Origin of the sequence: Bacillus swezeyi, assembly GCF_030908325.1 — a bacterium.
Taxonomy (GTDB): Bacteria; Bacillota; Bacilli; order Bacillales; family Bacillaceae; genus Bacillus; species Bacillus swezeyi.
Genome location: NZ_CP133085.1, coordinates 3,098,479 through 3,155,410 on the forward strand (window position 1 = coordinate 3,098,479; position 56,932 = coordinate 3,155,410).

Genomic DNA, 56,932 nt, shown 5'->3' on the forward strand with positions numbered 1-56,932 from the left:
ATCATCACAGCAGCCATTTTATCAATTACTTTTTTCCGTTTTTGCCTGCTTACGTCTGCTGAAATCAGCATCTTTTCGGCTGCCATCGTCGAGAGCCGCTCGTCCCAAAGCACAACGGGAATTTGAAATGCTTCTTCAAGCACTTCCGCAAATTTCTGGCTGGCTTCTCCCCTCGGGCCGACGGTACCGTTCATGTTTTTGGGAAACCCGAGTACAATTTTATCTATTGTATAGTCTTTCGTTAACTCAGCGAGGCGGCTCAACCCGTAATCACCGCTCGCTTCGTCAATTTTGACCGTTTCAATTCCCTGCGCCGTCCAGCCCATTTCATCGCTGAGTGCGACGCCGAGCGTTTTTGAACCTAAATCCAGACCTAATATTCGCATCTTTACGCCTCTTTATGCTGTTCTAAGTACGATTTAACCAGTTCTTCGATTATCTCGTCTCTCTCAATTTTCCGAATCAGATTGCGTGCATCTTGATGCCTTGGAATGTAAGCGGGATCACCTGATAGCAAATATCCGACAATTTGGTTGATCGGGTTGTAGCCTTTTTCCTGAAGCGCGTCGTGGACGGTTATCAGCACCTCATTTACGTTTGTCTCCATTGAGTCGTCGGAAAAGTTAAATTTCATCGTCTTATCAAATGAGCTCACCGTTTTGCACCTCTTTCCCAAATTCGCAGGCAAAGTTTCAGCCTGAATACCTTCTCTATCATCATTCTACACTACATCGGCCATTTATAAAACGGATTTCACCCATTCTTCTGCAGAAGATAAAGCTTCTTCCAATTTTTCAGGCTGTTTTCCTCCTGCCTGAGCCATATCAGGACGACCGCCACCGCCGCCACCGCACGCTTCAGCGACTTGTTTGACAAGTTTGCCAGCATGGAAACCTCTCTCTATTAAATCTTTTGTAACTCCGGCAGAAATATTCACTTTTTCATTTTGAACCGCTCCGAGCAAGATTACAGCTGAGCCTAATTTCGCTTTCAGTTCATCGACCATCGTGCGCAAGTGATTCATATCTTTGGCATTGACTTTTTCCGCGAGCAGTTTGATTCCGCCAATTTCTTTTACCTTTTCCAAAATCTCTCCCGCTTCTTTGTTGCCGAGCTTAGCAAGCAGGGATTCATTCTCCCTCTGCGCATCTTTTAAATCAGACTGCAGTGATTCAATCCGCTTCGGAACTTCATTCACATTGGTTTTCAGAACTTCTGCGGCATGTTCGAGAAGCTCGAGCTTGGCATTCATTTCCTGGTAGGCTCCTTGGCCTGTTACGGCTTCAATCCGGCGGGTGCCGGCACCGATGCCTGATTCTGAAACGATTTTAAAGAGGCCGATTTCAGCGGTATTCTTCACATGGCAGCCTCCGCACAGCTCGATGCTGTAGTCTCCGACTTTGACGACGCGGACGATATCCCCGTATTTTTCTCCGAACAATGCCATGGCTCCCATTGCTTTCGCTTCATCGATCGGCTTTAAGTCAATTTGAACAGGAATCGAATCCCAAATTTTTTCATTCACTTTTGTTTCGATTTGTTCGAGCTCTTCTTTTGTCACTTGACCGAAATGGGAGAAGTCAAAGCGCAGACGGCTGTCTGACACGAGTGATCCGGCTTGGTTGACATGTGTTCCGAGCACATCTTTCAACGCCTGATGGAGAAGGTGTGTCGCCGTATGGTTTTTGACGATATCTTTTCTAAGACGGTCTGTCACTTCAGCTGTTACGTTCATGCCTTTTTCAACTGTTCCGCTTTCAACGATCCCTTCATGCAGATGCTGGCCGTTTGGCGCTTTTTTGACATCTGTGATGCGAACCACAGCCTCACCGCTTCTTACCCAGCCTTTGTCGCCGATTTGTCCGCCGCTTTCGGCATAAAATGGCGTTTTCTCTAAGATGAATTGAACAGCATTGCCTTCATGAACCGCATCGGCAAGTTCGCCGTCTTGCAGAAGCTCGGCGATTTTGGTTTCCGTTTTCATATCCGTATAGCCGATAAACTCGCTTTCGGTCATGACATCGCGAAGAGCGCCGCCTTGAACCTGCATGCTGCCGACTTCCTGGCGGGCCTGGCGCGCGCGTTCGCGCTGCTTGTCCATTTCGCGTTCAAAACCTTCATGATCGACCTTCATGCCCTCATCTCCAGCGTACTCTTCCGTCAGTTCGACAGGGAATCCGTACGTATCATACAGTTTAAAGACATCTTCACCGGGAATGACGCTGCTTCCTTTTGCTTTCTCTTTTTGAATGACTTCAGACAAAATGGCCAAGCCTTCATTCAATGTTTCATGGAAACGCTCTTCTTCCGTTTTGATGACTTTCGCGATAAATTCCGTTTTCTCTTTGACCTCGGAGTAAAAAGCAGCCATAATGTCGGCCACAACCGGAACGAGTTCATACATGAACGGGCGGTTGATATTGATTGACTTTGCATAGCGCACAGCACGGCGGAGCAGCCTTCTGATGACATAGCCGCGTCCTTCGTTGGACGGAAGCGCTCCGTCGCCGACCGCAAACGCAGCCGTCCGGATATGATCCGCCACAACCTTAAAGGCGGTATCCTTTTCTGCTGAAGTACCGTATTTTTCTCCTGAAATGGCTTCAGTCGCTTTAATGATCGGTATAAACAGATCTGTATCGTAGTTCGTCTTGGCATCTTGAATCACGGATACCATCCGTTCAAGACCCATCCCTGTATCAATGTTTTTCTTCGGAAGCGGTGTGTACGTTCCGTCGGGATTGTGGTTGAATTCGGAAAACACGAGATTCCATACTTCAAGGTACCGCTCGTTTTCTCCGCCGGGATAAAGCTCCGGATCTGTCAGATCATTTCCGTAGGCTTCTCCGCGATCATAGAAAATTTCCGTATTCGGACCGCTCGGGCCTTCTCCGATATCCCAGAAGTTCCCTTCCAGTCTGATGATCCGCTCTTCGGGAACGCCGATTTTTTTCGCCCATAATTCGTAAGCTTCATCATCTTCCGGATGGACTGTAACGGACAGGCGTTCAGGGTCGAAGCCGATCCATTTTGGAGCGGTTAAAAATTCCCACGCCCATTCGATCGCCTCTTCTTTAAAATAATCACCGATCGAAAAGTTTCCGAGCATTTCAAAAAACGTATGATGGCGCGCTGTTTTTCCGACATTTTCAATATCATTTGTCCGGATTGATTTTTGCGCATTGCAGATGCGCGGATTTTCCGGGACCACCCGTCCGTCAAAATATTTTTTCAGGGTTGCGACTCCGCTGTTGATCCAAAGCAGTGAAGGATCTTCATGCGGAATGAGAGAAGCGCTCGGTTCTACTGCATGCCCTTTCTCTTTAAAAAAATCCAAAAACATTTGACGCACTTGTGCGGATGTTAATGCCTTCATTATTATTCCTCCTTTAGTTAATCACATGCAATATAAAAAGCCCCCGCCCTATGCAAACATGCGTTTACACAGGGACGAGAGCTCCTCTCGCGGTACCACCCTGATTATGGGCGAATAGACGCCCATCACCTTTATATCCGAGTAACGCCGGATAAAGACGGCAGGTTTTCGCCTGCACTCAGGATTAGCTTCTACTGATCTTCTGCTGAAACTCTTTCACCACCACGGAGCTTCTCTCTATAAAACAGGGCTTCAGTATACTCGGATCCGTCAGTCGAGATACGTATGTATGTCTATTTCGAAATTATAGACAAGGTAAACGGGAATGTCAACTTCTCACGTTCAAGCCTTTCTTGCCGCCACAAAATGGGCGAGCATTACCTTGAGGACAGCCATCACCGGCACGGCTAAAATCATGCCGATGATTCCGGCCAATTCTCCGCCGGCAAGCAGTCCGAGCATAATGACGACAGGGTGCATATGGAGGCTTTTCCCGACAACTAGCGGTCCGAGAATATTGCCTTCAATAAACTGCAAAGTCAAAATGGTGATAACGACAATGATCACGAGCCTTGTCGACAGTGCGGCGGCAATCATGACAGCAGGAATGGCGCCGATGACCGGACCGAAATACGGAATGACGTTTGTCGCTCCAATGACAAGGCCGAGGATAAGCGGATAAGGCAGGTCGAAAAACCAAAATGAGAGGCTGGCTCCCAAACCGATCACAAGGCATACAAAAAGCTGGCCCCTGATGTAGTCTCCAAGCGAGTCATCAACATCCTTAATGAACTCGCCACCTCTCTTCCTCCACGAAGGAGGCGTCAAATACCATACGGCTTTTTTCATCGTGTCGATATCTTTCACCATGTAAAACACCAAAAAGGGGATAACGGCCGCGACAAGCATATAATCAAAAATAAAGCGGATGCTTGTGATCGTCCGTTCCGCCCAGCTTCCCACGAATTCTTCTGTCTGATTGACAAACTTGTCGATTCTGTCATGCATGCCGTCAGGCCAGCCATCTGTGTGATGATGCAGTTTATCTAACATATTTTCGTAAGAGGCAGCAAGATGGGGAATGCCTTCAGACAGCTCAGTCAGCTGTTTGATGAGAATGGGTACGCCTTTATAAAAGGCATAGCCGAGTCCCCCAAAAAACAAGAAGTAAATCAGCAAAATACTCAGCGTCCGCGGCACGCCCGCGCGGTGTATTTTTTCAACGACGGGCAGAAGCAGATATGTGATAAAAACCGCAATCGCCAAAGGGATCAGAATCGATCTAATTAAGATATAAACCGGCTCCCAGATCATTCTGAGCTGCAAAAAAATATAGACAGTCAATAATAAAAGCATAAAAATCGAGATCCACATTAAAAGCTGCAGCGGTTTTTTCAGCATTTTTTTCACCCCTTGTTAGCTTTTGAAATCTGTTTGTATTTATTCCCCAAGAAAAAAGGATGCCCTTAAAAGGGCACCCCTTGCTGTTAAAACATTTTCATGACGCGTCTTCTGAGTCTTCTCATGTTTCGTTTATTCATCATGTCGTTTTGTGTGGCCATGTAGTACATGAAAGCACCGGCTCCTAAAGAAATGAGAGAAGTCATTGTCCGATTCAAATGTCTAACCTCCATTCAAAGGTTCATCGTACGTTCGTCATCTGTAAACAGATCATCCAGACTGCTCAATGTTCCGTCCTCTTCGACTTGATGAGTTGAAATTTTTCCTTTGGAAAGAGTCAGCTCAATGAAGCATCCCCAGCAATAATATTGATTCACACCGATTTTGCCGATGTTTTTGCTTTTGCAATTCGGGCAAATTAGCATTTGAACACACCTCTTATTCGTTCAAGACGATTGTGCTTCTGCCTACTTCAAGCGGTTCTCCAGATGACTGGACCTGCTTTTTATCGCCTGACAAATCGGCAAAAAAACCGTCCGAAAGTTCATATGCTACGATTATGCCCGAGCCGGAAGAAAAGTATACATCTTCCAGTATCCCCAAAGTATCACCAGAGCCGTTTTTGACCATTTTCTGCTTCAACTGGTCATATGAAAAGCTTTGCTTTGGGATTTGCATCGGCTTAAATTCGGTGAAATCGACATATACGCCGTCACTTCTGATGTCTGTGACAGAGGGGAGCGGAAGGAGTGAACGGTGATGATAAAACCGCCGTTTCTCTTCCATGATCAATCCAAGACATGTCCCTTCTTGTGAAAAGCAGATATCTGTAATCAGCCCAAGCAAAAGAGAAGACTGTTTTTCATAAACATTGAGTCCTTCGAGCTCATTGCATGTTCTCAAAGTGTGATCAACCACCTTTTTCCGAACAGTCTTATGTTCTGCCGTTGGGAAGAGACTCATACGATGAAATGGATTCCATGGAAAAACACTTATTCCGCTTCTTTTTCCATAAAATCAAAAGGTGTGATGCCTTCCATTCCGATATTGGCGTCATATACGCTGAATGGCAGTTCTTTTTGCAGCGCCATCAGCTCCTCATCCTCTTCATGCGCCGCCTGCAGAAGCCTTCTTTTGAGTGATGTCTGTCTTTCTGATGATTCTTTGTTTTTGACGCCCCATGCAAGAGCTTCTTCTTCACCGCACAAAATCAGGAATTTTTTGCTTCTTGTGATGGCTGTATAAAGCAGATTTCTTTTCAGCATCCGATAATAGCTTTTCACGACGGGAAGAATGACAATCGGGAATTCGCTCCCTTGTGATTTATGAATGGAGCAGCAATACGCATGTGTAAATTGATTAAAATCTTTTTTTGTGAAAGTGATTTCGTTTCCGTCAAAAGAGACGACCGCCATATCTTCTTTTTCCGTGTTTTCTTTCGCATAGAAAATCGAAACGATCTCGCCCATATCGCCATTGAATACATTGTGTTCCGGCTGATTGACGAGCTGGAGAATCTTATCGCCGGTCCGATATACGACATCTCCGTACTTCATTTCCCTTCCCTTTGGTTTCGGGGGATTCAGAATATTTTGCAAAGATGAGTTTAATTCATTGATTCCGGCCGTGCCTCTGTACATCGGAGCGAGCACTTGGATGTCCCGCGCAGTATATCCTTTTTGCAGCGCATTTTTGACGACTTTTTCAACAACCTCTTTGATTTGCTGCTGGCGGCAGCGGATAAAAGAACGGTCTTTTGTCGGCGCTGTCAAATGATTCGGAAGTCTCCCTTTTTTCATTTCATGGGCCATTTCCACAATCGAAGACCCTTCTGCCTGCCTGTAAATATCAGTTAATCTGACTGACGGAATGGCATTTGATGCCAGAAGGTCTCTAAGCACCTGGCCGGGACCGACCGATGGAAGCTGGTCCTCGTCCCCGACCATAATCACCTGTACATGGTCGGGAATCGCTTTAAATAATTGGTTGGCAAGCCAAATATCAAGCATGCTTGTTTCATCGATAATGATTAGCTTTCCTTCGATCGGATTGTCTTCATCATGTGTAAAGCCTTCAGCACCGTTCCAGCCAAGGAGCCTGTGGATCGTCACAGCCGGGAGGCCGGTCGACTCGCTCATCCGCTTCGCGGCTCTCCCTGTTGGCGCAGCCAATACAAATGGAAATGCTTCATCTTTTTTATAATCAGCAGGATTTAGACTCAAGCCGTGCAACTCGCTGTACAATTCAACGATTCCCTTGATGACGGTTGTTTTCCCTGTACCCGGGCCACCCGTCAACAGCAGCATCGGCGACATCAGCGCTTTTTGAATGGCTTCTTTTTGGCTTGGCGCATATTGAACCTGCATCCGTTCTTCAAGCTCGCCTAAAGCAAGCAAAAATTCGGACTCGGGAAACTGTTCATCATATTCGGTTTGATCCGCGATCTTCTGAACTCTTTTGGCAAAGCTTTGTTCGGCATAGTAAAGCGACGGGTAGTAGCATCTGTCATCCTCGACGAACAGTTCTTTTTGTTCACCGAGCGCTATAATCGCATCGGCCACATCCATTTCCGTCACTTTTTCATCGCCGGACGATTGGTTTAACAGCTTTTGGGTTTCAATGATAAGCTGTTTTGTTTGTATGTACGTATGACCTTCCTGAAGGCATGCTGCTTCAATCGCATATAAAATCGCCGCTTTGATCCGCTCTGCATGCTTGCCTGAGATCCCCATTCTGCCGCCGAGTTCATCAGCCTTGATAAAGCCGATTCCTTCTACATCCTTGACAAGCTGGTACGGATTTTCGCGGATTTTATCAAGCGTTTCTGATTCATATGCTTGATAAATTTTCATGGAAAGCTGCGGTCCGAAACCAAACTCGCTTAAGGAGATCATAATCTGCTCAAGCCCCTGGTGCTTCTGGAGTGCAGCGGCAAGCTTTTCCGCCTTTTTTTTGGAGAGCTTCGGCACATCATAAAGCACGGCAGCGTCGCCTAAAATTTTGTTGATCGCGCCTTCTCCAAGCTTTTTGACGATTTCTTCAGCCGTTTTTTTGCCGATGCCTTCAAATAAATCACTTGCTAAATATTGAATGACCCCTTCCTTTGTCGTAGGGACTTCTTTTTTAAAATGATCCGCTTGAAATTGCAGGCCGAACTTCGGATGGGAGGCGGTTTTTCCGTAAAATGTATAGGTTTCGTCTTCAAAGATCGCAGGAAAGTACCCCGTCACGGAAACGTTTTTTTCATCGAAAGACTCCGATGTTTCCTGCACTTTCACTTTCAGAACGGTATAAAGATTTGTTTCATTATGATAAATGACCGTTGATACCGTTCCTTTCAGAAAAGAGGCTTCGTCCATTTCAATTTGATCCGGATTTTGTTGCTGCTTCACTTTTCTCCCCCCCTCCTTTTGAGCTCTCCGGTCTTAGGTTTGTTTAAATCAAGCTTCTTCGAGCAGCTGTTTAGCTCGTATGCTGAGCATATGATCGGGCTGGATCGCGATGGCCTGATTCAGCATGTCAAGCGCTTTTTCCCGATTTTCTTTAAAAGCGTAAGCCACGCCTAAATTGTAAAACGCGTCTGCATGTGACGGATCGAGCTCTGTTACTTTTGAAAACGCCTCAATCGCTTCATCCAGCATGCCTTCATTAGCAAGGCACATACCGTATTGAAAGCGCGCTTCATGATCCGCTTCATTCAGCTCTGCCGCCCTTTGCAAATAAGGCATCGCAAGCTTCGGCTGCTCAAGCTTCATCAACGAGGTGCCGAGCATATAAAACAAGTCGCCGTTTTCCATGCCTGTACGATACGCTTTTTCAAACATATCCTTCGCCTCTTGATAACGTTCTTTCATCACATATACATTTCCCGCCCCATAATACGCGGCTCCAGCCTTTTCATCAAGGCTGACTGCTTTTTCATAAAATTTGAGCGCCCGATCCAATTCACCGACCGCTGACAGCAGATTTGCAAAGTTGATGTATGGAACGGCATCTCCGCCGTTTTCATCAATCGCTTTTGTAAAGGCTTCAGCCGCTTTTTCAAAATCGCCTTTTTGCATGGCTTCAATTCCGATTTGGTTGTAATCCAAAGCTCTCTCCCTTTCGTCTTCTATTTTAAAAAAGGCCATCGACATTGTCGACAGCCGCTCTAGCTTTAAGCTTTCAGCTTAATGCCCCGATTTTTATACATACCAAAGTTTTTGTCCGTCTTTATATACATCATCAATCGTCCCTCCGCCAAGGCATTCTTCGCCTCTGTAAAAGACGACCGCTTGTCCCGGCGTGACGGCGCGGACGGGCTCTTTAAAGACGATTTCGGCTTCATTGTCTCCGGTCATGTTGACAGTGACTTCGTGATCGGCTTGACGATAGCGGAATTTGGCGGTGCAGGAAAGTTCAGACTCATCGGCAACGATTTCGTCATGTACAAAGCTTACATTTGTCGCCGTAATTTTTTCAGAATAAAGCAACGGATTGTCAAAGCCTTGATCAACGTATAAAATATTTTTTTCGAGATCTTTTCCAACGACAAACCAAGGGTCTCCGCTTCCACCGATGCCAAGGCCGTGCCTTTGCCCGATCGTATAATACATCAAACCGTCGTGGCGGCCCTTGACCTCGCCTTCCATCGTTCTCATTTCCCCCGGCTGCGCAGGAAGATATTGGCTGAGGAATGTTTTGAAATTCCGTTCTCCTATAAAGCAGATGCCTGTGCTGTCTTTTTTTGACGCTGTCGCAAGCCCCGCTTCTTTTGCGATTTCCCGGACTCGGCTTTTTTGCAGCTCGCCGATTGGAAACATCACTCTGCTCAGCTGCTCTTCTGTCAGCTGATTTAAGAAATAGGTTTGATCTTTATTTTCATCAAGCCCTCTCAGCATCTTGACCCGGCCGTCCGTGCGATCGACCCTTGCATAATGGCCTGTGGCCAAATAGTCCGCGCCAAGTGACAGAGCATGCTCTAAAAAGGCTTTAAATTTAATTTCTTTATTGCACATAACATCGGGATTCGGTGTTCTTCCCGCTTTATATTCATCTAGAAAATATTGAAAAACCTTTTCCCAATATTGTTTTTCAAAGTTAACTGCATAGTATGGAATGCCGATTTGATTACACACTTTAATGACATCTTCATAATCTTCCGTCGCCGTGCAAAATCCATTTTCATCTGTATCATCCCAGTTTTTCATAAAAATTCCGATGACATCATAGCCCTGCTCTTTGAGCAATAAGGCTGCCACAGATGAATCTACGCCTCCGGACATTCCGACGACTACCCGTGTATCCTCAGGCCGCTTCGTCATTTTCATCAACTCCAATAAATCAATTCATATACTTGTCCTTTCAGATCATAACATCATTCTCGGACCGGATGCGAATCTTTAGCTTCGCTCCCCGACATGCTTAGGACAGGCGCTTGACGATTTTCGCAAGCTCTTTAGCGGCCCGATTCACCTGTTCCTCTGTATTGCCGAAACCGAAGCTGATGCGTATCGATGACGTCAGCCGGTCTGCCTCGTCTCCAAACATGGCGGAGAGAACATGGGATGGAAGGACCGATCCGGCTGTGCAGGCCGATCCGCTCGACACCGCAATCCCCGCCATATCCAAATTGACGAGCAGCGATTCAACCGAAACCCCTGGGAAGTACACGTTCAAAATATGCGGAAGGCTGTGCTCCGCACTTCCATTCACATCAAATGAGACGCCTTCTGTTTCAAGCGTTTTGACGATCATTTCCTTAAATCGGCGGTAGAGCGCCGTTTTTTCTTTTCTTTCCTGTGTTGAAAGCAAAACAGCTTCTCCTAGTCCGGCGATTCCCGGAACATTCTCCGTTCCAGCGCGGCGTTTGCGCTCTTGTTCGCCTCCAAACAGAATCTGGTCCAGCTTCACTTTTTCACTGACGTATAAAAAGCCTGTCCCCTTCGGACCATTCAATTTATGTCCGGAGACAGACATCATATCGATATGGCTCTCTTTTACATGAATCGGTAAAAACCCAAAGGCCTGAACCGCGTCCGTATGAAACAAAGCCTGATGGTCTTTTAAAAGCGCTCCGACTTCTTCAATCGGCTGAAGCGTCCCCACTTCATTATTCCCGTACATGACAGTGACAAGGATGGTGTCATCACGCAGCGCATCTTCAACCTGTCCTGCCGAAATCCGTCCGCACTGGTCCACATCAAGATATGTGACATCAAACCCCATCTCCTCCAGCCTGTTGCACGTATGGAGAACAGCATGGTGCTCGATCTTTGTTGTGATGATGTGGCGGCCCTGTTTTTTCAGTGCAAGCGCACTGCCTAATATGGCCATATTATCGGCTTCGGTCCCGCCGCTCGTAAAAACGATTTCATTGTGATGCGCTCCGATTTTTTCAGCGATCAGCGCCCTCACTTCATCAAGCCATTTTCGGCTTTCCCTTCCAAAAGAATGTATGCTTGAAGGGTTTCCAAAATTTTCCGTCATGTATGGCAGCATTTTTTCCACTACCCTGGGGTCGGTCGGAGAAGTCGCTGCATGATCTAAATAAATCCGTTCCATCCTAGATTACACCTCAATCTTAAATGTAAAACATATAGGCTTCTTGCTCGCCTTCTGTATAGCTTGCCAAATCCTCGAGCGTTGTTGAGTCAAGCACTTCTTTGACGGCATCGCGAATCTTGATCCACAGCTCGCGCTTGGCCGGCTCTTCATTTTCAAGCACTTCAACAGGGCTGATCGGGCCTTCCAGCACGCGAATAATATCGCCCGCCGTAATAGACGCAGGCTCATCGCCGAGAATATAGCCGCCGTACGCACCGCGGATGCTTTTCACAAGCCCGGCATTACGCAAAGGTGAAACAAGCTGTTCCAAATAGTGTTCAGATAAATCGTTTGCCTGGGCAATGCTTTTCAAAGAAGTCGGACCTTCCCCATGCTTTTTAGCAAGCTCGATCATAATCGTCAGCCCGTATCTGCCTTTAGTTGATATTTTCAAAATAAACACCTCTAACCTATAAAAAATCATGCCTTCAGGACGAAGGTACTCGGCGTTTCTCACGGGACGTGAGCGCCCTTTAGCCGAGTTTCTCACCAGGGACGAAAAGGTACTCGGCGCAAGTGCCTTTTTCTCCGAAGAATGCAGACCCCAGCTTTGACATCTGCCGAGGCCTGCGTCTGTTATATAAAAAAACTCGATTTGGACAGGCTACATGCCTTATCCGTCTGATAGATTACAGGTTATTATAGCACACTTTATATAAACTTTCATTTTCAGCCATATATTCAGCTTGCCATATTCATTTCTTTTCTAATCGTCTTTTTTCAGTTACTCTATAAAAAGAATACATTCAGGAGAGATTGTTTATGAAACCATTGGCATTTCGCATGCGTCCGACAAAAATAGAAGAAGTTCTCGGCCAGGATCATTTGGTCGGAGAAGGCAAAATCATTCAGCGGATGGTACAGGCAAAACATCTTTCATCCATGATTTTATACGGCCCCCCTGGCATCGGGAAAACATCGATCGCCACGGCGATTGCCGGAAGCACCAGTATCGCTTTCCGTAAGCTGAACGCCGTGATCAATAACAAAAAAGACATGGAAGCCGTTGCTGCCGAAGCCAAAATGTCCGGGCAGGTCATTTTAATACTGGACGAAGTGCACCGGCTGGATAAAGGCAAACAGGATTTCCTCCTTCCGTATTTGGAAAACGGAATGATTATCATGATCGGTGCGACGACAGCTAACCCATATCACGCGATAAATCCCGCGATCAGAAGCAGAACGCAGATTTTTGAGCTTCAGCCATTGAATCCGGACCAAATTAAAGCGGCAATAAGGCGTGCGCTAGATGACGAACACAGAGGCTTGGGTTCTTATGACGTGGCGATTGATGAAGAAGCTCTTGACCATTTGGCTTCAGGTTGCGGCGGAGATGTCCGATCCGCATTAAATGCTTTAGAGCTCGCTGTATTGTCGACAAAGGAGAACGAAGAAGGCACGATTCATATCACACTGAAAACAGCGGAGGAATGCCTGCAGAAAAAAAGCTTTGTTCATGACAAAGACGGTGATGCCCATTATGATGTCATTTCCGCCTTCCAAAAGTCAATCAGGGGCTCTGATGTAAATGCGGCTCTTCATTACTTGGCAAGACTGATTGAAGCGGGTGATTTGGAAAGTTTGGCCCGGAGGCTGCTCGTCATCGCCTATGAGGATATCGGACTTGCGAGTCCCCAGGCTGGAGGAAGAACGCTTCAAGCCATTCAAACAGCTGAACGGATCGGGTTTCCCGAAGCGCGCATTCCATTGGCAAACGCTGTGATCGAGCTCTGCCTGTCGCCTAAATCAAACTCGGCGATACTTGCGGTTGACCAGGCTTTAACAGACATCCGCTCCGGAAAAATCGGCGATGTCCCGAAACATTTAAAAGACGCCCATTATAAAGGAGCCGCAGAGCTTGGCAGAGGCGTTGAGTACAAATACCCGCATGATTACGAGAACGGCTGGGTTGAACAGCAGTATCTGCCTGATCCTTTGAAAAACAAAGTGTATTATCAGCCAAAACAGACGGGGAAATTTGAACTGGCGCTGAAGCAGATTTACGACAAACTGATGAAGAAAAAATAGTAAAAGGCCTGTCCCCCTCGTTAAAAGGGACAGGCCTTTTACTGTTCCGTTTCCACTCTGAGCTTATAAAAATACTTTACGATGTCGTGTTCATGAGCGATGGCCGATTCCATTTTGGACAGCGGCGTTTTCCCGTCCTTCATTCCGAACATTCTGACGAGGACTTGTTTAGAGACAGCGTTTGATCAATCGTGTTTTCAGCATACTCATCAAGCGCTTTATAGAATGGATATTTTGCAAAATATCCGTCCTCATTTGCTGCTTTTAGCGTTTCATCCTGAATCCGCCGGTTTTCCAAAACATCAGCGCCTTGATGGCTTCGAAAAATATATCTTTCCCGTCAACATTAATAAGAGCCCTCCCCATTTGATCATGGACTTTCCGATACTTTGTCACGTGAAAGTCTTCCCGGTCTTTGAGGCGTTCTCATATCAGCTCGTTCAATTGCCGTTTGGCTTTGCTCCATCTTCTTGCCATTGTTCTCCCCTTACGGAAAAAGGACAGCAAGCGGATTCCCACTGCTGTCCTTTTTTGCTTTATTTATCTTTAACCCTTGTGATCGGAATATCTTTCAACAGCTCCATGATCACATGGCCGCCCATGATTAAACCGGCGACAGATGGGACAAAGGCGTTGGAAGACGGCGGCATTTGCGCTTTGCGGATTTTTGCTTCGTCATTCCCCACTTCTTTGCGGACGTCTTCGCGGATTACAATCGGACTTTCGTCTGAAAACACGACTTTAATGCCCTTTGTAATCCTTTCTTTTCTGAGCCTTGTCCGGATCACTTTTGCAATCGGGTCTGTATGCGTTTTAGAAATATCGGCAACCTGAAATCTCGTCGGATCTGTCTTATTGGCCGCACCCATACTTGAAATGATTTTGATGTTTCGCTTGAGACACTCTTTCATTAAATGGATCTTATAATGGATCGTATCTGAAGCGTCAATTACATAATCCGGTTCATAGGCAAAAAACTGTTCATACGTCTCTTCCGTATAGAACATTTTTAAGGCGATGACATCGCAGTCAGGGTTAATATCCGCGATTCGCGCTTTCATTAAGTCAACTTTCGGCTGTCCGACCGTTGAAAGCAATGCGGGCAGCTGACGGTTGACATTCGTGATATCTACGTCGTCTTTATCGACCATCACGATTCTGCCGACTCCTGAACGGGCAAGCGCTTCTGCCGCGAATGAACCAACCCCGCCGATACCCAGAACGGCAACCGTGCTGTTTTTTAAAATATTCAATCCATCTTTGCCAATCGCTAATTCATTACGTGAAAACTGATGTAACAAGAATCTCACTCCATCTTTATATACAGTTACCGATAGTATCTTAACATAATCGGGTCATTAAACAAGCTGTCTTTTTCATTAATTTTTCGTTCATATTTTTTCGCTGCTGCTCATACATTATCCTATGTATGGCCTAAAAACCGCCTTTAAGCGCAAAAAGTCCCGATTGTGCCGTTGTCGCATTCCTTCGTTTTGATCCCGCTCTCGGCAGGTGGGTGTTCTGTTCCAAACTTTGTAAGTCCTCTTTAGCACCCGAGTGATAAGAGGCATTTACTCCGTTTGAAAACGTCGAACTCCCAAGTAAAAAAATGTTCGGTCAAAACTAGGTGTACAACAAACACATCAGGACTTTATTTGTTAAAAATGATATCATACGTCCCTTTGATTTTCAATGGGATGTACAGCCGTATATTTTACAATTTACTGTCGAACTTTGCGTTTGACTGCAAGGTGCAGTTCATCAAGCTGAGCATTGTCGACTTCGCCAGGAGCCTCTGTCATCAGACAGCTTGCACTTGCTGTTTTCGGGAAGGCGATCGTATCCCTTAAATTGGTTCTGCCGCTGAGCAGCATGACAAGCCTGTCAAGGCCGAGTGCGATTCCGCCGTGCGGAGGAGCCCCGTATTCAAACGCCTCAAGCAGGAAGCCGAATTGTTCTTTCGCTTCTTCTTCCGTAAAGCCGAGAAGGGCAAACATTTTCTCCTGAACGTCTTTTTCAAAAATCCGGATCGATCCCCCGCCAAGCTCATAGCCGTTTAACACCAGGTCATAGGCTTGCGCCTTCATTTCTCCCGGGTTCGTCTCAATTAAACCGAGATCCTCCCTGACAGGCATTGTGAACGGGTGATGCGCCGCATAGTAACGGCCTTCCTCAGGATCATGTTCAAGAAGCGGCCAATCAACGACCCATAAAAAGTTAAACAGGCTTTCATCTATCAGCTTTAACTCTTTGCCGAGCTTTAAGCGCAGGGCTCCAAGAGCATCATTGGCAACTTCCAGCCGATCTGCGACAAAAAGCAACAGATCGCCTTCCGCCGCATCAAGCGCCGCAATCAGAGCTTCTTGTTTTTCTCCCGTAAAAAACTTCGCGATCGGCCCTTTGAGGCCGTCCGCTTCCGTTTTCAGCCAAGCGAGCCCTTTCGCTCCGTAGTTAGCGGCAAACTCGCCGAGCGCATCGATATCTTTGCGCGAATAATTTGCAGCCGCTCCTTTGACGTTGATCGCTTTGACGGCACCGCCGCTCGCAACGGCTGAAGCGAATACTTTAAAATCTGAATCCTTCACCGCTTCTGATACATCGGTCAACAGCATGCCGAAACGCGTATCCGGTTTGTCAGAACCATAAAGGTTCATCGCGTCTTCATAAGACATTCTCGGCAGAGGCAGAGAAATGTCGACGCCGCGGGTTTCCCGCATGACTTGAGCCATCATGTCTTCACCCAGCTTCATGATGTCTTCCTGGCTCATGAACGATGTTTCAATGTCGATTTGCGTAAACTCAGGCTGGCGGTCCGCCCGCAAATCTTCGTCCCTGAAACAGCGGGCGATTTGATAATAGCGGTCAAATCCGGACACCATCAAAAGCTGCTTAAAAATTTGCGGGGACTGCGGCAGTGCATAAAATTCCCCTTCATGAACGCGGCTCGGCACGAGATAGTCGCGGGCGCCTTCTGGCGTGCTTTTTGTCAGAACAGGGGTTTCAATATCGAGAAAGCCATTGTCATCTAAGAAACGGCGGACCGCTTTCGTGATGTTATGCCGCATTTGCAGGGAGTTAAACATCTCCGGACGGCGCAAGTCAAGGTAGCGGTGCTTTAATCTAACATCCTCAGATACTTCTGAAGCTTGGTCGCTGATTGCGAAAGGAGGTGTTTTAGCGGCACTCAGTACGCTGACTGACTCCGCCTGAATTTCAATTTTCCCGGTTTTCAAGTTTGGGTTGACGGTCGCTTCCTCGCGCGCTACGACTTTCCCTGTGATGTCTAGCACATATTCGCTGCGGATACCTTCTGCAGTTTCGAGCGCGTCTTTGGAGACATCAGGGTTAAATACAACCTGCACAATGCCGGAACGGTCTCTTAAATCGATAAAAATCAAGCCTCCGAGATCGCGTCTTTTTTGAACCCATCCTTTTAAGACGACGGTTTCGCCAATCGCTTTCTCTGTTATTTCGCCACAATAATACGTTCGTCCAAACAAAGCGTTCCTCTCCTTTAACTTTCAGTGTTTGCTTTCATAAAATGGATAAACTCATCAAGATTGATTTCCTGCTGTTCTCCTGTATTCGCATCTTTGACATTGATTTTATTCTGGCCAAGCTCATCTTCGCCCAAAATCGCGATATATTTCGCATGAAGGCGGTCGGCAGATTTAAACTGGCCTTTCATTTTTTTATTCTCATAATCGATTTCAGCAGAAATCCCTTCTTCTCTCAGCTTGTAAAGAAGAGACACGGAATAATCCTTGGCTTTTTCGCCCAGTGTCACGATATAGCAGTCAATTCCTCCATCCGCTTCAACTTTCACATTTTCAGCGTCGAGTGCAGCAAGAAGGCGTTCAATGCTCATTGCAAAGCCGATGCCGGGCGCTTTCGGTCCGCCGAATTCCTCGGTAAGGCCGTCATATCTTCCTCCTCCGGCAAGCGTCGTGATGGCGCCGAAGCCTTCCGCATCACTCATGATTTCAAAAGCCGTGTGATTGTAATAGTCCAGCCCTCTGACGAGATTCGGATCAACTTCAAATGAAATTCCGATGTCTGTTAAGTATTGCTGTACTTTTGCAAAATAGGCTTCAGACTCTTCATTTAAATATTCCAGAATGGATGGCGCTGTTTTCAAGAGCTCGTGATCTCTGTCCTTTTTACAGTCTAATATCCGCAGCGGATTTTGCTTAAGCCGTTGTTGGCAGTCGCTGCAAAATTCATCAATACGCGGTTCAAAGTGGCTGATTAACGCCTCTCTGTGGGCAACCCGGCTCGTTTTGTCGCCGAGGCTGTTAATGACAAGCTTTAAATTGCGCAGACCGGCTTTACGGTACACGCTCATCGCCAGCGCAATCACTTCAGCATCAATCGCAGGATCACTCGAGCCGATCGCTTCGATGCCAAATTGATAAAATTGGCGGTAGCGTCCGGTCTGCGGTCTTTCATAGCGGAACATCGGACCGATATAATAAAGTTTTGTCGGCTGGACAGGGTTTGCGTACAGTTTATTTTCAACAAAAGAACGTACTGCAGAAGCCGTGCCTTCGGGACGGAGTGTCAGGCTTCTTCCCTTTTTGTCAGCGAACGTATACATCTCTTTTTGTACGATATCAGTCGATTCTCCAACCCCCCGCGAAAACAACTCCGTATGTTCAAAAATAGGCGTCCGGATTTCTTTATATTGATACGCATGACACGTCTCTCTCGCAATCTTCTCAACATATTGCCAGCGCTCTGATTCTCCGGGGAGGATATCCTGTGTTCCCCTTGGAATGTTAAATCCCATTTTGTAAAGCCTCCTCATGTTTTCATCCGATTTTCTCATCTGTAAATAGAAAAAACCCCCGAGCCTACTATAAAACCAATAGTAGGGACGAGAGTTATACCCGTGGTGCCACCCTAGTTGGAACTTTAACAGTTCCCGCTTTCATGCCTTTAACGCAGGTTCACGTCCTCCGCCTATTCACTCGTTTGGACAGAGCTTTCAGCGGGAAACCTTCGGAGTGTTCATTCGGATAAGATACCGTGCAGACCGCTTTCAGCCCAGGGCGATTCCTCTCTTTCCACGTACTCTTACCTACTATTCTCCATCTTCAGTTCATACTCATATGTATACTAATTTATATTATAATACGAGGGTTATGTTTCCATGTCAACCCTAATTGCGGTTCTTTTTATTCTTTATGGACTCTTTTGATGTCAGCCCCAGCTCTGTCGCCGTTTCTTCCAAGAAGCCTATGTGCTCGGGGTCGGAATGATCCTTCAGATGCATATTCGCATTTTGTTCATGGATCGCTTTACCCATTCTTTGATTATACCTCATTTGGCAACATCCTTTTGATATCTTTTTTCTATAGTATAAACAAATCATTTTCATTTTATTAAAAAATCGGCAAGGAATATACGATATAGAGAAAGAAGTATTGTTGCAAGTTTTCACGAAGGGAGGAGATGGAGAATCAATATGAAAAAAAGCGCCATATTGATCCTGTTGGTGATGCTGGCAGCTCAAGCAGCCTTTTATATATCATCCAACACAGCTTCGGCAGCCATCGGTGAAGCCGTGATTGCCACCGATGAGATCAATGTCAGAAGCGGTCCGGGATTGAGTCACGAAATCAGCAGCGTCGTAAACCGAAATGAAACCTATCCGATTCTGGAGGAAAAAGGCGACTGGGTGCAAATCCAGTTAAACGGCGGACAAAAAGGCTGGGTCGTGGCCTGGCTCATTAAGAAAAAAGAAAAAGCCTCCGGCGGATCTGAATCTGTAAGCGGGAAGGTGACATCTTCCGCAGCAGACTTGAGAATCAGAAAAGGGCCTGGCACTTCGTATGAGGTCCAAGGCAAATTCCCTCAAGGAGAACAGGCTGATCTGTTAAAAACCGACGGAAAATGGGTCAAAATTTCGTATCAAAATATAACGGGCTGGGTTCATGCCGATTATGTCAACAATGATGCTTCAAGCAAGAAAACGACTGAATCATCAGCGTCAAACGCTTCATCCAAAACGGGAACTGTCGGGGTCTCCACCCTAAATGTCAGAAGCTCTGCTTCCCATCAAGGAAGAGTCATTGCCACGCTGAAGCGGAATACTGATGTAGCGATTTTAAGTAAACAGCACGGATGGTATGAAATCGAGTTCAACGGCCAAAAGGGCTGGGCCGCAAGCCACTATATTGTAGAGGGTAATGGGCAGAAGACCGGCGCCGCGGAAACAAAGAGCGGTTCTGAGTCAAAACAGCAGGCAACCATCGTCTATGAAGGGACAAACATCCGCAGTGATGCGTCGACATCCTCAACGATTGTCAAGCGTGCAGGAAAAGGCGAATCTTATCCGATTGCAGGTACGAAAGGCGACTGGTATGAAATCACGCTGTCAGACGGAAATTCTGGATATGTCGCAAGCTGGGTCGTACAGACGTCTGATCAATCGGGCGCACAGGGAGATGCAGACACTCCTGCACCGCCTTTGTCAAAGCCGTCGGGTGCGAGCGGTTCTATTCAAAACAAGACGATTGTCATTGATGCCGGACACGGCGGACATGACAGCGGAACCATCGGAACCCGCGGGACGCTTGAGAAAGGGCTGACCATTAAAACAGCAAGGCTTCTCGCCGCAAAGCTGAAAGCCGATGGAGTCAACGTCTATATGACCCGCAATGACGATTCTTTCGTCAGCCTGCAGTCGCGTGTTGCGACCTCTCATTACCGTAACGCCGACGCTTTTATCAGCATTCATTATGATAGTTTCGTCAATGCGTCTGTAAGAGGCAATACAGCCTATTATTACAGCCCTTCTAAAGATCAGAAGCTGGCTTCAGACGTTCAGTCCGAAATCGAGAAGCACTCGCCTCTGCCAAGCCGCGGCGTTTTATTCGGGGATTATTTTGTATTAAGGGAAAACAAGCAGCCGTCCGCTCTGTTTGAGCTTGGCTACTTAAGCCACCCTCAGGAAGAAGCAGTCGTGAGCACAGATGCTTACCGTGAACGAGTAACAGACGGCATCAGAAGCGGGCTTGAAAACTATTTCGACTAAAAAAAGCTGCCATTTGGCAGCTTTTTTTACGCTTTGGAATCCATGATTAATGTGACGGGACCGGAATTCGTCAGTTTGACATCCATCATTTCCCCAAATCTTCCTGTTTCGACAGTGACGCTTTTTTCCCGGAGCAGGCTGTTCCATTCCTCATACAGTTGCAGCGCCATATCCGGTTTCGCAGCTTTTGTAAAATTCGGGCGTCTCCCTTTTTTCGTTTCCCCGTACAAAGTAAATTGAGAGACTGACAAAACCGATCCCCCGACATCTAATAGAGACAGATTCATTTTTTCGCCGTCATCTTCAAATATCCGCAGATTGACGAGCTTTTCCGCTAAATATGCCACATCCTCGCTCGTGTCATCATGTGTCACACCGACAAGCACCATCAAACCGAGTCCGATCTCACCGACAGACTCGCCGCCTACTGAAACACTTGCATCTGTGACGCGCTGAACAACTAATTTCATGACGCTTTTCCTCCTAATTCATCACCCTGCGTACTGAATAAATATCTCTAATCTGCTTGATCCGTTCGACCACTTTGTGCAAATGATTGATATTTTGAATGAAAATGGCCATATGGATGGTGGCCACTTTATTGCGATCCGATTTTCCGGAAACGGAAGAAATATTCGTTTTCGTTTCATTTACAGCCTGGAGCACTTCATTCAGCAGTCCGCGGCGGTCATAGCCGAGAATTTCGATTTCGACATTATACTCTTTTCTTCTCTGAGTCTGCGGTTCATGCTCCCATTCGACCTGAATCAGTCGGTCATGGGCTTCATTTGTCAAAACATTCGGGCAGTCTTCGCGGTGAACGGATACGCCCCGCCCTTTTGTGATGAAACCGACGATCGGATCTCCAGGAACAGGGTTGCAGCATTTGGAAAGCCTGATGAGAAGGTTCTCCACGCCTTTTACACGCACGCCGGCTTCGCGTTTTTTCCCTTGGTACGGCTTCGTTTCAGCCGTAACCTCCTGAACGCTTTTCACCTGTTCTTCCTGATCTCGCATTTTCCGCTCTTTTTCCGTCAGACGGTTGGCGACCTGAGCGGCTGTAATGCCGTTATAGCCGACTGCCGCATACATGTCCTCTTCATTGGAAAAATTGAATTTGTCAGCGACTTTTTGAAGATTCTCGGCGGTTAAAACGTCTTTTACTTCAAAGTCCAGGTTTTTGATCTCTTTTTCAACCAGTTCCCTGCCTTTTTCGACATTCTCTTCTCTGCGCTGCTTTTTAAAGAATTGACGGATTTTATGCTTCGCCTGGGATGTCTGGGCAAGATTGATCCAATCCTGGCTCGGCCCGTATGAATGCTTTGACGTCAGAATTTCAACGATATCCCCGGTGCGCAGTTTGTAGTCAAGGGTAACCATTTTGCCGTTCACCTTCGCGCCGATCGTTTTGTTGCCGATTTCTGAATGGATGCGGTATGAAAAGTCGATCGGCACAGAACCTGAAGGAAGCTCTATGACGTCTCCTTTTGGCGTAAAGACAAACACCATGTCAGAAAATAAATCGATTTTAAGGGATTCCATAAATTCTTCGGCATCGCTCGACTCATTTTGAAATTCCAATATTTCGCGGAACCATGACAGCTTTTTATCAAAGCTTGCCTCTTCATTGACGCCTTTGCCTTCTTTGTACGCCCAGTGAGCCGCAATCCCGTACTCTGCGATTTCGTGCATTTCAAAAGTCCTGATCTGAACTTCCAGCGGATCTCCCTTCGGACCGATGACGGTCGTATGCAGAGATTGATACATGTTTGGCTTCGGCATTGCAATGTAATCTTTGAACCTGCCCGGCATCGGCTTCCAGCACGTATGAATGATGCCCAGCACAGCGTAGCAGTCCTTAATGCTGTTGACCAGGATCCGCACTGCGAGCAAGTCGTAGATTTCGTTGAACTGCTTGTTCTGCATCGCCATTTTCCTGTATATACTGTAAATATGTTTTGGCCGTCCGGAGAAGTCCGCTTTAATATTGACTTCTTCAACGCGGTTTTTCACTTCATTTACGACTTCCTCAACGTACAATTCTCTTTCGGCCCGCTTTTTCTTCATCAAGTTGACGATCCGGTAGTACTGCTGCGGATTCAAATACCGCAAAGCGGTATCCTCAAGCTCCCACTTTATTTTAGAAATCCCAAGGCGATGAGCCAGCGGAGCAAAAATTTCCAGCGTTTCATTTGAGATTCTGCGCTGCTTTTCCTGAGGCAGATGCTTCAGCGTTCTCATGTTGTGAAGGCGGTCCGCCAGCTTGATCAAAATGACGCGGATGTCCTGAGCCATAGCCACAAACATTTTCCGATGATTTTCGGCCTGCTGTTCTTCCTGTGATTTATATTTAATTTTCCCCAATTTTGTGACGCCGTCGACAAGCATCGCGACTTCTTCGTTAAATGCTTCTTTTAAATCTTCAAGCGTTACGCTCGTATCTTCCACGACATCGTGCAGGAATCCTCCCGCTATCGTCGCCGGGTCCATTTCCAAATCGACCAGAATTCCCGCCACCTGGATCGGATGGATGATATACGGCTCGCCTGATTTGCGGTACTGTTCGCGATGTGCGTCTTCCGCGTATTGATACGCATTTTTAATAAAAGCTACATGTTCATCGGAAAGGTAAGATTTTGCCTTTTCAATGACTTGCTCAGCAGTTAAAACTTGTTCGTTCGCCATGGAATCACCTTTTTTATATTTGAAAACTGTATTGTAATTATTATCAAGAAAAATGTCACAGATGTAAAGAGAAGAAATTGAAAAGGACACACCGGGATCGCAATATTTCAATGGATAGGAAAAAAGCACCCGCTTTCTGAGTGCTTTTTATAGTATAAAATTTGTTTAGTATTGCATCAAGGTTAAAATATCATATCCGTCAAGTTTGTTTCTTCCGTCAAGATATGTCAGTTCGATCAGGAAAGCGATTCCGGCAACGACGCCGCCAAGCTCTTCAACAAGCTTGATTGTCGCTTCAATCGTCCCTCCGGTCGCCAGAAGGTCGTCTGTGATCAAGACGCGCTGGCCCGGCAAAATGGCGTCTTTATGGATCGTCAGGACATTGCTACCATATTCCAATCCATAGTCGACTTTAATGACTTCGCGAGGCAGTTTGCCTTCTTTGCGGACCGGGGCAAATCCTACGCCAAGCGCATATGCCACAGGACATCCGATGATAAATCCTCTTGCTTCAGGCCCGACGACGAGATCAATTTGTTTTTCTTTCGCATAGGTTACAATTTGATCTGTCGCATAGCGATAGACGTCCCCTTTATCCATCAATGTTGTAATATCTTTAAATTGTACGCCTTCCTTCGGGTAATCCGGCACAATTGTCACATACTTCTTCAAATCCATCTGTTTTATGTCCTCCTCATACTTTCATAAGCGTCAGAGCTTTCGCCCATCCGCTTATTCAGCCACTGTTTAAGCTCATCCGCCGAAGAATATACGAGCTTTTGCTCCAATTCAATCAGGCGCTGTTTTTCCCGGTAAGTTTCAGAATCTGTTAAATCCCGTTTTACGGCATCAAATACAACAGTTAAAACACCATTCTCTATTGTAACAAAACCGAGCTCAAAAAACACCTTTGTCATAAAATCAATTGTGTCTTTTGTCCAGCCTTTATGTCTGGCAAGCTCTCCGCCGTATTTCGCTAAATCAAAAGAGCCTCTTTTCAGGAGGAAAGCATAGTACCACTTAAAATATTCCCTTGTTGGAAACGTCGAGAAAAAATGTTCATCTGATTGATGAAAAATCAGGTAAATCCGCTCCAGCTGTTTGCCTTTTATGACATGATCAAATATATCGATAGACTGAGGCGTATCAATAAAAACCGCATAACGGCTATGTAAATCGAGACGCTCTGCATCCTCTTCTCCTCTGATCAAAATCAGTTCTTCTTCAAGGCCTGTTCCCGCAAGTTTTGCTTTCGTCTCTTCCCGAAAACAGAGAATTGCGCGTTTTGACGGATCCAATTTTAATATTCGTTCTTCCCATGACCGTTTTCCGCGCAGATCAAACAGCTGCCATTCGTTTACGGCCGCATCTTTGATCATCAGCTGCGGTTTTTTTCTGTTGTTCCATTCATTAATCGACAATTCGCCGACAAGCGAAATGTTTGCGCCGGGAACGATTCCTTCTTCAATATCGCCTTTATAGAAACCGATGCAGTCGAGCTTTGACTCGCCGTCAGCCAGCAAAAGCTTCAGGTGATTCTTATTGGCACCGATTCTTCTCGTTTCATCAATTTTGACGTCGCTGACAAGAACGAACGGCTTCGGATTCCCCGTACCGAATGGAGCCAGCATGTTCATTTCCGCAATGCTGTCAACCGTAATCTCCTCCAACCGGCAGCAAAGATCGACTTCCTGGACGGGGATGAAGTCTTCCGCTGTTAAAACGGATTCAGCCTGGCGGTTGATCCTTTCTCTTAAAGCCGAAACATCGTCTTGGCTGAGCGTCATCCCGGCTGCCATCGGGTGGCCGCCAAAATGCGGAAGTATGTCCCGGCAGTCGGAAAGATTCTGAAATAAGTCAAAGCCTTTAATACTGCGCGCCGAGCCTTTAGCTATTCCTTTTTCTTCATCAATTCCGAGAACGATGGCCGGGCGGTAGTACCGTTCGACAAGCTTTGAAGCGACAATTCCGACGACGCCGGGATTCCAGCCGGGCCGAGCCGCGACGATCACAGGCTGGTCAAGGCCTTGCTCCTCTATCATCTGAACCGCTTCCTCTGTCATCTGGTTGACGATTTTTTGGCGTTCCTTATTCAAGGCGTTGATTTCTTCGGCCAGCTCTTCCGCCTCCATGTCATCTTCTGTGTTTAAAAGATGAACGGCCGGATCAGCCTGGTCAATCCTTCCGACCGCATTGATGCGCGGAGCGATTTGAAAGCCGATCGTCTCTTCATTTGCACTTTGAATCTCCGCTCCCGCAATCTTCGTCAGCGCTCTTAAGCCTGGGCGGTTCGTTTTTCTGAACTGAACCATGCCGAGCTTGGCCATGAGTCTGTTCTCATCATGAAGCGGCACAAGGTCGGCAACCGTTCCGATCGCACAAAGATCAAGCAGATCATCAGGAATATCTCCGTTCAATGCGTGGGCAAGCTTAAATGCCACACCGACGCCGGCCAGCTCTTTAAAAGGATAACTGCAGCCCGGCTGCTTAGGATGAATGATCGCATAGGCATCAGGCAAAACCGGCCCTGGCTCATGGTGATCTGTAATAATCAAATCGATGCCGAGTTCTTTCGCGACTTCTGCTTCGTGAACGGCGGCAATGCCGGTATCCACCGTGACGATCAGAGAATAGCCCTCTTCTTTGATTTGCCGGAAGGCGGCTTCATTCGGACCGTACCCTTCTTTGAAGCGGTCGGGTATATAAAAATCGACTTGTGCTGAATACTTTTTCAAAATCTGCAAAAGGACCGTCGTGCTTGTCACACCGTCCGCATCATAATCTCCGTAAATCATAATCTGTTCATCTTCTGAAATTGCCTGTTTGATTCGCCGTACAGCTTTCTCCATATCTTTTAGCAAGTAAGGATCATGAAAGACAGCATCCTTGCCATACAAAAATGAAGTCGCTTTGCCGGCTGTATCGTAGCCTCTCATGATAAGCAATGAGGCGGCAAGGGGAGTAATGCCCAATTGTTCGGCGAGCTGCTCCACCTTTTCATTGTCGGGCGTTTGCACATCCCAACGCATTTTTGACGCTAACATAAATTCACCCCTCAACCACCCTATTATACTAAAGCGGCCTGAGGGGATTCAATTTATTTTCGTTACAATCTTTTAGTCCTTTTGCTCAGGTGATGCCAGCACTTCAGCATCGTCAGTGTGCTGCTTTGCTTGTTCTTCCCTTCTATGCGCCTTTAGTTCCTTTTTCAGCTTCATGATCTGAAAAGCGCCGGCAGAGCCGATAATGAGCGCTCCCATCAAAACAGACACCAAAATGACAAGAATTAAAGGCCATTCAGCCGTTCCGAAAAGAAAATCGACCTTGACAGGCTCTACATTGATGACAGCAAAAACAGCAACAATCAGTGTAAAAATAAGTGCGGAAATCAATGTCCATTGTTTGTTCATCATAAGTCTCTCCATTCGTAGTTTTGTAGCGTTATTTTTCCGCCATGCTCCAATTTTAAACAAAAAGGAGCTGATCAGAAAGCATGCAAAAGAAAAATTTGCCGAGGATGTGTCCGCCTCATTCGATTCAGCCTTTAAAAAAGACTGCCCGGCAGCGCGGGCAGTCCTATTATTGTTCCTCCGGCTTATGTTTAGGCTTTTTAAGTTCTCGGCCTTTCCATACAAGCCATAATTGAGCTGCGATATAGAGCGAAGAATATACACCGCTCAACAGACCGATTAACAGGGCTACAGAGAAGTTCGTAATCGATGTTGCGCCGAGAACGAGAAGCGCAATGACAACGATGACAACGGTCAGGACCGTGTTAATCGAACGCGCAAAGGTTTGCTGCAAGCTTAAATTGACGATATGCGACAAGTCGCTGAATGTCTTCGGTTTGCGCTTTTTCATTTGCTCTCTGATCCTGTCAAACGTGACGATCGTATCGTTAATCGAATAACCGATGATCGTCAGCACGGCGGCAATGAAGGTGATATCCACCTCAAGCCTTGTGAAACTGAAAACGGCAATGATGAAAAACGCGTCATACAGCAATGAAGCAATAGCAGAAATCGCCATCTTGTATTCAAAGCGGATCGATACGTACAAAATGATCCCGATGGACGCGATGATCAAGGCATAAAGTGCATTTCTCGCCAGCTCTTTTCCGACAGTCGGCGATACGGTGCTCACATTCGGCTCCACCCCGTATTTATCTTTGAAATAGCTTTTCACTTCAGCAATTTTCTTCTGGTTTGGAACGCCGACAAACCTTGCGACACCGTGATTCGTTTTTTGACCGGAAAGAACGATCGAATCCGGATCCAGCCCGACTTGCCCAAAATCCTTTTCAAGCTGTTCGGTTGTCAGTTTATGTTCGCTTTGAACTTCGATTCTCGATCCGCTAGAGAAATCGATGCCGAGGTTCAGCCTGAAGACAAGAAGGATGACAATTCCGGCAGCTAACACTATTCCAGAGAATACGAAAAACCATTTTCGCTTTCCGACAAAATCCCATTTGTCAAACGGTGTCGGCGGCTCCGTATTTTCGTTTGTCTTGCTGATATCCAAAATGTCTTTTCTACGGACGCCAAACCAGCCTTTTTTCCGGTCGAGCCAGCGGCTTTCCACCAATAAGCCGAGCAAAAATCTCGAGAGGAAAACGGCCGTGATAAAGCTCGTCAAAATGGAAAGAATCAACATTGTCGCAAACCCTCTGACTGAGCTTGTACCAAATACGAAAAGCACGATTCCCGCAAGCATCGTCGTAATGTTCGCATCAAAAATCGTCGCAAACGATCTTCTGTTCCCTGACCGGAAAGCCGAGCGGACCGATTTTCCGAGCTTGAGCTCTTCCTTGATGCGCTCATAGGTAATGATATTGGCATCCACAGCCATACCTACACCCAATATAAGCGCTGCTATTCCCGGAAGGGTAAGGACGGCGTTCATCCAGTCAAATATCTGCAGGGTGATGTAAATGTAGACGGAAAGCGTAATAACCGCGATAAAACCCGGCAGACGATAGTAAAGCAGCATAAATAAGAAAATAATAGCGATTCCGATGATCCCCGCCAACACGGTTTCATTTAAAGCCTGTTCGCCAAACTGCGCACCGACGGATGTCGAATACTTTTCAACCAATTTGACAGGAAGGGCTCCGGCATTCAAAATGCTTGCCATATCTTTCGCTTCCTGAATCGTAAAATTCCCTTCGATCATCACGTCTGAGGTATTCAGCACCTGATTGACATTCGGGGCAGAGATGTATTTGTGATCAGCCTTTTGCGATTCCTTTTGATAAGAGTCGCTTTTTTTGTAATCAAGCCAGATCACCAGCTGATTATTCGGCTTCATATCAAGCACTTTCTTCGTTACTTCGCCGAATTTGTCCGCATCCTTCAGCTTGATTGTAACGATCGGCTCATTCGTATCTGTTTTAAAAGACTGTTTTGCACCGCTTTCCACAAGATCAGCGCCGTTTAAAAGCTCTTTATCATTCGTGTCTCTGAACGATAGCTGTGCCTGTGTCGATAAAATTTCCCGCGCTCTGTTCTGGTTGTCGACGCCGGCGAGCTGAACCCTGATCCGGTTGTTTCCTTCAATTTGGATGTTCGGTTCACTGACCCCTAAAACATTGGCCCGGCGGTTCAGCGCTTCTACGGTGCTGACGAGGGCATCCTTGTCAATTTTATCGCCTTTTTTGGCAGGCTGAACCTCATACAAGACTTCAAAACCGCCTTGTAGATCAAGACCGAGGCTGATGTTGTTAGCAGCCGGTTTCGTAAACACTCCCAGTCCCGTACCGATCAATAAAACGGTAAGGAAAAACGCAATCAAGCGTCCTTTTTTCATTATGTATTTCCTCCTTAAATCAACCCAAAAAATCGACGGTTACTTCAGCAGCTCATCGAGCATATCCTGCCCCTCTGGGCTGTCGAGTAAATTAGACGTTTTAAACGATTCTACGGTTGCATAGTTCATAAATTCGCCAATTTTCACAGATAAAATATCTCCGGCCAGATGGTGAATTTGAACATCTTTCTTGTTCTTCCATTTCTTATTCAATAAGTATGACCATAATTCCTTTATTTCAATATCGTCATAGCCGAGAATCATGAACTCTTCTGCCTTACTGAGAAGAAAAGGTTTGAGATGGTCCTTATAAAGATCAGCCGGGTGTCTGTCCATGCCAAAGCCACGCTCCTTTCACATTTTTTCAGAGAGACTTGTCATGCTTGGACGATGTATGCGCATATCTTATTGTATATGATTAAAGGTTGTTTGAGAAGGCAGGGGACTAAGAAATGACCAAGCAGACGTTTTTAAAAGGCACGCTCATCTTAATAGCAGCAGGCTTAATTACGAGAATGCTCGGCTTTATCAACCGGATTGTCATCGCCAGGTTCATCGGCGAAGAAGGTGTAGGGCTGTATATGATGGCCGCCCCGACTTTTTTCCTGGCGGTGACGCTCACTCAGTTCGGACTGCCTGTTGCCATCAGCAAGCTTGTGGCTGAAGCGGAAGCGCGCGGCGACCATAGAAAAACAAAGCAGATTTTAGTCATGTCTCTTGCGATTACAGGTACGCTCAGCGCCCTGATTACCCCGGTGTTTCTCATCTATGCGCCGCTGATGGCCGAAACGCTTTTGACAGATGAAAGAACGCTTTATCCGCTTTTGGCGGTGACACCGGTCGTCCCCATTATTGCGGTTTCCAGCGTGCTGAGGGGCTATTTTCAAGGAAAGCAGAATATGAGGCCGCTCGCCGTTTCACAAGTGCTTGAGCAAATTGTCCGGATATCGCTTGTAGCCGTCTGCACGACTGCCTTTTTGCCGCTCGGAATTGAATTTGCGGCAGCCGGCGCAATGCTTTCGTCCGTGTTCGGGGAGCTTGTCTCACTGCTTTATTTGTTTGCCGCTTTTCAATATAAAAAGAAAATCCGCGTCAGGAAACGTTTTTTTCAGTCATTAATGTCCGGACGAAGGATTTTTTTCGAGCTGATGAGCGTCTCTCTTCCGACGACGGGCAGCCGGTTTATCGGCAATTTGTCGTGGTTTTTTGAACCAATCGTCGTCGCGCAGAGCCTGGCGATCGCCGGTATCGCTGCTTCGGCTGCAACAAGCCAGTACGGGGAACTGACCGGATTTGCGATGACGCTTCTCACCCTTCCAAGCTTTATTACGTATTCATTGTCAACAGCCCTTGTTCCAGCCATCAGCGAAGGGATCGAACAGAAAAAAATGCAAGTTGTTGAATACCGCCTTGAACAGGCGATGAGACTCTGTCTTTTAAGCGGCGGCATTTCGGCTGTCATTTTGTTTTCCTATGCCGATGAGCTTGTCAGCGTCATGTACGGTTCATCCAATGCCGGCGTCTTTGTCAAAGTCATGGCTCCCTTCTTCTTGTTCTATTATTTTCAAGGTCCTCTTCAAGCGGTTTTGCAGGCTTTAAATCTGGCCGGGGCAGCCATGATGAACAGCTTGGTCGGGGCTCTTGTAAAAACAGGACTTATCTTCGTGCTCGCGTCAAGGCCGTCGCTCGGCATCATGGGAGCGGCGCTGGCGATCGTGACGGGAATGATTCTCGTGACGCTGCTTCATGCGGCAACGGTCAGCAAAGTGCTTCCGATCAGCATCAATTTGAAGGAATATGTCATGTCCTTTGCCGTCATTTTGATGTCGGGCTGGATGAGCTTCTGGATGAAACAGCACCTTTTTATCGATCAAGCCGAACCGATGCGTCTGTTCTACTGCGTCTTGCTCACAAGCTGCCTGTACGTTTTCCTTTTGATTGCTTTCAAGCTGATCAAAAAAGAAGAAATCCAGCGTTTTCCTCTGTTCGGCCGCTGGATTTCATGACTGCTTTATGATGTGAATTCATCCTTTATATCAATAAAAAAAGAACCTTTGTGATACGTACAGAAAGAAATGTTGGAAAGATTGCGATGACCCCTTTTTTCAAGCATTTGCTCAAGCCATTCCTGATCCTTGCCGATCTGTTGCAAATGGTCTTTCTGAACGACTCCATCAATAATAAGCGGCAGTTCGATCTGGTGATCTGAGCGGTCTTTTGTAAAGACTGAAAGCTTTCCTGTCGGCTCCAAAATCGCATATGATACATCTGCGATGCGCTCAACATTCTTTTCTCTGAGCTGGGTCATCAAATCTTCAAAATTATAGCGCTGGGTTCTCATTGCCCGTTCATCGACTTTTCCGCGGTCAATGATGATCGTTGGTTTTCCATCGAGTAGCCGGCGGATTTTTTGGCTTTTCAGTGACAAGTATGCCAAAATAACTTGAATCAAAGTTAACACGAGGATCGGGATGATCGTGTGCAAAAGATGGTCATCAAGATTTTCAATGGCCAAAACCGCTATTTCGGCCATCATGATAAATACGACGAGATCCAAGATGCTTAATTCCCCAATTTCTCTCTTTCCCATTAAGCGAAATAAAAAGAAGATGATAAAGTACAGCACGATCGTCCGAAACACAAGAGCCAAGATTTCCTCCAAAACGGCCGCCTCCTTCCGCCAGAGTCTATCTGTCATAGCCTTTGTCAAAATCGGTCTTTTATGTACAAAAAGCTTGGAACAGCCTAGTCTATTTGCCCTTTGTTCAGAATACATTTAAAAAGACGAGCCTATCATGTTTAGAGAGGAGGTACTTGATGAACGAGCCAAAGCAAATCGGCAAAGGAATCTTATACAGTTTGGTCGTCATTTTTGCCTTGATGTTTGCGGGAAGCCTGCTGGTCTCACTGTTATTGACATTAACATCATTAACTGAAAACTCATTCAGCTGGTTCATTACTGCCATATCTTTTATCACATTGTTCATCGGCGGCTTTATTTCAGGGGGAAAAGCGAAGGAAAAAGGTTGGCTGATCGGGGCTTTGACAGCTCTTTGCTTCTCGCTTACGGTGCTGCTGTTTCAATATCTTGGCTTCGGAGAATCATTCAATCTCAAGCAGCTGCTGTACCATGCCGGATTTATGGGCGTCAGCATGCTGGGCGGGGTTTTCGGTGTCAATCTTCAAGGGGGCCGGGCATAAAAAAACAGCAAAAAAGGGAGCGGAATATATCCGCTCCCTAAATCTTGTCTTGTCCGTAAACAGCTTGCATTCGCCGTCTGCGCCAGAAACGGCGGCCAGGCGCCCAGGCCGCTTGGCCTGAACGCGTCCTGTGAAACTCCGCTTCTGAATCGCTTATGTATAAGCAGCTTTTGCCAACTATTCGGCTGACGCCTCTCTAATCGCGCGGCGGTCGAATGTCAGACGTGTATTATCGCCTGTTTTGATGACAACCTTGCTTTCGTCGATTGATTCAACGATGCCGTGCAGGCCGCCGATCGTTACGATCTTATCCCCTTTTTTCAGCTCCTCCTGCATTTGGCGGACAGCTTTCTGCTGCTTCTGCTGAGGACGGATCAATAGGAAATAAAGAACCGCAAACATTAAAATAATCGGAAGTAAAGTTCCAAGCATCTCCATTATTTTTTCACCCCTTTCAAATAGTTTAATCGTTTTCTTCGTTTATGTGTCAGAAACTTTTAGCATTTGGTTTATTAAAACCGTAGCGCTCAAAAAACTCTTCCCGGAAATCACCTAAACGATCTTCACGAATGGCTTCTCTGACTTGCCCCATTAATTTTAACAGAAAATAAAGGTTATGATAAGAAGTTAAACGAATTCCAAACGTTTCATTACAGCGAATTAAATGTCTGATATATGCCCGTGAATAATTTCGGCATGTATAGCAGTCACAGTGCTCATCGATCGGTCTGAAATCCCTTTCATACTTCGCATTCTTGACAACGAGACGGCCTTCACTTGTCATGAGCGTCCCATTTCTCGCAATTCTGGTCGGCAGTACACAGTCAAACATATCGACGCCGCGGATGGCGCCGTCAATGAGAGAATCTGGTGAACCGACTCCCATCAAGTAACGCGGTTTATCCGCCGGAAGCAATGGAGTTGTAAACTCCAAGACGCGATTCATGACATCCTTCGGTTCGCCGACTGATAGTCCACCTATAGCATAGCCCGGAAAATCAAGTGAAATCAAGTCTTTCGCACTTTGTTTTCTCAATTCTTCATATTCGCCGCCTTGAACGATTCCAAAGAGCCCCTGCTCATCAGGGCGCTTGTGGGCGGCAAGACAGCGTTCCGCCCAGCGGCTCGTCCGTTCAACAGACCTTTTCATATAATCGTACTCTGCCGGGTACGGCGGGCACTCGTCAAATGCCATCATAATATCAGAGCCGAGGGCATTTTGAATGTCCATCGCTTTTTCAGGAGATAAAAACAGTTTGTCCCCGTTTAAATGATTGCGGAAATGAACGCCTTCTTCTTCAATTTTGCGGAATTCGCTTAATGAAAACACCTGGAAACCGCCTGAATCGGTTAAGATGGCGCGGTCCCAATTCATAAACTTGTGAAGGCCGCCCGCTTCTTTAACGATTTCATGGCCGGGCCTCAGCCAAAGGTGATAGGTGTTGCTCAAAATGATTCCGGCGCCCATTTCCTTCAACTCTTCCGGAGCCATTGTTTTAACAGTGGCGAGCGTTCCTACCGGCATGAAAACCGGCGTTTCAAATGATCCGTGGGGAGTGTGGACCTTCCCCAGCCTCGCTCCTGTTTGTTTACATGCTTTAATGAACTCATAGCGTATCGGTTGCTGCGACAAATTATGAGCCCTCCAATCTTTTTAAATTTTATTTGATCAACATGGCGTCTCCAAAGCTGAAGAAGCGGTATTCGTGTTCGACTGCGGTCCGATAGGCGGACAGCACATGCTCCCTGCCCGCCAGCGCGCTGACAAGCATAATGAGAGAGGATTTCGGCAGGTGAAAATTTGTAATCATCCCGTCTATCGCCCTGAATGCATATCCCGGATAAATAAAAATAGATGTCCAGCCTCTCGCTTCCTGAAAGCGGCCGTCATGTTCAGAGGCGATCGTTTCGAGCGTTCTCGTCGATGTCGTACCGACAGAAATGATCCTTCCCCCGTCCTGCTTGACCTGATTCAAGGCTGCTGCTGTTTCTGCTGTCATTTCATAAAACTCTGCGTGCATGTCGTGTTCTTCCACAGTTTCCGCACTGACGGGGCGGAAAGTCCCCAGGCCGACATGGAGGGTGATAAAGGCGATGTGCACGCCCTTTTCTTTCAGCGCGTCAAGAATCTCATCCGTAAAATGCAGTCCTGCGGTCGGCGCCGCAGCCGATCCTTGTTTCTTGGAGTACACCGTCTGGTAGCGCTCCTTGTCATCAAGCTGTTCTTTTATATAAGGAGGAAGCGGCATTTCTCCGAGAGATTCCAGCACCTCATAAAAAATCCCTTCATAGCGGAATTCTATTTTTCTTCCTCCGTGATCAAGCTCTTCTGTACAGACTGCCGTCAAACGGCCGTCGCCAAACGTGAGAACGGTTCCCCGTTTGACCCGTTTCGCAGGTTTGACAAGCGTTTCCCACTCGTCGCCTTCCTCCTGTTTTAACAGAAGCACTTCAACCTTTGCGCCCGTCTCTTCTTTCACTCCGAACAAGCGCGCCGGCAGAACCCTCGTATCGTTTAGCACAATGCAGTCGCCGGCTTCTAAAAAATCAATGATGTGTTTAAATGTGCTGTGGGTGATGTCCCCCGTTTCTTTATCCAGCACCATCAGCCTTGAAGCATCCCGTTCTTGTAAAGGAACCTGAGCAATAAGGCGTTCAGGCAGTTCAAAATCAAATAAATCCACTTTCATTTTTTTCACCTTATTCTATCTATATACTTTGATCTCATTTCATCCGTCCGAAGATCGAAAATAATACGGACAGGATGATGCTGATGACAATACATGTGACAACAGGAAAGAAAAATGTGACGTTTCCTTTTTTTACGAAAATGTCGCCCGGAAGCTTGCCGATCAGCTGCATGAATAAACCAATACCAAAAATGACAGCGCCTAATATCATCAATAGCTTTGGAAACTCAGTCATCGTGCGGAACCTCCATTTGAAAATGGCTGTAAACATCCGGTGTGACAATGCGCCCCCGCGGCGTTCTTTGAATAAAACCGATTTGAAGAAGGTACGGCTCATACACGTCTTCAATCGTATGAGACTCCTCTCCGATCGTAGCCGAGATCGTATCGATGCCGACAGGGCCGCCGTTGAATTTTTCGATCATGCCCATTAAAAGCTTGCGGTCTATATGATCAAGCCCGAGCTTGTCAACTTGAAGGCGCTCAAGGGCATCAACCGCCACTTCCTCGTTTATGGAGCTGTTTCCAAAGACTTGGGCAAAGTCTCTGACCCGTCTCAGAAGCCGGTTGGCAATCCGCGGCGTCCCTCTTGACCGTCTGGCAATTTCCAGGGAAGAAAGCCTGTCGATGTCGATCTCGAACAGCTCGGCCGTTCTGACGACGATTTCTGACAACTCATCCCGCGTATAGTACTCAAGTCTTGACAAAACACCGAACCTGTCCCTCAGAGGCGCTGTCAAAAGCCCCACTCTGGTCGTGGCGCCGACAAGTGTAAATGGGGGAAGATCAAGCCTGACAGAACGGGCTGACGGCCCTTTGCCGATGACGATATCAAGGCAGAAATCCTCCATCGCCGGATACAGAACCTCTTCAATCGAACGGTGCAGGCGGTGGATTTCATCAATGAATAACACGTCTCCAGGCTCAAGGGCTGTCAAAATCGCCGCCAGATCACCAGGGCGTTCGATCGCCGGACCTGACGTCGTTCTGAGATTGACTCCCATTTCATTGGCAATGATTGCGGCAAGGGTCGTCTTTCCCAATCCGGGAGGGCCGTATAATAATACGTGGTCTAATGTCTCCTCCCGCATTTTCGCAGCTTCGATGAAAACCCTGAGGTTATCTTTGACTTTTTCCTGACCGATATACTGAGCCAGTTTTTGCGGACGCAAACTTTGCTCAATCGCTGATTCATGGTTGTCTAGTTCACTTGATACGAGCCGCTCATCCATGAACATCACCTTACTTTAGTAATTTTTGCAATGCTTTTTTCACATATTGATCCGTCGAAAGCGCCTCTTCTTTTTTCAAGTAAGGGTGCACTTTTTTAATCTCGCGGTCGGAGTAGCCGAGCGCACTTAAGGCTTCAAGCGCTTCATCAAGCGCGGTTTCCGCTTCATGAGCCTGTTCACGTTCTTCATGGTTAAACAGGCTGGCCGCCATAGACGGAACGGCGTCTGCCAGTTTCCCCTTCAGATCGAGTATGATCTGTCTGGCGGTTTTCTTCCCAACGCCTGGGAACTTGACTAAAAACGCTTCATCTTCATTCTCGATCGCTTCAATGACCGCGCCCGGATCGCCGGAAGCAAGGATCGCAAGCGCTCCTTTCGGGCCGATCCCCGTTACGTTCAGCAATTTTGTAAACAGCATTTTTTCTTCCCTTGTCGAAAAGCCGTACAATGCAAGTGTATCTTCTCTTACATAATGGTATGTATAAATCGTTTCTTTGCTGTTTTCTTTATAAATAAACGGATTAGGCGTAAAGATCTGGTATCCGATCCCGCCGTTTTCAATGACAATATATTGGGGCGACACATAATCAATCGTCCCTTTTACGAATTCGATCAACGTTCATTCACCTCTTTGACTGCTCTTCATTGTAACATAAAACAGACAAAGCTAGAATGAAAAAGTTAACATATGTTCGCTCAACACGTTGATGAGGAAAAAGCTTTTTTCACAGCCCAAAAAAAGACATAACGGTGTCATGTCTTCATATCTTTCATATGAGGCTGATCCCCCGATGATTTAACGGCTTCAATGACATGTTCAAATTCCTTCTTCGTCCGATAAGGAATTCCTTTACGGAGGTCATCGGCCATACGGCTTTCAAGCCGCTTTATATCAATCTGAAAAAAGGACTGAATCGGCTCGGACAAAACGCCGGGACGGCCGTGGAAAGTAGAGATGACGCCATCTTCCGTCACCCCGATATAGCCGTTTGTTTTACTGAGTGGAGAGATATCATCCACCTGCTTGCGAAACAATATAAATCCTTTTTTTTGATCAACAAGCTGCCACCCTTTATAAGCGGCTTTAAAATCTTCCACCTTTCCGATGGCCTCTTCCTTGCTTTCGATTCCAACGTCCCCGTCCAAATACACCTTTTCAAATTGAATTTGAATCTTGGCCGGCTCTTGAGTTTCCGCTGGCCGAATTGCTGCAGCTTCCTGCTGAATGCCGAAAAGAATAGCAAGCGGCAAGGCTGCAAACAGGACAAAGTTCATTTTGTTAAGCATTTTTCGGCTGTCCACAAATATCACCTTCTTTTTCGCCTTCAAGATCTTATCCATAGTTTGACCAACGCTTTTGAAAATTAATCGCGTGCCGGAGTTTCATATGATAAATGCATAAAACAGGTCCGCTTTTATATCGTCAAAGGGCGGCGGGCAAGCGCCTCGGTGATACAATTGTTTTACAGATCGATTACGACTGTTACGTTTTGAAGCCAATGTTGAAGTTTCCAGGCATTTAGGATGCAAAGCCGCCCATTCTCATGTATAACAGCATTATAGAGTTATCTTTTGAAAGAGCTCCTAAAAAAGAAGGTGAACTCAACATGACAAAGGCGAAAACATATTCAGAAACCGTCATATACGACACGAACAAACGATTTAACAAGCTTGTCAAAAAGCCTGATGAATTGGAATTAATCGGGAAAGGACGGAGCGCATACGTTTTTAAACTGAGAGAGCAAGGCAGGGAAAAGGCGCTGAAAGTCTTTTTCCCCGAATTCAAAGAAACCGCTCAACGGGAAGCGGAGATATACAAAAAACTTTCTGATTCTCCCTATTATCCGGATATTTATGAAACGGGACATTCCTATATTTTAATGGAATATATTAAAGGACATACCTTTTACGAATGTTTAATCAAAGGCATCCGCATCGAGGATGAAATGATTCAAGAGGTGGACCGAGCTTTGCAAGATGCGCGGCTTAAAGGATTAAACCCTTCTGACATTCACCTTCGAAATCTGATTCTGACCCCGTCCGGAGCCGTAAAAGTCATCGATGTCGCCAGGTTTTCACAAACGAAGGCATGCAAACAGTGGGAGGACCTTAAATCAGCCTATCAAATCCTTTACAAAAAAAGTGGGTTCCCGCAAAAAATCCCTAAATTGTGGATGGAAACGATCGCTTTTCTTTATAAAAAAAACTGGCTGCAAAAACAATGGACCGCCAGAAAAAACAAATTTCACTCATAAAAAAACAGCCTTCAGGAAAGGCTGTTTTTCTTATCCGAATGATGAAACCTTCCAAGGGCACATACCGTATATTAGTCAGCATCCCTTTTTGAAAGGAGCATCAGATGTTGAAGAAAAAAAAGCGGCAGAAATCTGACAAATCGGATTACCTATGCCTATTTGATTTGCTCGAGCCTTTATATTACTTGCTGAGATTAGCAGTAGGCGGCATCGCAAAATTTATCAATTAATAGTCACTGCCAGACCCTCCGCTGTTGGAACGTTCAGCTGAGCAAGATAAACGCTGCAAATGTGACAAGATAAAGCGCAAATGCTCCGCTCATCCATTTGACCGGCTTTCTGGACAGATCCAACAGCCCTTTGACTCCGTCATTCAGTATCATGCTGATAAAAATAACAAAAGCTGTTCCAAAAGCCAGCATGGAAATCATGAAGAAAATCATATTCATTTTAATTTCCCCTCCGTACAATCGAGATTTATACCTCTGACAACAAAGCAGCACATCTTCTGATAAGATCTGATACTTCATCTGTTTTCAACTATAGATTTTGCAGGTTAAAAAAAGGCTGTTTTCTAGTTTAAATTCCGTTTAAATCAAATAAAAAAGCGAGAATCTTCTTGATTTCCCGCTTTTTAAAACCAGTATCAGTTTTTATAAATCATAAATATCGTCCCGTCTGAATCACTGCTGATTTTGCTGTGAAGATCCATTTGCTTGAGCATCATCTCAATAATGGACAGGCCGATGCCGGCGCCTTTTTTTCCGGAGACGGCGTCAAAGCCCGGTCCCCTGTCTTTAATTTGCAGAACAGGACGTCCGCATGACATTTTTGTTTTGACAGATACGTATTTTCCTGAATAGGCGTGACGCAATATATTTTGAAACAAATTATCAAGAATGCGTTTTAGCCATGTTTCGTCAATGTCCCACTCGATAGGCTGTTTTAAATCAATGTCGACGTCGAACTGTTCTTTTTCAAAAATCGGATACCAGCCGGCCAATGAGGAACGGATGACCCTTAAGACATCGGTGCGCTCTTTGTGCAGCGGCAGTCTTCCGGCAGCCAGAAGCGAGTAGGAAGACAGATTGTCGATCAAATCACCGATAAAAGCGATTTTATCGTTTATGACCTGTAAAGAATGGCTTCCTTTTTCACTAATGTCTTCATCCTTTAACGAGAACGTATGTCCTCTGATGACGGTAAGCGGCGTTCTTAGATCGTGGGATAAATCAGCAATCAGTTTTTTTCGAATTTCGGCCTCCTCGCGCTCTTTCCTTCTGCTCGTTCTCAGTTCTTCGACCATATGATTAAATGAGTATTCAACTTGCCCGAGCTCATCATTCCGCTTGATCCCGAGCGGCTGCGGTATGCCGTCATCGCCTTGTGTTTTCATATGCTTTTCCAGATTAACGAGCCGTTTCTGTAGCTTGGAAAAAAACCGCCATGAATTGAAAACAAACAATAAAAAAACACCGATTACGATCGTAAACCACAGATGCGTGTATTTCTCCCTTAAAAACGCCCACTCCGTGCCGATGAGCGACCGGGGCGTCTCCAATATCGCATAACCGCTGTCTTCTTTTCCTTTCAGATAAACTTGGAGCAGGAAATAATTCTTATTATCGCGCCTCATCATGTTGAAAACATCAGTCACTGTCAAATCCGTTTTTCCTTCGGGGTAGCCGGCCGATGTAGAGTACAATACTTTCCCTTCATCGTTCATCCAAATGATGTCGGAATCTTTGTATCGTTTCTTTCCGCTGAACGAAGACAAAATCTCTTCATTTGTTTTCCCCTTTAAATTCGCAACATCGCTTTTCCACCGCTTTTCCAATTGTTCCGGTTCATAATGTGTAATGCTTTGATCATCGATGATGTAGGTGAGCGTGATAAAATAAATGAAATTAACAAGAAAAAAGGCAATCGGAAAGAAAAGGAGAGAGGTGATAATATTCATCAAGTATTTTGTCGATAATTTCATTGTTTGATCCTGTAGCCGATTCCCCTGATCGTCTCAAGGATTTCGGGTTGGTTTGGGTTGTTTTCTAGTTTTTTGCGCAGGTGCCTGATATGAACCATTAATGTTTTATCCCCTTCAATAAACGGCTGCTTCCAAATGCTTTCATATATTTGTTCCTTCGTCAAAATTTGATTGGGGTGCCTGAGCAGAAGAAAGAAAATCTTCAGCTGCTTATCCGTTAATAAAACCTCTTCTCCTGTGTGTTTGTTTATGATTCGATTCTCTTGCATATACACCTTCAGATGTTTCAGGTTGAGCTCATTGATATGCGTCTTGTCAAACCTTCTCAGCAGCACTTCAATTCGTGCTCCGAGCTCTTCAGGATGAAAAGGCTTTGTGACGTAATCATCGGCAAATCCAAGTCCTTTGAGCTTATCCTCTAAAGCCGTTCTCGCAGTCAATAGCAAAATCGGCACTTGCGGATGAGACTCCTTCATCCTCTCTCCGATCGTAAACCCGTCCAAGCCCGGCATCATAATATCCAAGACGACCAAATCTGCTGTATCCATATGCCTTTCATAGCCGAGGGAAGATGTCAGCCAGACTAGCTTATAACCTTTGTTTTCAAGAGACTCCTTCAAAAATCGGCCGATCTCCTGATCATCTTCAATATATAAAATCGTATACATCTGCTACACTCCCCAAACTAATTACATCTATTTTCATATCATAACAAAAAGGTGTCCTTTTCGCTTTTTTGGCGTCAACATTAAAAACCCCCTCCTAAGCGAAAGGGGTTTGTTGGTTTCTATTTTTATTGTTCTTGCAAGTTCGTAAGCGGCACTTCCTGCTCATTCTCAGGCTGGCCAAGCGGATAGATTCTCGCGGTTCCGCTTTGTTCATCAACATGCTGAATATAAATGGGCCGGCCGTTATAAGTGACATCGACCATGACGGGAGATTCGACGATTTCTTGGGCACGCTGTGTATTCATCCTGAAATCCTCCTTTAGATTTTACTCATAATGTGTGCTCCCGTCCTCATTCATATTCGTTCCGGCTGGATTTTCTTTAAAACCGAGGCTTTTTCAGGATGTCAGCGAAGCTTGACGTATAAAGGCAGATCAGTATGTCCCATTTCACGCACATACACAAAAAGATTGCCTTTGTGGTGAATCTCATGGCCGATGACAAACTGAAGCAGCTGTTCAGCGGTCACTTTCTGTCCAAACATGTTGGTCAGATCGATTTCACGATCCAATTCCTCATCTGTAAAGGACTCGAGCAGTTCTTTCGTTTTTTCGGTATAAGTTTGGGCAAGCTCGGCAAGGCTTGTCTCTGTTTCTTCCATTTTCTTTTTTAACGCTTCCGGATTTCCTTCCTTAGCGGTCCGTGCAAATTGATAGAAAGAATACAGCATGTGCGTCACCAATTCTCTTGCAGACATTGAAGTCTCAGTCGGTTTGTAATCAGTATGTTTTTCAGCAATTCTTCCAATCAGTTCTTCTGTGACGGTGCGGTGGGATAAAAAATCCTGAACGATACGGGTTTTCCGTTCCATTCTTCTATTCCTCCTTCATTTTCATGATTTCAGCCATTCACATTTAGAATAACATGATTTTCCTGGAATTTGCTCAAATGAAGCTCTTTAACATTTGTCTTCCAGTACTTTTCGAACCGCTTTAACATATCTGTAAAACTTCCTTGTTTTGGTCTCCTCTCTGTCTTTATAATCAAAGTCTTCAAAAAATGCTTTTCTCTGCGCCGTGCTGATTTCCAGCTGCACGCTCATCCCCGTCTGGCTTTCATTATTGATGTTCTCCTCAGCTGTTCCGGCAAACCTGCCGTTCACTTTGACCAGTTCAGCAGAAAAATCAGATTTCTTAAGAGATCTGACAATGGCTTTTGCCAGTTGTCTGTCCGTGCCTCCGACCAATGTGTGCGGCCGATCGCCCGAATAGCCGTGAAAAGCGATTGTATAGTGGTGCTCTTTTATTTTTTGCAAGGCGAGCGGCTCGTCAAAATTTGTGCTCGTGATATGCAAATCGGAATTATTCTTATCTTTTTTTCCTTCGAATAAATAAGTTGAGTAATCATCGTTAAAAGCGCGTACAAGTTCACTGACCCCGCCTTCAATTCTTCCTCCGTGAGGCGAAAAAATTAAACAGTCGCTTCCTGCTTCTTCATGATATTCAATATTATATCCGTTTTTTTCATGCTTCTGCAGTTCCTTGAAATTGGCATACCTGTCGCCGGCCTGGAGCTGATATTCCTCCCTGGCCGTTTTCTCAGCCCACCTGTATACACCATTTATCATCACAGCTGCGATCACCAAAAAGATGAATACTTTCTTTTTCATGTTTTCTTCCCCTTTTGTTTCTTATAATGCAAGTCTAAAAAGCATGTCCTTCATGCTGAACTGTTATATGTGTTTTGACTTTTTTGTGACACAGTTATTTTACGCTTAAGATATTACGCATTCAATTATGAATAAGTTTGATAAAAAATAAAAATTTTAATTTTTTTATTAAAACAATCCTTTTTAGTTAGTTTAAAAGACAGATAAATTTTAAGAAGAAAATCCGATAAGAAAATTCAGCTGCCTGCCGATTTTCCTCGGGAAACCCTATTCCCTTGCAATAGGGGCGTTTTACCACAAACGGGGTATACGGTTTGATAAAAGTATAACAACCAGCGACAATCTATGCAGGTGCTATATTTCCTTTTTCAGCTCCTTCTGTTATCCTATTAACCGATAATAAAAATGCAGGTGAAAAATATCATGGAAACAGATTATGAAACAAAAGACTATGATCCGGCAATTGTTTATGACTACAATCAGTATCCTGATGTCCGCCACGGACGCTGCGACAATTGCGACTATACGCTTTTTAAAAGCTCGGTAAAGAACGGACAATTCTTGCGCGAATGCCGGCGCTGCGGCATGAAGAAAAGCATTTAAACAGCAAACGGCTGCGGGAGTTTAGGTCTGCAGCTGTTTATATGTATAAAAAAACTTGCCGACAATGCTGATCTAGCTTTGCCGACAAAATGGAGAATCTATCAATTCTAAGCATCTTTATTTTTGCTTGTTACAGTTCCGGTGATCGAGTCGCCGATCTTTCCGTTCAGTTCAGCATTCAGGCTGTTGATGTTTTGAATGTATTCGTTGATGATATTTTGGATCGATTGATTAAGTTCTGCGTTTTTGTTATTTGAGAAATCAGCTTCTGTTAAATCGATTCCGTTTTTCTCTTGAACCAAACCATAAATGGATTGGCCAAAGCCGGTGACAAGGCTGTTGATTTTTTCAATGACTTGAGCCGTTTCCTGGTCTTGCTGGTTTGCGTTCGATGCAGAAAACGGCTTCTCGTTTCCATGCTGTTCAGCCATTTATCATCCCTCCTCTCCATACTCTTCATGCCGAGATTCCTTCACAATATATGTTTAAAAAAAGATTTTGTTTCCGCAGCTGGCTTGTTGCTCCTTCTAAATGGTTGAAGACATAGAAAAAGGACGCCTCTTAAACGAAAAGGGCGTCCTTTTGACTCGCGTTTTTTAATGAATGTTTGTATACACTTCCTGTACATCATCGTCATCTTCAAGCAGATCAACGAGTTTTTCGATTTTTCCCTGAACCGGTTCATCCACTTCGGCATATGTTTGGGGAATCATTGTGATTTCTGCTGTAGCAGGCTGATAACCGCGGCTTTCAAGAGCCTTTTTCACTTTCTCAAACTCTTCAGGCTCCGTAAAAATTTCAAACAGCTCATCGCTCGTTTCGAGTTCTTCTGCACCTATATCAATGACTTCAAGCATGAATTCCTCTTCATTTGTTTCAAGGTCTTCACGCTCGATGGCAATGTATCCTTTCCGATTGAACATATAAGAGACGCAGCCTGTTTCTCCCAGGCTTCCGCCGTTTTTGCTGAAAGCGGTCCTGACGTTTGTCGCCGACCGATTTTTATTATCTGTCAGACATTTGACCATGACAGCCACACCGCCGGGGCCATAGCCTTCATACGTTATTTCTTCATAGCTGTTTCCGTCCTGGCTGCCTGAAGCTTTTTTGATGGCGCGGTCAATGTTGTCATTCGGCATGTTTGCATTTTTGGCTTTATCGATGACGAGGCGCAGGCTTGCGTTTGATTCGGGATCAGGTCCCCCCTCTTTTGCGGCTACATAAATTTCTTTGGCAAGCTTCATAAAAATTTTGCCGCGTTTTGCATCCTGGGCATTTTTTCGTCTCTGAATATTTTTCCATTTAGAATGGCCAGCCATATCTTTCTACCTCCAAAAAAATTCTCGTCTCTATGTATCACTTTATACGGTTTTGCCCGCTTTTGTAAAGAAAATGGCAAAATTGCCGGGGGCGTATCCCGGCAATTTTGGAATTGTCATTGATTCCGCATGCGGTTCAAATGATCATTTGTGGTGTCTCCGCGATCCCTTAAGTTCTGTGGACTGTCATTCATTTCACGCAGCCTTGTGAATGTGCCGTTATCTTCTGCAATTTGAATCGTCCGATCTCCGGCCAACGTTTTCGCTGTTTTTCTTATTTGGTTCCTCTCGTCATTTGACAGATTTTTGTCAGCCCGCACAGCAATGATCACTGTTTCATTTGTGACAGCAACTTGACTTTCGTCGATATTATTCATTTTATTGATACGCTTTGTGATGTCCCTTGAGATTTTACGGTTTTGCGGTTTATCATATCCCGTGTTTGCCGTATTCACCAAATGGTTGTGATAATTCATGTCTCCCCGGCTGTACGTTCCATCGCCTGTCGGAACGGGGTTGTCATTTCGGTTTGTCACATTTGTCGTGCCATTTCTCCCGTTCATATTTTCAAGCATTTCTGTAACAGGACCGTCATTATCAAACCCGTCATCACGATCTGCGTCATTGGAATAATATCCGATTGGACGGGTATTGTTATCGTTTCTTGTATCCAAAGCATTGTTCGTTCCGCAGGCTGAAAGACCAGCTGTCAAAAGTAAAATACCCGAAAACACTTTCAGCTTTTTGTCCAATGGTAGACCCCCCCGTGAAAACCGCTAATTTGAGCATCTCGCTCTTTTTTAGGATGTGCGGGATGAGGAGAGTTACCCTTGACAGTTATAGACAATCGCTTAAAAAACGGCATGAGAATCCTTATTTGAGCCACATTAAAAAAGGAACGATAGATCATCGTCCCATACTTGATCAGTCTTCATCATCTTCCGGCCTGTTGAACATTTGGCCGCCTGCCGGCTGCTGGCCGTATCCACCCATGCCATAAGGGCTCCCCATTTGCGGCATCTGGCCGTATGGTACACCGCCCTGATAGCCTCCCGGGAACTGGCCTGGTCCGCATCCGCAGTCATCTCCGCCTCCGTGCGACATATTTGGATCTCCTCCATGCCCGACATTAGGCGGTGCATATCCAGGCATTGGCTGATAAGGTGCATATCCAGGCATATAGGCAGGTGCTGTCATTGGCTGTTGCTGATAGGGCTGTTGCTGATAAGGCTGTTGCTGATAGCCGTGATGGCCGGGATTGTCATGACTCATGTTGTCATGACTCATGTTGTCATCTCCGTCATATTCCGCCGGTGATACATATCCCGGCTGAGGCATGTAAGGCATTTGATGAGCAGGATAAGGATACCATGGATAACATAAACCAGTGCCAGGCAATACCGGAGAAACTGGGATTAAGCAGCCCGGATGATACGGGTATGGATGGTGATAAGCAGGTGCAACATTCGGCATTCCGTGAAATTTCTTGTTTTCATCACCTGCTGCTCCTACATTAGGCGGCTGCGGAATATTTGGATAGTTAACATTTTCCATATTGCTCTCCTCCTCATTTGTCCATGGAAAATTCATGTTAGGGCCTTTCTTATGATGCTCATACGGTTTCGGAGGTACAAACGGCTGATGAAGCTGATTTACATTCTGATAAAGGTTGGAAATGTCTCCCTCAGGCATACTTGACTGACCTAAATTAGGAACAGGCGGAACATAAGGAGTCGAAGGCTTTTCTTTCGGTTTGATATCTTCAACATCAAGCTTGCCTTTAGGCTTTTCTTTTGCAAATGGATGTTCCTGCTTTTTTGGAAATTCCTTCCGCATATTAACCTCTTCTTCTTTTTTTACCGGCACTCCCCCTGACGGCACTTTTATTTTCATTCCGGGCATGATCAAATCTGGATTACTCAGCTGCGAATTTAGTTTTTTCAGTTCTTGAAAGTCCACTTCATATCTTTCTGCAATTTTTTCAAGAGAGTCGCCCTTTTGGACAATATGAATTTTCAACGTTTTCCCCTCCTATGCAAAAACGTGAACGAACGCATTAGAATAACAAATATGTTTCCTCACAAATGTATGCGCAGACAGGAGGGGTTATGATAAAAACTTGTTCTTCAGAAATTTAGCCGATGCTTAACATCCGGTTAAGAGCAGTGACAGCATCTTTTGTGATATCCTTTTCAACGTTAATCACGCCCGTCGGTTCGCCTTTATCTATTTGCTCCAATGACCATAATAAATGAGGAAGATCGATTCTGTTCATCGTCAAACACGGGCACATGTCGGGATTGAGGGATTCAATCTGTTTATCAGGATGCTCATTAATGATTCTCTGGACAAGATTCATCTCTGTTCCAACCGCCCATTTGCTTCCAGGCTCCGCTTCATTGATGGTGTCGATAATTTTTTTGGTGGAGCCGCTGAAATCGCTGAGCATCACGACTTCGTGCGTACATTCAGGATGGACAATGACATTGATGTCAGGATCACGTTCTTTTACATTTTTGATATTCGCCACGGTGAATTTTTCATGAACCGAACAATGGCCCTTCCACAGAATGATTTTTACGTCTTGTATATCTCCGTCATACACCAGCTTTTCAGCAATAGGGTCCCATACTGCCATCCGGCTGAGCGGAATCCCTAATTCATATGCCGTATTGCGCCCAAGATGCTGATCAGGAAGAAATAAAATTCGTTCTTTTTGCGTGAGCGCCCATGTTACAATGCGGCTTGCATTGGAGGAAGTGACGGATGCCCCGCCGTTTCTCCCTGTAAAAGCTTTAATCTCGGCCGTTGAATTGACATATGTTAACGGAATGATCGTATCGCCAAAGATTCGTGTCAGTTCATCCCAAGCCCGGTTTGTTTGCTGCATATTTGCCATGTCTGCCATCGAACAGCCGGCTCTCATATCAGGCAAAACGACGACCTGTTCTTCTGACGTGAGCATATCGGCTGTTTCTGCCATAAAATGCACACCGCAAAACGCGATATATTCTGCTTTTTTATTGCGCTGGGCCACTTGGGCAAGCTGCAGCGAATCCCCTGTAGCATCCGCAAATTGAATGACTTCGTCTTTTTGATAGTGGTGGCCGGGGATGAACAGCTTTTCCCCGTATTTCTTTTTGATCCGCAAAATTCTCTGCACCATTTCTTCATCAGTCAGTTCTTTATAATGATCTGGCATCATGCCCGCATTTGCATCGTTTATCAAGTTTAAAATAGACATCTGTCACCTCTCCAATCCCGCTTCGTTTTTCAGATCAACATTCATGCTGAAATCAAGACTCTTCGCCGAATGTGTCAAATAGCCCAACGAAATACAGTCGACCCCTGTTCCCCTGTATGCAGGGAGATTTTCAAATGAAATGCCTCCGGAAGCTTCTGTTATCATTCCGGCAGGCGTCATGTCCGCAAATGCTTTCACCGTTTCCGGAGGACAGTTGTCAAACATAATGATATCCGCCCCCGCTTCGATCGCATCCATTAGCTCTTTTTCAGACTCGATTTCCACTTCGATCATCACCATGTGTCCGCAAGCTGCCCGCGCTTTTTCAACCGCTTTTATAATCGAACCGCAAGCAGCGATGTGATTGTCTTTAATCATGACGCCACCGTCAAGTCCAAAGCGGTGATTTGTGCCTCCCCCCGTTTTGACCGCGTATTTTTCAAGCATACGGAGGCCGGGCGTGGTCTTTCTCGTGTCACAAATCGAAATGCTCGGATCATTTAGCCTGATAACGGATTGATTCGTTAATGTAGCAATACCCGACATTCGCTGTATAAGATTGAGCACAACCCGTTCACCTGTCAGAAGAGAGGCTGCCGGACCTTTGAGATATGCGATCGCATCTCCTTTTTCAACCGGTTCACCATCTTTTTTTCTCAGATCAACGGCTATCGTTTCATTGATCAGCCGAAATCCTTCCTTGATCACCATCGCCCCTGCAAACAAGCCGTCTTCCTTCACCGTAATAACAGCCTCGCATTGATGATCTTCATTAAAAACAGCCTGGGAAGTGAGATCTCCCCAGCCGATATCCTCTTTGAAAAATTCTTCGAGCATTTGCCTAAGCTTGAGCTTCTGCATAGTTCACAATCCCTTCGTTTTCTCTCACCTTGATGCTGCCTTTTGAATGGATGATTTGTTTTCCTTTCCAGTTTTCATCATCGATCGACGGATAATCTGAACGGAAATGTCCTCCTCTGCTTTCTGTTCGAAGCAAGGCAGAAGCTGTCATCAGCTTAGCAGTCTGCCACAGGTGGGCCAGATTCAGCTCCTCTTTTGTGATTTCTTTCACATTCAGTTTTTGAACAGGCGTCTGTTCGAGCCAATTTTTCACCTTCAGCAGTTCATCCGCCGTACGTACAATGGAGACATGATCTGTCATCTTTTTCTGAATGGCTTTCATATTCACAAGCGGTACGTCAAATGTCATCTCTTCCGGATCAGAGGCTTTTCCGCTGAGAAAGGCCGGTTTTTTTCGTTTTTGGATCCGTTCTGCCGCTCTTTTTCCAAAGACAAGACATTCTAAAAGAGAATTGCTTGCCAGCCGATTGGCTCCGTGGAAGCCCGTACAAGCGGCTTCTCCGATGACAAAAAGGTTTGGTACAGACGTTTCTCCCCACTTGTTTACGGAAACTCCGCCCATTAAAAAATGCATCCCGGGTGATACGGGAAGCCGCCCGTCTTCAATTGGGACTCCTGCTTTTTCACAAAGCGAAGAGATCGTTGGAAAACGCAGCCTAAAATCCCGTATGTTCCTGATATCCAAAAATACGCGGGTTCCGGCAGCCAGCTTTTCATGAATCGCTCTTGAGACAATATCTCTGGGCGCCAAATCCTTCAAAGGATGGATCTCTTCCATCACCCGCCGGTCGTTTTCATCTATCAAAATGGCTCCTTCCCCGCGGACGGCCTCAGAGACAAGCCCATGTGCACGCCCGTTTTTCAAGAGGAGTGTGGGATGAAATTGAACGAACTCCAAATCAGTCAGCTCCGCTCCCGCCCGATATGCGAGAGAAAGTCCGTCGCTTGTCACTGAGCGGTTATTTGTGTGCATTTGAAAAAGATTTCCGCACCCTCCTGCCGCTAAGACGATATAATCTGCTTTTCTGAGACTGACATTTCCCCGGCTGTCTTTCGTCCAGACGCCTGCTAAGCGGTCGTTTTCGAGCCATAAGTCAACCGCGGTTTCGTGCTCCTTCAGCACGACATGAGAACCGAGCCGTCCGATTAAATGGCGAATCAGCATCCGTCCCGTCGCATCTCCGCCGGCATGCAAAATCCGGTTCACTGAATGTGCGCCTTCTTTTCCGAGGCGGAGTTTTCCATCTTCATCTGCATCGAAAGGGAAATTTTGATCGATCAGCTCTTCAACAAGCCGATGCCCATCTTCAATGGCACCATTGACTGTTTCAATGTGATTGTGGCCGCAGCCGGCGTATAATGTGTCTTCTGCATGGGCAAAGGTTGAATCATGAGGCAGTTTAGACGAGGCAATACCGCCTTGAGCGAGCGTTGAATTGCTGTCATATACCGACTCTTTCGTCATCACCATCACTTCAAATGATGGCGGCATGGCTGCAGCAAAAGACAGAGCAGCCGCACCTGCGCCGACAACAATGATCGTCTGACCAGACATGATGACTCCTCCTGTATATTTACATGTGTCTTGACACCTATATTTACATATAGATAAAATAAACTCAAGTATTTTTTATAAGAATGGAGATTTGAATTGTGATTTATCTTGATTATGCAGCGACAACACCGGCTTCCAAAGACGCTTTGAAGGCGTTTCAAAAACTCAGCACGGACATTTACGGCAATTCAAGCAGTCTGCATGATGCAGGGGGGAAAGCTGAGAGCATGTTGCGACACTGCCGTCAAAAGCTGGCAGAATTGATATCGGGTGAGCCTGAAGGGATTTATTTTACGAGCGGGGGCACAGAATCGAATTTTTTGGCGATCCATTCCATCTTAAATGGCCTCCCCTCTGATAAACGGCATTTTTTAATGACAGAAATGGAACATCAATCCATTCATATTTTGAAGCGCCACCTTTCCATGGCTGGATTTGAAGTGAGCACGATGAAGCCCAATGCTTGCGGCATCATCACCGCCGAAATATTAGAACGGCATCTCCGCCCTGATACTGGGCTTGTCTCCATTCAGCACGCGAATTCAGAAACGGGCGTCATTCAGCCTTTAGCGGAGATTTCCTCTTTTTTGCATGAACGCGGTGTGCTTCTTCACAGTGATGCCGTTCAGACGTTTGCCAAAATTCCTGTCAATGCTGCTCGGCTCGGAGTGGATGCTTTATCGGTTTCAAGCCATAAAGTATACGGACCTAAAGGCACAGGTGCAGTCTATATTCGGCCAGGTGTGAATTGGAGACCTGTCTATCCCGGAACCTTGCATGAAAAGGGATTTAGAAGCGGCACGGTCAATGTACCCGGCGTCGGCGCTTTTGTCACCGCTGCTGAATCGACGATCGGCCATATGGCTGCCGCTTATGAAAAGCACCAAATACTGCGCAGCCATTTCCTGCAGGGGTTAAAAGAACGGAGCCTTCCGATCTCACTGGCCGTTTCCGATGCGGCCGATTCACAGGTGCTTCCTCATATTTTGGGTTGTTTTTTTCATTGCTTTGAAGGACAATATGTTATGCTGGAATGTAATCGGCGCGGAATCTGCATATCAACGGGAAGCGCCTGTTCAGCCGGCTATCATGAGCCGTCAAACACTATGAATGCCCTTGGCATTCCAAGAGAGCAGGCGCTTCAATTCATACGGATTTCCTTCGGCTATGACACGACAAAGAACCATATTGATAAACTGTTGGATGTATTGACAGATATGAATCATGAGAAAGGGGACCAACGGATTGACAGACGGATTAAAACTGATGGGAGCTGAGCGGCGCAAGCAGCTGCTTGCTTGGCTAAAAGAATCAGAGACCCCATTAACCGGAAGCGGGCTGGCAAAAAAAGCGTCCGTTTCACGGCAAGTGATCGTACAAGATATTTCTTTATTAAAGGCCAAAAATGAACCGATTATCGCAACAAGCCAAGGTTACATGTACTTGCGGTCTGCCGCCGGAGAAAAACAGCCGGTTCAACGAATCATCGCATGTGATCATGAACCTGAAAAAACAGAAGAGGAACTAAACGTGATTGTCGATTTTGGTGTGACGGTGAAGGATGTTACGATTGAACATCCTGTCTACGGCGATTTAACGGCCTCCATTAGAGTGAGCACGAGAAAAGAGGTCTCCGATTTTGTCAAAAAAATCTCCTCTACGAATGCCGCTTACCTGTCCCAGCTGACAAACGGGATACATCTGCATACACTGGAGGCAGATGATGAGAAAAAGATCGAACAGGCATGCGAGGCCCTCAAAAAAGCGGGCATTCTGATTTCTGAATAAGAAATGAAAAAAAGGTCCTTTGCCATGATGGCGAAGGACCTATTCATTGTTATAAGCTATAAGCATTGTAAGCCCCGAGCATCTTCACTTTGCAGCCTAAAGCTTCAAGCTCGGCTATTGCACCCGGAATCAGGACATCATCTAAAGCCATTTCAATATCGATGATAAAAAAGTAATTTCCCAGACCGGTTTTAGTCGGACGGGATTCAATTTTGGAAAGATTCAAATTTCTCCAGGCGAAAGCTGATAACACTTGATGGAGCGCCCCTGATCTGTCTGAAGGAAGGGTCACCAAAAGCGTCGTTTTCGGCCTTGGCGTTAATACCGGATTGACTTGAACGGAAGCATGCCGATCCGGATGAAGCATAACAAATCTTGTATGATTATATTCATAATCATGGATATCCCGTTTAACGATCTCTAATTGATAGGTTTCGGCAGCCATTTCATTGGCGATCACCGCAATATTCTGCTCCGGATGTTCATTCACATATTTTGCCGCCGCTCCCGTAGACGTTGCATATTCGAATGGAACAGAATGAAATTGGCTGTGTAAAAATTTATGGCACTGTGCAATCGCATGGGAATGGGAATAAACCTTTTGAATATCCGCCCATACTTCTTTTCTTGAAGGATGGACAAGCAGATGCTGGCGGATCGGAGCGGTGATTTCCCCGACAATATAAAGCGGCTGTTCATGAATTAAATAATCAATTGTCAAGTTCACTGATCCTTCGATTGCATTTTCCAGCGGTACGACAGCCAGATCGATTTCACCATTCATGGCTGCGTCCATACAGGCAGGTATTGTGCTAAATGCTTGCTGTTTGGCGCTTGTAAAACAAGAGCAAACAGCAAGATGTGTAAATGTTGCTTCAGGACCTAAATAACCAACTTTCATACTCATGATTGATATCATTCTCTCCCTTTATGCGCCTGAACCTAGTATTTCGACCTTTTCTACGAATTCCAGTTTTCTCAATTTGTTCATCAGTAAATCAATATTGTCAGCCATTCCCCTCGTACTGACTGACAATGTGACATTCGCTCTTCCCTGAAGGGGAATGGTCTGGTGAATCGACAGCACATTGCAGCCTGATTCAGCTACAACCTGAAGCAGATGGGACAGCGTTCCTGAACGGTCTTCCAAATGAAAAAAAAGCGTGATGATCTGTTCTTTGACCATTGTATAAAAAGGAAATACCGCATCTCTGTACTTGTAAAAAGCGCTTCTGCTCAAATCAACCTTTTGGACGGCTTCAGCTACAGATTCTGCTTTCTTCCGTTCAATCAGCTTTTTGACCTCAAGTGTTTTCCGCATTGCCTCAGGCAGCACGTCTTCTCTGACAAGATAAAAGGTCTCCTCTTTCACTGACTTTTCTCTCCTTTTAAAAAAACCTGTTTCCTTTAAAATAGATCGCTTGAAAGGAAAGACGCTTCCTTTCCGTTAAAATTCGGAGAGCCTGCTTGGCAAACTCTCCGACACGATCAGTCAATAAATTCAAATTCAAACTCGAGCAAGCGGATCGTATCTCCATCTTTTGCACCGCGTGCCCGCAAAGCGTCGTCAACACCCATTCCTCGAAGCTGTCTGGCGAAGCGCTTCACAGACTCGTCTCTTGAGAAGTCCGTCATTTTAAATAGGCGTTCAAGCTTAGCTCCGCTCAGGACAAAGGTGCCGTCAGGATCGCGGGTGATGTCAAACGGCGCTTCTTCATCCTCCAGCTTATACATGACTCTGTTTTCAGTCAGTTCTTCCTCGTCATACAGCGGGAATTCCGGTGTCGTTTGCAAACGGTTGGCAATCTCAAACAGCAGATCCCTTAAGCCTTGTTTTGTGACTGCACTGATCGGAAAAACTGGGTGATCCTCTGTCAGCTTTTCTTTAAATGCCTTCAGGTTTTCTTCAGCTTCCGGCATGTCCATTTTATTGGCGACGATAATCTGCGGACGCTCAGTCAGCCTTAAATTATACTGCTCGAGCTCTTTATTGATTGTCACGTAGTCCTCGTAAGGATCGCGCCCTTCAAGGCCTGACATATCAATCACGTGAACAATGACGCGCGTTCTCTCAATATGTCTGAGAAATTGGTGGCCGAGCCCCACTCCTTCATGGGCTCCTTCGATCAGTCCCGGAAGATCTGCCATCACAAAGCTGCGCCCGTCATCGGTTTCAACCATTCCGAGGTTTGGGGCAAGCGTTGTAAAATGGTAGTCAGCGATTTTCGGCTTTGCTGAAGACACGACAGACAAGAGGGTTGACTTTCCTACGCTTGGGAAACCGACTAGGCCGACATCGGCCAAAACCTTCAGTTCAAGCACCACATAGCGTTCTTTGCCCGGTTCGCCGTTTTCCGAAAGCTGCGGCGCCGGATTTGCCGGTGTCGCAAAGCGGGTATTACCGCGTCCTCCGCGTCCGCCTTTTGCGATGACGGCTTCCTGTCCATGCTCGATTAAATCAGCGAGAACCTGCTTTGTGTCATCATCAATGACAACGGTGCCCGGGGGAACTTTAACCACCATATCCTCCGAATTTCTGCCGTGCTGATTTTTCGACATGCCATGCTCGCCGCGAATCGCCTTGAAATGTCTTTGATATCTAAAATCCATCAGCGTGCTGAGGCCTTCGTCAACTTTGAAAACGACGTCTCCGCCTTTTCCGCCGTCTCCGCCTGCAGGGCCTCCTTTAGGCACATATTTTTCGCGGCGGAAGGCAACCATTCCATTGCCCCCGTCTCCGCCTTTAACATATACTTTTACCTGATCAACAAACATAATGTCCTCCGTTCTATTCCTCAAAAAACTGTGCTTTACTTAATATGAATCTCAGCAAGGCATTCACGGTCTGTTACATCAAGCCGTTTGATTTCATAAAAATCAGCCTGTGATTGATGAAAATCTTTAAAACCTGTCAGCTTTGTAAAAACACCGTGAAAATCGAGATAGATGACAAGCTGACCGTCCGTCTGCAGCGTGATCGTCAAATGATTCTCACTGCCTTTTAAAACGGAATCGTCAAAAATCCGGAACAGCTTTCTGACGAGAGCCACCAGCTTTTCTTCATAGGCTGACAGATCTCTGACTTCGCCGATCACCTCGTATTCAAGCGTCAGCGAATGAGCCGTCCAGTTAAATGTGAGCAAGTCATAAGCAAAGCGCGGTATTCTAAGATTTGAAAGCTTTGATTCATGCTGAGCTTCTATGACCACTTCATCAATAATTTCAAACACGCGGTCATACTTCTTTAATGTTAGGTTTCCTTTAATCAATTGCAGTTTATTCATCCAGTCGTGTCTTGAATGGCTGAGCAAATGAATAAGCTCATGGGTCAAAGCTTTATCGTCCATATTCTTTTCCTGTTTTTTCGAAATATCTTCCATTTTGGCACTCCCAATCGTTTGTTCTCTCTTTTAGGAGTCTGATTCAGTGTGTACTTTGAATTATAACAGAGAAGACTGTATAAATGAAACACGTTTATATACTTTAACGAAGCCGAATCAGAGCGGAATCCCGGGCTTTTGCACCCGCCGGGAAGGTGATTTCACGGTTCAAAAAGGAAATTCCAATCGTCTTGGACGGTGCAGCAAATATGTAAAAAAACTCCGGTCAGAACGACCGGAGTTTTGTTTAAGGTTAGGCTACAGGATATACGCTCACTTTTTTGCGGTCACGGCCGAAACGTTCGAATTTAACAGTTCCGTCGACTTTAGCATATAGAGTGTCATCTCCGCCGCGCCCAACGTTTTCACCTGGATAGATTTTTGTTCCGCGCTGACGATAAAGGATGGAACCGCCAGATACGAATTGACCGTCTGCACGTTTAGCACCTAGGCGTTTCGCCTCAGAGTCACGTCCGTTCTTCGTTGAACCTACTCCTTTTTTAGATGCAAAAAACTGAAGATCTAATTTTAGCATGTAGCTCACCTCCTATATTTTGTTCGTCGTTACTTTTAAGTAACCTTTGTAATCCCGTTCAATGGTTTCAAGGGAAACGATCATGCCTTCAAGAAGCAGCTGAGCTTTTTCAAAAGCTTCCCGATCGGTTTCATCAGGGAATTTGAAGACTAAGAGCCCTCCGTCTTCCCCGAGATCAATGACCGGTTCAATGCCCGTCAGTTTAATGACCGCATTGACCGCTCCAAAGGCAACTGCCGATGCCCCTGCACAAACGAGATCCTGTCCATGTTCAGCAAAATTCGCATGCCCCGACATTTCAAAGGACAAAATGTCTTTGTTCGATCGGGATCTTGTAATCGTTGCTTGAATCATATCTTACACGCCTTATGCGTTGATTTTTTCAATGACAACTTTTGTGTAAGGCTGACGATGACCTTGTTTTTTGTGTTGGTTTTTCTTTGGCTTGTACTTAAATACGGTAATCTTTTTAGCACGGCCTTGTTTTTCAACTTTGCCTGTTACCGTAGCACCTTCAACCATTGGGCTGCCAACTTTAACGTTTTCACCGCCGATAAACAATACATTGTCGAAAGTAACTGTTTCGCCGGCTTCAGCAGCAAGCTTTTCAATGTATACAGTTTGACCTTCTTCAACTTTGATTTGTTTTCCGCCTGTTTGAATAATTGCGTACATCTCTGCACCTCCTAATAAACTAAGACTCGCCAGTCAGCAGGGGGCTTAGAAAGCACTTAACACCTGCGCTGAGCGGTTGTAGCACGGGTGCTACATCCATAACATTAAAAACTATACCAAAAAAGAAGCCGAATGTCAATGTCAGTTAGGCAAATCTAGATGATTAATAAACCAAAAGCAGTTCTTCCATTGAAGATGTCGTTCGTTTATCGGCAAAATAGGCGTGAAGAACTTCATTTTCGTCAAGCTGACTCAGTTTTTCGCCGTTTTTCTCAATGATGATTGGATGCTTGCAGCCCCTTTTGAACCTGAGCATGACATCATAGATTTGTTCATCGGCGTGTGCGGTGATCG

62 protein-coding genes, 1 other RNA gene, 1 pseudogene and 2 other annotated features (2 of these 66 running past the window's edge) are annotated in these 56,932 nt (G+C 45.7%); of the genes and pseudogenes, 9 read left to right on the forward strand and 55 right to left on the reverse strand.

Features of this window, described 5'->3' with window-relative positions:
• The 12 genes from ruvX to cymR all read right to left on the reverse strand — a co-directional run.
• Window positions 1-386 carry the 5' portion of a Holliday junction resolvase RuvX gene (gene ruvX / locus RBH91_RS15340; protein WP_076763421.1) on the reverse strand. Its footprint begins 31 nt before the window's first position, so only the first 386 of its 417 coding nucleotides appear in the window; it begins with the start codon at window positions 384-386; the stop codon falls past the left edge of the window.
• Window positions 387-388: 2 nt separating this feature from the next.
• A complete protein-coding gene (locus tag RBH91_RS15345) occupies window positions 389-655 on the reverse strand; it encodes an IreB family regulatory phosphoprotein (RefSeq protein WP_076763418.1) in 267 nt (88 codons plus the stop codon).
• An 84-nt stretch (window positions 656-739) separates the two neighbouring features.
• Complete coding sequence (gene alaS / locus RBH91_RS15350) at window positions 740-3,376, reverse strand: alanine--tRNA ligase (protein WP_307892125.1); 2,637 nt, start codon at window positions 3,374-3,376, stop codon at window positions 740-742.
• A 342-nt stretch (window positions 3,377-3,718) separates the two neighbouring features.
• Window positions 3,719-4,777 (reverse strand): AI-2E family transporter, encoded by a 1,059-nt coding sequence (locus RBH91_RS15355; protein ID WP_307892126.1) that lies wholly within the window; start codon window positions 4,775-4,777, stop codon window positions 3,719-3,721.
• Window positions 4,778-4,863: 86 nt separating this feature from the next.
• On the reverse strand, window positions 4,864-4,995 hold the full coding sequence (locus RBH91_RS15360) for a DUF3918 family protein (protein ID WP_076763412.1): 132 nt from the start codon (window positions 4,993-4,995) through the stop codon (window positions 4,864-4,866).
• Window positions 4,996-5,010: 15 nt separating this feature from the next.
• The gene (locus RBH91_RS15365) at window positions 5,011-5,202 is read right to left on the reverse strand and encodes a YrzR-like zinc ribbon domain (protein ID WP_076763410.1); all 192 of its coding nucleotides are present in this window, start codon (window positions 5,200-5,202) and stop codon (window positions 5,011-5,013) included.
• Window positions 5,203-5,215: 13 nt separating this feature from the next.
• Window positions 5,216-5,680, reverse strand: a complete 465-nt coding sequence (locus RBH91_RS15370) for a PRC-barrel domain-containing protein (protein ID WP_076763408.1) — start codon at window positions 5,678-5,680, stop codon at window positions 5,216-5,218.
• Between the two features lie 89 nt (window positions 5,681-5,769).
• Entirely contained in the window at window positions 5,770-8,136 is a 2,367-nt protein-coding gene (gene recD2 / locus RBH91_RS15375) for an SF1B family DNA helicase RecD2 (RefSeq protein ID WP_307894771.1), read from the reverse strand.
• A gap of 81 nt (window positions 8,137-8,217) precedes the next feature.
• Window positions 8,218-8,868, reverse strand: coding sequence for a tetratricopeptide repeat protein (locus RBH91_RS15380; protein ID WP_076763520.1), 651 nt, complete (start codon window positions 8,866-8,868; stop codon window positions 8,218-8,220).
• A gap of 93 nt (window positions 8,869-8,961) precedes the next feature.
• On the reverse strand, window positions 8,962-10,080 hold the full coding sequence (mnmA, locus tag RBH91_RS15385; protein ID WP_307892127.1) for a tRNA 2-thiouridine(34) synthase MnmA: 1,119 nt from the start codon (window positions 10,078-10,080) through the stop codon (window positions 8,962-8,964).
• Window positions 10,081-10,180: 100 nt separating this feature from the next.
• Window positions 10,181-11,320, reverse strand: coding sequence for a cysteine desulfurase family protein (locus RBH91_RS15390; RefSeq protein ID WP_307892128.1), 1,140 nt, complete (start codon window positions 11,318-11,320; stop codon window positions 10,181-10,183).
• A 19-nt stretch (window positions 11,321-11,339) separates the two neighbouring features.
• Window positions 11,340-11,756 carry a cysteine metabolism transcriptional regulator CymR gene (gene cymR, locus RBH91_RS15395; protein WP_076763402.1) on the reverse strand — a complete coding sequence of 139 codons (417 nt, stop codon included), beginning with the start codon at window positions 11,754-11,756 and terminating at the stop codon, window positions 11,340-11,342.
• A gap of 368 nt (window positions 11,757-12,124) precedes the next feature.
• On the opposite strand from cymR, the gene RBH91_RS15400 reads away from it, so the two are divergent.
• Entirely contained in the window at window positions 12,125-13,390 is a 1,266-nt protein-coding gene (locus tag RBH91_RS15400; RefSeq protein WP_307892129.1) for a replication-associated recombination protein A, read from the forward strand.
• A gap of 139 nt (window positions 13,391-13,529) precedes the next feature.
• Here the strand turns inward: RBH91_RS15400 and RBH91_RS15405 are convergent, their stop codons facing one another.
• From RBH91_RS15405 to RBH91_RS15430, 7 genes and pseudogenes are all read right to left on the reverse strand, one after another.
• Window positions 13,530-13,688, reverse strand: a complete 159-nt coding sequence (locus RBH91_RS15405; RefSeq protein ID WP_307892130.1) for a hypothetical protein — start codon at window positions 13,686-13,688, stop codon at window positions 13,530-13,532.
• Window positions 13,655-13,804: pseudogene (locus RBH91_RS22790) on the reverse strand (hypothetical protein); the annotation flags it as partial. The pseudogene RBH91_RS22790 and the gene RBH91_RS15405, both read right to left, overlap by 34 nt.
• Before the next feature lie 122 nt (window positions 13,805-13,926).
• Entirely contained in the window at window positions 13,927-14,691 is a 765-nt protein-coding gene (locus tag RBH91_RS15410) for a tRNA threonylcarbamoyladenosine dehydratase (RefSeq protein ID WP_076763398.1), read from the reverse strand.
• A 155-nt stretch (window positions 14,692-14,846) separates the two neighbouring features.
• A non-coding RNA gene (ssrS, locus tag RBH91_RS15415) (6S RNA) lies at window positions 14,847-15,043 on the reverse strand.
• Between the two features lie 68 nt (window positions 15,044-15,111).
• Window positions 15,112-16,890, reverse strand: coding sequence for an aspartate--tRNA ligase (aspS, locus tag RBH91_RS15420; protein WP_307892131.1), 1,779 nt, complete (start codon window positions 16,888-16,890; stop codon window positions 15,112-15,114).
• A 14-nt stretch (window positions 16,891-16,904) separates the two neighbouring features.
• The gene (hisS, locus tag RBH91_RS15425) at window positions 16,905-18,179 is read right to left on the reverse strand and encodes a histidine--tRNA ligase (protein ID WP_307892132.1); all 1,275 of its coding nucleotides are present in this window, start codon (window positions 18,177-18,179) and stop codon (window positions 16,905-16,907) included.
• An 80-nt stretch (window positions 18,180-18,259) separates the two neighbouring features.
• Window positions 18,260-18,496, reverse strand: a binding site (T-box leader).
• 55 nt (window positions 18,497-18,551) lie between these two features.
• Window positions 18,552-18,716 (reverse strand): YrzK family protein, encoded by a 165-nt coding sequence (locus RBH91_RS15430; protein WP_307892133.1) that lies wholly within the window; start codon window positions 18,714-18,716, stop codon window positions 18,552-18,554.
• A gap of 141 nt (window positions 18,717-18,857) precedes the next feature.
• Between RBH91_RS15430 and RBH91_RS15435 the strand changes: the two genes are divergently transcribed.
• Complete coding sequence (locus RBH91_RS15435) at window positions 18,858-20,429, forward strand: N-acetylmuramoyl-L-alanine amidase family protein (protein WP_076763391.1); 1,572 nt, start codon at window positions 18,858-18,860, stop codon at window positions 20,427-20,429.
• A 26-nt stretch (window positions 20,430-20,455) separates the two neighbouring features.
• On the opposite strand, the gene dtd is transcribed toward RBH91_RS15435, so the two are convergent.
• The 7 genes from dtd to RBH91_RS15470 all read right to left on the reverse strand — a co-directional run bounded on the left by dtd (window position 20,456) and on the right by RBH91_RS15470 (window position 29,255).
• Window positions 20,456-20,899 carry a D-aminoacyl-tRNA deacylase gene (gene dtd, locus RBH91_RS15440; RefSeq protein ID WP_307892134.1) on the reverse strand — a complete coding sequence of 148 codons (444 nt, stop codon included), beginning with the start codon at window positions 20,897-20,899 and terminating at the stop codon, window positions 20,456-20,458.
• A 13-nt stretch (window positions 20,900-20,912) separates the two neighbouring features.
• Window positions 20,913-23,114, reverse strand: a complete 2,202-nt coding sequence (locus tag RBH91_RS15445; RefSeq protein ID WP_307892135.1) for a RelA/SpoT family protein — start codon at window positions 23,112-23,114, stop codon at window positions 20,913-20,915.
• Window positions 23,115-23,279: 165 nt separating this feature from the next.
• The gene (locus RBH91_RS15450) at window positions 23,280-23,792 is read right to left on the reverse strand and encodes an adenine phosphoribosyltransferase (RefSeq protein ID WP_076763387.1); all 513 of its coding nucleotides are present in this window, start codon (window positions 23,790-23,792) and stop codon (window positions 23,280-23,282) included.
• Window positions 23,793-23,797: 5 nt separating this feature from the next.
• A complete protein-coding gene (recJ, locus tag RBH91_RS15455; protein ID WP_307892136.1) occupies window positions 23,798-26,158 on the reverse strand; it encodes a single-stranded-DNA-specific exonuclease RecJ in 2,361 nt (786 codons plus the stop codon).
• Between the two features lie 72 nt (window positions 26,159-26,230).
• Complete coding sequence (locus tag RBH91_RS15460) at window positions 26,231-26,524, reverse strand: LapA family protein (RefSeq protein ID WP_076763382.1); 294 nt, start codon at window positions 26,522-26,524, stop codon at window positions 26,231-26,233.
• A 169-nt stretch (window positions 26,525-26,693) separates the two neighbouring features.
• Window positions 26,694-28,919 (reverse strand): protein translocase subunit SecDF, encoded by a 2,226-nt coding sequence (gene secDF / locus RBH91_RS15465; RefSeq protein ID WP_307892137.1) that lies wholly within the window; start codon window positions 28,917-28,919, stop codon window positions 26,694-26,696.
• Window positions 28,920-28,958: 39 nt separating this feature from the next.
• Window positions 28,959-29,255 carry a post-transcriptional regulator gene (locus RBH91_RS15470; RefSeq protein ID WP_076763377.1) on the reverse strand — a complete coding sequence of 99 codons (297 nt, stop codon included), beginning with the start codon at window positions 29,253-29,255 and terminating at the stop codon, window positions 28,959-28,961.
• A 116-nt stretch (window positions 29,256-29,371) separates the two neighbouring features.
• Here RBH91_RS15470 and spoVB point away from each other — a divergent pair, with 116 nt between their 5' ends.
• Window positions 29,372-30,925 carry a stage V sporulation protein B gene (spoVB, locus tag RBH91_RS15475; RefSeq protein ID WP_307892138.1) on the forward strand — a complete coding sequence of 518 codons (1,554 nt, stop codon included), beginning with the start codon at window positions 29,372-29,374 and terminating at the stop codon, window positions 30,923-30,925.
• Window positions 30,926-30,930: 5 nt separating this feature from the next.
• Here spoVB and RBH91_RS15480 read toward each other — a convergent pair whose 3' ends face one another.
• Window positions 30,931-31,581: a DUF421 domain-containing protein gene (locus RBH91_RS15480; protein ID WP_307892139.1), complete on the reverse strand. Its 651-nt coding sequence runs from the start codon at window positions 31,579-31,581 to the stop codon at window positions 30,931-30,933.
• Window positions 31,582-31,736: 155 nt separating this feature from the next.
• Here RBH91_RS15480 and RBH91_RS15485 point away from each other — a divergent pair, with 155 nt between their 5' ends.
• Window positions 31,737-32,120 (forward strand): TIGR04086 family membrane protein, encoded by a 384-nt coding sequence (locus RBH91_RS15485; RefSeq protein ID WP_076763370.1) that lies wholly within the window; start codon window positions 31,737-31,739, stop codon window positions 32,118-32,120.
• Between the two features lie 177 nt (window positions 32,121-32,297).
• On the opposite strand, the gene yajC is transcribed toward RBH91_RS15485, so the two are convergent.
• From yajC to RBH91_RS15520, 7 genes are all read right to left on the reverse strand, one after another.
• A complete protein-coding gene (yajC, locus tag RBH91_RS15490; protein ID WP_094777363.1) occupies window positions 32,298-32,561 on the reverse strand; it encodes a preprotein translocase subunit YajC in 264 nt (87 codons plus the stop codon).
• Window positions 32,562-32,607: 46 nt separating this feature from the next.
• Entirely contained in the window at window positions 32,608-33,753 is a 1,146-nt protein-coding gene (gene tgt, locus RBH91_RS15495) for a tRNA guanosine(34) transglycosylase Tgt (RefSeq protein WP_076763364.1), read from the reverse strand.
• A 28-nt stretch (window positions 33,754-33,781) separates the two neighbouring features.
• Entirely contained in the window at window positions 33,782-34,810 is a 1,029-nt protein-coding gene (gene queA, locus RBH91_RS15500; protein WP_076763361.1) for a tRNA preQ1(34) S-adenosylmethionine ribosyltransferase-isomerase QueA, read from the reverse strand.
• 34 nt (window positions 34,811-34,844) lie between these two features.
• Window positions 34,845-35,045: a DUF2905 domain-containing protein gene (locus RBH91_RS15505; RefSeq protein ID WP_076763359.1), complete on the reverse strand. Its 201-nt coding sequence runs from the start codon at window positions 35,043-35,045 to the stop codon at window positions 34,845-34,847.
• The gene (ruvB, locus tag RBH91_RS15510; protein WP_307892140.1) at window positions 35,038-36,042 is read right to left on the reverse strand and encodes a Holliday junction branch migration DNA helicase RuvB; all 1,005 of its coding nucleotides are present in this window, start codon (window positions 36,040-36,042) and stop codon (window positions 35,038-35,040) included. The genes RBH91_RS15505 and ruvB overlap by 8 nt, the downstream gene beginning before the upstream one ends.
• 10 nt (window positions 36,043-36,052) lie before the next feature.
• The gene (gene ruvA / locus RBH91_RS15515) at window positions 36,053-36,658 is read right to left on the reverse strand and encodes a Holliday junction branch migration protein RuvA (protein WP_076763354.1); all 606 of its coding nucleotides are present in this window, start codon (window positions 36,656-36,658) and stop codon (window positions 36,053-36,055) included.
• 137 nt (window positions 36,659-36,795) lie between these two features.
• A complete protein-coding gene (locus RBH91_RS15520) occupies window positions 36,796-37,344 on the reverse strand; it encodes an intercompartmental signaling factor BofC (protein ID WP_275667414.1) in 549 nt (182 codons plus the stop codon).
• Between the two features lie 305 nt (window positions 37,345-37,649).
• On the opposite strand from RBH91_RS15520, the gene RBH91_RS15525 reads away from it, so the two are divergent.
• Window positions 37,650-38,297, forward strand: coding sequence for a phosphotransferase (locus tag RBH91_RS15525; RefSeq protein WP_307892141.1), 648 nt, complete (start codon window positions 37,650-37,652; stop codon window positions 38,295-38,297).
• A 107-nt stretch (window positions 38,298-38,404) separates the two neighbouring features.
• Window positions 38,405-38,527, forward strand: coding sequence for a hypothetical protein (locus RBH91_RS15530; protein ID WP_307892142.1), 123 nt, complete (start codon window positions 38,405-38,407; stop codon window positions 38,525-38,527).
• A gap of 33 nt (window positions 38,528-38,560) precedes the next feature.
• Here RBH91_RS15530 and RBH91_RS15535 read toward each other — a convergent pair whose 3' ends face one another.
• From RBH91_RS15535 to RBH91_RS15560, 6 genes are all read right to left on the reverse strand, one after another.
• Window positions 38,561-38,746 (reverse strand): Mas-related G-protein coupled receptor member D, encoded by a 186-nt coding sequence (locus RBH91_RS15535; RefSeq protein WP_307892143.1) that lies wholly within the window; start codon window positions 38,744-38,746, stop codon window positions 38,561-38,563.
• A gap of 197 nt (window positions 38,747-38,943) precedes the next feature.
• On the reverse strand, window positions 38,944-40,281 hold the full coding sequence (locus RBH91_RS15540; protein ID WP_307892144.1) for a HAMP domain-containing sensor histidine kinase: 1,338 nt from the start codon (window positions 40,279-40,281) through the stop codon (window positions 38,944-38,946).
• Window positions 40,278-40,949, reverse strand: coding sequence for a response regulator transcription factor (locus tag RBH91_RS15545; RefSeq protein ID WP_307892145.1), 672 nt, complete (start codon window positions 40,947-40,949; stop codon window positions 40,278-40,280). Before RBH91_RS15545 ends, RBH91_RS15540 begins: the two co-directional genes overlap by 4 nt.
• A 125-nt stretch (window positions 40,950-41,074) precedes the next feature.
• Window positions 41,075-41,254, reverse strand: a complete 180-nt coding sequence (locus RBH91_RS15550) for a small acid-soluble spore protein H (protein ID WP_076762947.1) — start codon at window positions 41,252-41,254, stop codon at window positions 41,075-41,077.
• Between the two features lie 101 nt (window positions 41,255-41,355).
• The gene (locus RBH91_RS15555) at window positions 41,356-41,820 is read right to left on the reverse strand and encodes a DinB family protein (protein WP_307892146.1); all 465 of its coding nucleotides are present in this window, start codon (window positions 41,818-41,820) and stop codon (window positions 41,356-41,358) included.
• Between the two features lie 87 nt (window positions 41,821-41,907).
• Complete coding sequence (locus RBH91_RS15560; protein ID WP_076762951.1) at window positions 41,908-42,618, reverse strand: poly-gamma-glutamate hydrolase family protein; 711 nt, start codon at window positions 42,616-42,618, stop codon at window positions 41,908-41,910.
• 423 nt (window positions 42,619-43,041) lie between these two features.
• Here RBH91_RS15560 and RBH91_RS15565 point away from each other — a divergent pair, with 423 nt between their 5' ends.
• On the forward strand, window positions 43,042-43,221 hold the full coding sequence (locus tag RBH91_RS15565) for a DUF8096 family protein (protein WP_148958213.1): 180 nt from the start codon (window positions 43,042-43,044) through the stop codon (window positions 43,219-43,221).
• Between the two features lie 107 nt (window positions 43,222-43,328).
• On the opposite strand, the gene RBH91_RS15570 is transcribed toward RBH91_RS15565, so the two are convergent.
• The 7 genes from RBH91_RS15570 to nadB all read right to left on the reverse strand — a co-directional run bounded on the left by RBH91_RS15570 (window position 43,329) and on the right by nadB (window position 50,200).
• Window positions 43,329-43,652, reverse strand: a complete 324-nt coding sequence (locus RBH91_RS15570; RefSeq protein ID WP_307892147.1) for a hypothetical protein — start codon at window positions 43,650-43,652, stop codon at window positions 43,329-43,331.
• Between the two features lie 165 nt (window positions 43,653-43,817).
• The gene (locus RBH91_RS15575) at window positions 43,818-44,540 is read right to left on the reverse strand and encodes a YebC/PmpR family DNA-binding transcriptional regulator (protein WP_307892148.1); all 723 of its coding nucleotides are present in this window, start codon (window positions 44,538-44,540) and stop codon (window positions 43,818-43,820) included.
• Between the two features lie 116 nt (window positions 44,541-44,656).
• Window positions 44,657-45,292, reverse strand: coding sequence for a YhcN/YlaJ family sporulation lipoprotein (locus RBH91_RS15580; protein ID WP_307892149.1), 636 nt, complete (start codon window positions 45,290-45,292; stop codon window positions 44,657-44,659).
• Between the two features lie 172 nt (window positions 45,293-45,464).
• Complete coding sequence (gene safA, locus RBH91_RS15585) at window positions 45,465-46,559, reverse strand: SafA/ExsA family spore coat assembly protein (protein ID WP_307892150.1); 1,095 nt, start codon at window positions 46,557-46,559, stop codon at window positions 45,465-45,467.
• Between the two features lie 115 nt (window positions 46,560-46,674).
• Window positions 46,675-47,784 (reverse strand): quinolinate synthase NadA, encoded by a 1,110-nt coding sequence (gene nadA, locus RBH91_RS15590; RefSeq protein WP_307892151.1) that lies wholly within the window; start codon window positions 47,782-47,784, stop codon window positions 46,675-46,677.
• A gap of 3 nt (window positions 47,785-47,787) precedes the next feature.
• On the reverse strand, window positions 47,788-48,645 hold the full coding sequence (nadC, locus tag RBH91_RS15595; protein ID WP_307892152.1) for a carboxylating nicotinate-nucleotide diphosphorylase: 858 nt from the start codon (window positions 48,643-48,645) through the stop codon (window positions 47,788-47,790).
• Window positions 48,626-50,200, reverse strand: coding sequence for an L-aspartate oxidase (gene nadB / locus RBH91_RS15600; protein ID WP_307892153.1), 1,575 nt, complete (start codon window positions 50,198-50,200; stop codon window positions 48,626-48,628). The genes nadC and nadB overlap by 20 nt, the downstream gene beginning before the upstream one ends.
• A 98-nt stretch (window positions 50,201-50,298) precedes the next feature.
• Here nadB and RBH91_RS15605 point away from each other — a divergent pair, with 98 nt between their 5' ends.
• Together RBH91_RS15605 and RBH91_RS15610 are read left to right on the forward strand one after the other, a co-directional pair.
• Window positions 50,299-51,477 (forward strand): IscS subfamily cysteine desulfurase, encoded by a 1,179-nt coding sequence (locus RBH91_RS15605; protein ID WP_307892154.1) that lies wholly within the window; start codon window positions 50,299-50,301, stop codon window positions 51,475-51,477.
• The gene (locus RBH91_RS15610) at window positions 51,446-51,988 is read left to right on the forward strand and encodes a transcription repressor NadR (RefSeq protein ID WP_076762974.1); all 543 of its coding nucleotides are present in this window, start codon (window positions 51,446-51,448) and stop codon (window positions 51,986-51,988) included. The genes RBH91_RS15605 and RBH91_RS15610 overlap by 32 nt, the downstream gene beginning before the upstream one ends.
• Window positions 51,989-52,037: 49 nt before the next feature.
• Here RBH91_RS15610 and pheA read toward each other — a convergent pair whose 3' ends face one another.
• From pheA to RBH91_RS15650, 8 genes are all read right to left on the reverse strand, one after another.
• Window positions 52,038-52,889: a prephenate dehydratase gene (pheA, locus tag RBH91_RS15615; protein ID WP_307894773.1), complete on the reverse strand. Its 852-nt coding sequence runs from the start codon at window positions 52,887-52,889 to the stop codon at window positions 52,038-52,040.
• Between the two features lie 27 nt (window positions 52,890-52,916).
• A complete protein-coding gene (locus tag RBH91_RS15620) occupies window positions 52,917-53,360 on the reverse strand; it encodes an ACT domain-containing protein (RefSeq protein WP_076762976.1) in 444 nt (147 codons plus the stop codon).
• A gap of 116 nt (window positions 53,361-53,476) precedes the next feature.
• A complete protein-coding gene (gene obgE, locus RBH91_RS15625) occupies window positions 53,477-54,763 on the reverse strand; it encodes a GTPase ObgE (RefSeq protein ID WP_076762977.1) in 1,287 nt (428 codons plus the stop codon).
• A gap of 35 nt (window positions 54,764-54,798) precedes the next feature.
• The gene (locus RBH91_RS15630; RefSeq protein WP_076762980.1) at window positions 54,799-55,368 is read right to left on the reverse strand and encodes a sporulation initiation phosphotransferase B; all 570 of its coding nucleotides are present in this window, start codon (window positions 55,366-55,368) and stop codon (window positions 54,799-54,801) included.
• Window positions 55,369-55,621: 253 nt separating this feature from the next.
• A complete protein-coding gene (gene rpmA, locus RBH91_RS15635; RefSeq protein WP_076762982.1) occupies window positions 55,622-55,903 on the reverse strand; it encodes a 50S ribosomal protein L27 in 282 nt (93 codons plus the stop codon).
• 12 nt (window positions 55,904-55,915) lie between these two features.
• A complete protein-coding gene (locus tag RBH91_RS15640) occupies window positions 55,916-56,257 on the reverse strand; it encodes a ribosomal-processing cysteine protease Prp (RefSeq protein ID WP_076762984.1) in 342 nt (113 codons plus the stop codon).
• A gap of 12 nt (window positions 56,258-56,269) precedes the next feature.
• Complete coding sequence (gene rplU, locus RBH91_RS15645) at window positions 56,270-56,578, reverse strand: 50S ribosomal protein L21 (protein WP_307892155.1); 309 nt, start codon at window positions 56,576-56,578, stop codon at window positions 56,270-56,272.
• Window positions 56,579-56,590: 12 nt separating this feature from the next.
• Window positions 56,591-56,666 (reverse strand) — a sequence feature (ribosomal protein L21 leader region).
• Between the two features lie 75 nt (window positions 56,667-56,741).
• Window positions 56,742-56,932, reverse strand: partial view of a M50 family metallopeptidase gene (locus RBH91_RS15650; protein ID WP_307892156.1) — the end only. 676 nt of this gene lie beyond the right edge of the window; 191 of the gene's 867 nt are visible here — the last part of the coding sequence; its start codon lies off the right edge, out of view — the gene reads right to left on this strand; the stop codon is at window positions 56,742-56,744.

Coding starts and splice junctions, on each gene's coding strand:
- alaS (WP_307892125.1), bottom strand. CDS start 3,376: ATGAAGGCATTAACATCCGCACAAGTGCGTCAAATGTTTTTGGATTTT.
- RBH91_RS15355 (WP_307892126.1), bottom strand. CDS start 4,777: ATGCTGAAAAAACCGCTGCAGCTTTTAATGTGGATCTCGATTTTTATG.
- RBH91_RS15365 (WP_076763410.1), bottom strand. CDS start 5,202: ATGCTAATTTGCCCGAATTGCAAAAGCAAAAACATCGGCAAAATCGGT.
- recD2 (WP_307894771.1), bottom strand. CDS start 8,136: ATGGACGAAGCCTCTTTTCTGAAAGGAACGGTATCAACGGTCATTTAT.
- mnmA (WP_307892127.1), bottom strand. CDS start 10,080: ATGACGAAGCGGCCTGAGGATACACGGGTAGTCGTCGGAATGTCCGGA.
- RBH91_RS15390 (WP_307892128.1), bottom strand. CDS start 11,320: ATGGAACGGATTTATTTAGATCATGCAGCGACTTCTCCGACCGACCCC.
- RBH91_RS15400 (WP_307892129.1), top strand. CDS start 12,125: ATGAAACCATTGGCATTTCGCATGCGTCCGACAAAAATAGAAGAAGTT.
- hisS (WP_307892132.1), bottom strand. CDS start 18,179: ATGGGATTTAACATTCCAAGGGGAACACAGGATATCCTCCCCGGAGAA.
- RBH91_RS15430 (WP_307892133.1), bottom strand. CDS start 18,716: ATGAGGTATAATCAAAGAATGGGTAAAGCGATCCATGAACAAAATGCG.
- RBH91_RS15435 (WP_076763391.1), top strand. CDS start 18,858: ATGAAAAAAAGCGCCATATTGATCCTGTTGGTGATGCTGGCAGCTCAA.
- dtd (WP_307892134.1), bottom strand. CDS start 20,899: ATGAAATTAGTTGTTCAGCGCGTCACAGATGCAAGTGTTTCAGTAGGC.
- RBH91_RS15445 (WP_307892135.1), bottom strand. CDS start 23,114: ATGGCGAACGAACAAGTTTTAACTGCTGAGCAAGTCATTGAAAAGGCA.
- RBH91_RS15450 (WP_076763387.1), bottom strand. CDS start 23,792: ATGGATTTGAAGAAGTATGTGACAATTGTGCCGGATTACCCGAAGGAA.
- recJ (WP_307892136.1), bottom strand. CDS start 26,158: ATGTTAGCGTCAAAAATGCGTTGGGATGTGCAAACGCCCGACAATGAA.
- RBH91_RS15460 (WP_076763382.1), bottom strand. CDS start 26,524: ATGAACAAACAATGGACATTGATTTCCGCACTTATTTTTACACTGATT.
- secDF (WP_307892137.1), bottom strand. CDS start 28,919: ATGAAAAAAGGACGCTTGATTGCGTTTTTCCTTACCGTTTTATTGATC.
- RBH91_RS15470 (WP_076763377.1), bottom strand. CDS start 29,255: ATGGACAGACACCCGGCTGATCTTTATAAGGACCATCTCAAACCTTTT.
- spoVB (WP_307892138.1), top strand. CDS start 29,372: ATGACCAAGCAGACGTTTTTAAAAGGCACGCTCATCTTAATAGCAGCA.
- RBH91_RS15485 (WP_076763370.1), top strand. CDS start 31,737: ATGAACGAGCCAAAGCAAATCGGCAAAGGAATCTTATACAGTTTGGTC.
- queA (WP_076763361.1), bottom strand. CDS start 34,810: ATGAAAGTGGATTTATTTGATTTTGAACTGCCTGAACGCCTTATTGCT.
- RBH91_RS15505 (WP_076763359.1), bottom strand. CDS start 35,045: ATGACTGAGTTTCCAAAGCTATTGATGATATTAGGCGCTGTCATTTTT.
- ruvB (WP_307892140.1), bottom strand. CDS start 36,042: ATGGATGAGCGGCTCGTATCAAGTGAACTAGACAACCATGAATCAGCG.
- RBH91_RS15525 (WP_307892141.1), top strand. CDS start 37,650: ATGACAAAGGCGAAAACATATTCAGAAACCGTCATATACGACACGAAC.
- RBH91_RS15535 (WP_307892143.1), bottom strand. CDS start 38,746: ATGAATATGATTTTCTTCATGATTTCCATGCTGGCTTTTGGAACAGCT.
- RBH91_RS15540 (WP_307892144.1), bottom strand. CDS start 40,281: ATGAAATTATCGACAAAATACTTGATGAATATTATCACCTCTCTCCTT.
- RBH91_RS15545 (WP_307892145.1), bottom strand. CDS start 40,949: ATGTATACGATTTTATATATTGAAGATGATCAGGAGATCGGCCGATTT.
- RBH91_RS15550 (WP_076762947.1), bottom strand. CDS start 41,254: ATGAATACACAGCGTGCCCAAGAAATCGTCGAATCTCCCGTCATGGTC.
- RBH91_RS15555 (WP_307892146.1), bottom strand. CDS start 41,820: ATGGAACGGAAAACCCGTATCGTTCAGGATTTTTTATCCCACCGCACC.
- RBH91_RS15560 (WP_076762951.1), bottom strand. CDS start 42,618: ATGAAAAAGAAAGTATTCATCTTTTTGGTGATCGCAGCTGTGATGATA.
- RBH91_RS15565 (WP_148958213.1), top strand. CDS start 43,042: ATGGAAACAGATTATGAAACAAAAGACTATGATCCGGCAATTGTTTAT.
- RBH91_RS15570 (WP_307892147.1), bottom strand. CDS start 43,652: ATGGCTGAACAGCATGGAAACGAGAAGCCGTTTTCTGCATCGAACGCA.
- RBH91_RS15575 (WP_307892148.1), bottom strand. CDS start 44,540: ATGGCTGGCCATTCTAAATGGAAAAATATTCAGAGACGAAAAAATGCC.
- nadA (WP_307892151.1), bottom strand. CDS start 47,784: ATGTCTATTTTAAACTTGATAAACGATGCAAATGCGGGCATGATGCCA.
- nadC (WP_307892152.1), bottom strand. CDS start 48,645: ATGCAGAAGCTCAAGCTTAGGCAAATGCTCGAAGAATTTTTCAAAGAG.
- nadB (WP_307892153.1), bottom strand. CDS start 50,200: ATGTCTGGTCAGACGATCATTGTTGTCGGCGCAGGTGCGGCTGCTCTG.
- pheA (WP_307894773.1), bottom strand. CDS start 52,889: ATGAAAGTTGGTTATTTAGGTCCTGAAGCAACATTTACACATCTTGCT.
- obgE (WP_076762977.1), bottom strand. CDS start 54,763: ATGTTTGTTGATCAGGTAAAAGTATATGTTAAAGGCGGAGACGGGGGC.
- RBH91_RS15630 (WP_076762980.1), bottom strand. CDS start 55,368: ATGGAAGATATTTCGAAAAAACAGGAAAAGAATATGGACGATAAAGCT.
- rpmA (WP_076762982.1), bottom strand. CDS start 55,903: ATGCTAAAATTAGATCTTCAGTTTTTTGCATCTAAAAAAGGAGTAGGT.
- RBH91_RS15640 (WP_076762984.1), bottom strand. CDS start 56,257: ATGATTCAAGCAACGATTACAAGATCCCGATCGAACAAAGACATTTTG.
- rplU (WP_307892155.1), bottom strand. CDS start 56,578: ATGTACGCAATTATTCAAACAGGCGGAAAACAAATCAAAGTTGAAGAA.